General features: G+C 60.9%; 51 protein-coding genes and 5 tRNA genes (1 of these 56 cut by a window edge). 20 read left to right on the top strand and 36 right to left on the bottom strand.

The window, feature by feature from the left end; all coding sequences use genetic code 11:
* On the top strand, positions 1-963 hold the 3' end of the coding sequence (locus tag ACP7CZ_RS18270; protein ID WP_054919370.1) for a PepSY domain-containing protein. It extends 1,563 nt beyond the left edge of the window; 963 of the gene's 2,526 nt are visible here — the last part of the coding sequence; the start codon falls outside the window, past its left edge; the stop codon is at positions 961-963.
* Between the two features lie 116 nt (positions 964-1,079).
* Here ACP7CZ_RS18270 and ACP7CZ_RS18265 read toward each other — a convergent pair whose 3' ends face one another.
* The 4 genes from ACP7CZ_RS18265 to ptsP form a co-directional block, all read right to left on the bottom strand.
* Positions 1,080-2,621, bottom strand: coding sequence for an alkaline phosphatase D family protein (locus ACP7CZ_RS18265; protein WP_294160778.1), 1,542 nt, complete (start codon positions 2,619-2,621; stop codon positions 1,080-1,082).
* Positions 2,622-2,826: 205 nt separating this feature from the next.
* The gene (locus ACP7CZ_RS18260; RefSeq protein WP_197900253.1) at positions 2,827-4,536 is read right to left on the bottom strand and encodes a PTS fructose-like transporter subunit IIB; all 1,710 of its coding nucleotides are present in this window, start codon (positions 4,534-4,536) and stop codon (positions 2,827-2,829) included.
* An 11-nt stretch (positions 4,537-4,547) separates the two neighbouring features.
* Complete coding sequence (gene pfkB, locus ACP7CZ_RS18255; protein WP_054896898.1) at positions 4,548-5,468, bottom strand: 1-phosphofructokinase; 921 nt, start codon at positions 5,466-5,468, stop codon at positions 4,548-4,550.
* Positions 5,469-8,327: a phosphoenolpyruvate--protein phosphotransferase gene (gene ptsP / locus ACP7CZ_RS18250; protein ID WP_294160770.1), complete on the bottom strand. Its 2,859-nt coding sequence runs from the start codon at positions 8,325-8,327 to the stop codon at positions 5,469-5,471.
* A gap of 284 nt (positions 8,328-8,611) precedes the next feature.
* Between ptsP and cra the strand changes: the two genes are divergently transcribed.
* Both cra and ACP7CZ_RS18240 read left to right on the top strand, forming a co-directional pair.
* On the top strand, positions 8,612-9,607 hold the full coding sequence (cra, locus tag ACP7CZ_RS18245; protein WP_057976816.1) for a catabolite repressor/activator: 996 nt from the start codon (positions 8,612-8,614) through the stop codon (positions 9,605-9,607).
* A gap of 2 nt (positions 9,608-9,609) precedes the next feature.
* Positions 9,610-10,386 carry a TatD family hydrolase gene (locus tag ACP7CZ_RS18240; RefSeq protein WP_034126262.1) on the top strand — a complete coding sequence of 259 codons (777 nt, stop codon included), beginning with the start codon at positions 9,610-9,612 and terminating at the stop codon, positions 10,384-10,386.
* On the opposite strand, the gene ACP7CZ_RS18235 is transcribed toward ACP7CZ_RS18240, so the two are convergent.
* The 5 genes from ACP7CZ_RS18235 to ACP7CZ_RS18215 form a co-directional block, all read right to left on the bottom strand.
* Positions 10,333-10,761, bottom strand: coding sequence for a hypothetical protein (locus ACP7CZ_RS18235; RefSeq protein ID WP_072447021.1), 429 nt, complete (start codon positions 10,759-10,761; stop codon positions 10,333-10,335). The genes ACP7CZ_RS18240 and ACP7CZ_RS18235 overlap by 54 nt on opposite strands.
* A gap of 125 nt (positions 10,762-10,886) precedes the next feature.
* On the bottom strand, positions 10,887-11,591 hold the full coding sequence (locus ACP7CZ_RS18230; RefSeq protein ID WP_411828864.1) for a methyl-accepting chemotaxis protein: 705 nt from the start codon (positions 11,589-11,591) through the stop codon (positions 10,887-10,889).
* Positions 11,592-13,181: 1,590 nt separating this feature from the next.
* Positions 13,182-14,018, bottom strand: a complete 837-nt coding sequence (gene ampE, locus ACP7CZ_RS18225; protein ID WP_034126259.1) for a regulatory signaling modulator protein AmpE — start codon at positions 14,016-14,018, stop codon at positions 13,182-13,184.
* Entirely contained in the window at positions 14,015-14,578 is a 564-nt protein-coding gene (gene ampD / locus ACP7CZ_RS18220; protein WP_054896894.1) for a 1,6-anhydro-N-acetylmuramyl-L-alanine amidase AmpD, read from the bottom strand. Before ampD ends, ampE begins: the two co-directional genes overlap by 4 nt.
* Before the next feature lie 61 nt (positions 14,579-14,639).
* A complete protein-coding gene (locus tag ACP7CZ_RS18215) occupies positions 14,640-16,787 on the bottom strand; it encodes a DUF1631 domain-containing protein (RefSeq protein ID WP_294160755.1) in 2,148 nt (715 codons plus the stop codon).
* Between the two features lie 245 nt (positions 16,788-17,032).
* Between ACP7CZ_RS18215 and nadC the strand changes: the two genes are divergently transcribed.
* Positions 17,033-17,881, top strand: a complete 849-nt coding sequence (gene nadC / locus ACP7CZ_RS18210; RefSeq protein ID WP_034126256.1) for a carboxylating nicotinate-nucleotide diphosphorylase — start codon at positions 17,033-17,035, stop codon at positions 17,879-17,881.
* Between the two features lie 170 nt (positions 17,882-18,051).
* On the opposite strand, the gene ACP7CZ_RS18205 is transcribed toward nadC, so the two are convergent.
* The 3 genes from ACP7CZ_RS18205 to ACP7CZ_RS18195 form a co-directional block, all read right to left on the bottom strand.
* Positions 18,052-18,357: a DUF6388 family protein gene (locus ACP7CZ_RS18205; protein ID WP_034126255.1), complete on the bottom strand. Its 306-nt coding sequence runs from the start codon at positions 18,355-18,357 to the stop codon at positions 18,052-18,054.
* A gap of 149 nt (positions 18,358-18,506) precedes the next feature.
* Positions 18,507-18,582 (bottom strand) — tRNA-Thr (locus tag ACP7CZ_RS18200).
* Between the two features lie 64 nt (positions 18,583-18,646).
* Positions 18,647-19,060 carry a pilin gene (locus tag ACP7CZ_RS18195; RefSeq protein WP_294160752.1) on the bottom strand — a complete coding sequence of 138 codons (414 nt, stop codon included), beginning with the start codon at positions 19,058-19,060 and terminating at the stop codon, positions 18,647-18,649.
* A gap of 201 nt (positions 19,061-19,261) precedes the next feature.
* On the opposite strand from ACP7CZ_RS18195, the gene ACP7CZ_RS18190 reads away from it, so the two are divergent.
* Genes ACP7CZ_RS18190 through yacG form a run of 4 tightly spaced genes read left to right on the top strand, consistent with a single transcriptional unit; the run spans position 19,262 to position 22,150 of the window.
* Positions 19,262-20,470 (top strand): type II secretion system F family protein, encoded by a 1,209-nt coding sequence (locus ACP7CZ_RS18190; protein WP_181123710.1) that lies wholly within the window; start codon positions 19,262-19,264, stop codon positions 20,468-20,470.
* Positions 20,467-21,333, top strand: coding sequence for a prepilin peptidase (locus ACP7CZ_RS18185; protein WP_198791017.1), 867 nt, complete (start codon positions 20,467-20,469; stop codon positions 21,331-21,333). Before ACP7CZ_RS18190 ends, ACP7CZ_RS18185 begins: the two co-directional genes overlap by 4 nt.
* The gene (coaE, locus tag ACP7CZ_RS18180; protein WP_057976744.1) at positions 21,330-21,953 is read left to right on the top strand and encodes a dephospho-CoA kinase; all 624 of its coding nucleotides are present in this window, start codon (positions 21,330-21,332) and stop codon (positions 21,951-21,953) included. The genes ACP7CZ_RS18185 and coaE overlap by 4 nt, the downstream gene beginning before the upstream one ends.
* A complete protein-coding gene (gene yacG, locus ACP7CZ_RS18175) occupies positions 21,950-22,150 on the top strand; it encodes a DNA gyrase inhibitor YacG (protein ID WP_003188437.1) in 201 nt (66 codons plus the stop codon). Before coaE ends, yacG begins: the two co-directional genes overlap by 4 nt.
* On the opposite strand, the gene ACP7CZ_RS18170 is transcribed toward yacG, so the two are convergent.
* The gene (locus ACP7CZ_RS18170; protein ID WP_034126250.1) at positions 22,147-22,362 is read right to left on the bottom strand and encodes a hypothetical protein; all 216 of its coding nucleotides are present in this window, start codon (positions 22,360-22,362) and stop codon (positions 22,147-22,149) included. The two genes, yacG and ACP7CZ_RS18170, sit on opposite strands and share 4 nt — an antisense overlap.
* A gap of 64 nt (positions 22,363-22,426) precedes the next feature.
* Entirely contained in the window at positions 22,427-23,116 is a 690-nt protein-coding gene (locus ACP7CZ_RS18165; RefSeq protein ID WP_105225693.1) for an energy-coupling factor ABC transporter permease, read from the bottom strand.
* Between the two features lie 128 nt (positions 23,117-23,244).
* Here ACP7CZ_RS18165 and ACP7CZ_RS18160 point away from each other — a divergent pair, with 128 nt between their 5' ends.
* Genes ACP7CZ_RS18160 through ACP7CZ_RS18150 form a run of 3 tightly spaced genes read left to right on the top strand, consistent with a single transcriptional unit; the run spans position 23,245 to position 25,461 of the window.
* The gene (locus ACP7CZ_RS18160; protein WP_294160684.1) at positions 23,245-23,874 is read left to right on the top strand and encodes a DUF1780 domain-containing protein; all 630 of its coding nucleotides are present in this window, start codon (positions 23,245-23,247) and stop codon (positions 23,872-23,874) included.
* A 54-nt stretch (positions 23,875-23,928) separates the two neighbouring features.
* The gene (locus ACP7CZ_RS18155; protein WP_034126248.1) at positions 23,929-24,102 is read left to right on the top strand and encodes a DUF3094 family protein; all 174 of its coding nucleotides are present in this window, start codon (positions 23,929-23,931) and stop codon (positions 24,100-24,102) included.
* Between the two features lie 60 nt (positions 24,103-24,162).
* Positions 24,163-25,461 (top strand): NAD(P)/FAD-dependent oxidoreductase, encoded by a 1,299-nt coding sequence (locus ACP7CZ_RS18150; protein WP_032903990.1) that lies wholly within the window; start codon positions 24,163-24,165, stop codon positions 25,459-25,461.
* 128 nt (positions 25,462-25,589) lie between these two features.
* On the opposite strand, the gene ACP7CZ_RS18145 is transcribed toward ACP7CZ_RS18150, so the two are convergent.
* The 7 genes from ACP7CZ_RS18145 to rluD all read right to left on the bottom strand — a co-directional run bounded on the left by ACP7CZ_RS18145 (position 25,590) and on the right by rluD (position 30,683).
* Positions 25,590-25,666 (bottom strand) — tRNA-Pro (locus ACP7CZ_RS18145).
* A 94-nt stretch (positions 25,667-25,760) separates the two neighbouring features.
* Positions 25,761-25,836, bottom strand: a tRNA-Lys gene (locus ACP7CZ_RS18140).
* A 5-nt stretch (positions 25,837-25,841) separates the two neighbouring features.
* Positions 25,842-25,918 (bottom strand) — tRNA-Pro (locus tag ACP7CZ_RS18135).
* Positions 25,919-25,927: 9 nt separating this feature from the next.
* Positions 25,928-26,003: transfer RNA gene (locus tag ACP7CZ_RS18130), tRNA-Asn, on the bottom strand.
* A gap of 295 nt (positions 26,004-26,298) precedes the next feature.
* The gene (gene clpB, locus ACP7CZ_RS18125) at positions 26,299-28,863 is read right to left on the bottom strand and encodes an ATP-dependent chaperone ClpB (RefSeq protein ID WP_003188426.1); all 2,565 of its coding nucleotides are present in this window, start codon (positions 28,861-28,863) and stop codon (positions 26,299-26,301) included.
* Between the two features lie 135 nt (positions 28,864-28,998).
* Complete coding sequence (pgeF, locus tag ACP7CZ_RS18120; RefSeq protein ID WP_034128049.1) at positions 28,999-29,724, bottom strand: peptidoglycan editing factor PgeF; 726 nt, start codon at positions 29,722-29,724, stop codon at positions 28,999-29,001.
* Positions 29,721-30,683 (bottom strand): 23S rRNA pseudouridine(1911/1915/1917) synthase RluD, encoded by a 963-nt coding sequence (gene rluD / locus ACP7CZ_RS18115; protein WP_003188422.1) that lies wholly within the window; start codon positions 30,681-30,683, stop codon positions 29,721-29,723. Before rluD ends, pgeF begins: the two co-directional genes overlap by 4 nt.
* Before the next feature lie 149 nt (positions 30,684-30,832).
* Between rluD and ACP7CZ_RS18110 the strand changes: the two genes are divergently transcribed.
* Together ACP7CZ_RS18110 and ACP7CZ_RS18105 are read left to right on the top strand one after the other, a co-directional pair.
* Positions 30,833-31,858: an outer membrane protein assembly factor BamD gene (locus ACP7CZ_RS18110; protein WP_034128050.1), complete on the top strand. Its 1,026-nt coding sequence runs from the start codon at positions 30,833-30,835 to the stop codon at positions 31,856-31,858.
* 127 nt (positions 31,859-31,985) lie between these two features.
* Positions 31,986-32,219: a PP0621 family protein gene (locus ACP7CZ_RS18105; protein ID WP_054896887.1), complete on the top strand. Its 234-nt coding sequence runs from the start codon at positions 31,986-31,988 to the stop codon at positions 32,217-32,219.
* Here ACP7CZ_RS18105 and thiO read toward each other — a convergent pair.
* From thiO to pilV, 5 genes are read right to left on the bottom strand one after another with little or no spacing between them, the layout of a single operon-like run.
* Positions 32,206-33,315 carry a glycine oxidase ThiO gene (gene thiO / locus ACP7CZ_RS18100; RefSeq protein ID WP_054896886.1) on the bottom strand — a complete coding sequence of 370 codons (1,110 nt, stop codon included), beginning with the start codon at positions 33,313-33,315 and terminating at the stop codon, positions 32,206-32,208. The genes ACP7CZ_RS18105 and thiO overlap by 14 nt on opposite strands.
* Before the next feature lie 59 nt (positions 33,316-33,374).
* Positions 33,375-33,779 (bottom strand): type IV pilin protein, encoded by a 405-nt coding sequence (locus ACP7CZ_RS18095; protein ID WP_054896885.1) that lies wholly within the window; start codon positions 33,777-33,779, stop codon positions 33,375-33,377.
* A gap of 11 nt (positions 33,780-33,790) precedes the next feature.
* Positions 33,791-34,321 (bottom strand): pilus assembly PilX family protein, encoded by a 531-nt coding sequence (locus ACP7CZ_RS18090; RefSeq protein WP_034128054.1) that lies wholly within the window; start codon positions 34,319-34,321, stop codon positions 33,791-33,793.
* A gap of 5 nt (positions 34,322-34,326) precedes the next feature.
* On the bottom strand, positions 34,327-35,034 hold the full coding sequence (locus ACP7CZ_RS18085) for a PilW family protein (RefSeq protein WP_072447008.1): 708 nt from the start codon (positions 35,032-35,034) through the stop codon (positions 34,327-34,329).
* On the bottom strand, positions 35,031-35,513 hold the full coding sequence (gene pilV, locus ACP7CZ_RS18080) for a type IV pilus modification protein PilV (RefSeq protein WP_034128056.1): 483 nt from the start codon (positions 35,511-35,513) through the stop codon (positions 35,031-35,033). The genes ACP7CZ_RS18085 and pilV overlap by 4 nt, the downstream gene beginning before the upstream one ends.
* Before the next feature lie 197 nt (positions 35,514-35,710).
* Here pilV and ACP7CZ_RS18075 point away from each other — a divergent pair, with 197 nt between their 5' ends.
* Entirely contained in the window at positions 35,711-36,292 is a 582-nt protein-coding gene (locus tag ACP7CZ_RS18075; RefSeq protein WP_054896883.1) for a GspH/FimT family pseudopilin, read from the top strand.
* On the opposite strand, the gene ispH is transcribed toward ACP7CZ_RS18075, so the two are convergent.
* From ispH to murJ, 6 genes are all read right to left on the bottom strand, one after another.
* Complete coding sequence (gene ispH, locus ACP7CZ_RS18070) at positions 36,246-37,193, bottom strand: 4-hydroxy-3-methylbut-2-enyl diphosphate reductase (RefSeq protein WP_032893637.1); 948 nt, start codon at positions 37,191-37,193, stop codon at positions 36,246-36,248. The two genes, ACP7CZ_RS18075 and ispH, sit on opposite strands and share 47 nt — an antisense overlap.
* Before the next feature lie 181 nt (positions 37,194-37,374).
* Positions 37,375-37,812, bottom strand: a complete 438-nt coding sequence (locus ACP7CZ_RS18065; RefSeq protein ID WP_169855857.1) for an FKBP-type peptidyl-prolyl cis-trans isomerase — start codon at positions 37,810-37,812, stop codon at positions 37,375-37,377.
* Positions 37,813-37,819: 7 nt separating this feature from the next.
* Positions 37,820-38,332 (bottom strand): signal peptidase II, encoded by a 513-nt coding sequence (gene lspA / locus ACP7CZ_RS18060; protein WP_003188406.1) that lies wholly within the window; start codon positions 38,330-38,332, stop codon positions 37,820-37,822.
* Entirely contained in the window at positions 38,325-41,156 is a 2,832-nt protein-coding gene (gene ileS, locus ACP7CZ_RS18055; protein WP_054896881.1) for an isoleucine--tRNA ligase, read from the bottom strand. Before ileS ends, lspA begins: the two co-directional genes overlap by 8 nt.
* Positions 41,157-41,170: 14 nt before the next feature.
* Positions 41,171-42,109, bottom strand: coding sequence for a bifunctional riboflavin kinase/FAD synthetase (gene ribF / locus ACP7CZ_RS18050; RefSeq protein WP_003188404.1), 939 nt, complete (start codon positions 42,107-42,109; stop codon positions 41,171-41,173).
* 119 nt (positions 42,110-42,228) lie between these two features.
* Positions 42,229-43,767, bottom strand: a complete 1,539-nt coding sequence (murJ, locus tag ACP7CZ_RS18045; RefSeq protein ID WP_054919406.1) for a murein biosynthesis integral membrane protein MurJ — start codon at positions 43,765-43,767, stop codon at positions 42,229-42,231.
* Positions 43,768-44,020: 253 nt separating this feature from the next.
* Here murJ and rpsT point away from each other — a divergent pair, with 253 nt between their 5' ends.
* Positions 44,021-44,299: a 30S ribosomal protein S20 gene (gene rpsT / locus ACP7CZ_RS18040; protein ID WP_003188401.1), complete on the top strand. Its 279-nt coding sequence runs from the start codon at positions 44,021-44,023 to the stop codon at positions 44,297-44,299.
* Between the two features lie 263 nt (positions 44,300-44,562).
* Here rpsT and ACP7CZ_RS18035 read toward each other — a convergent pair whose 3' ends face one another.
* Positions 44,563-45,048 carry an FKBP-type peptidyl-prolyl cis-trans isomerase gene (locus ACP7CZ_RS18035; protein ID WP_003188398.1) on the bottom strand — a complete coding sequence of 162 codons (486 nt, stop codon included), beginning with the start codon at positions 45,046-45,048 and terminating at the stop codon, positions 44,563-44,565.
* Between ACP7CZ_RS18035 and ACP7CZ_RS18030 the strand changes: the two genes are divergently transcribed.
* The 3 genes from ACP7CZ_RS18030 to ACP7CZ_RS18020 all read left to right on the top strand — a co-directional run bounded on the left by ACP7CZ_RS18030 (position 45,047) and on the right by ACP7CZ_RS18020 (position 48,413).
* Complete coding sequence (locus tag ACP7CZ_RS18030) at positions 45,047-45,334, top strand: DUF3565 domain-containing protein (RefSeq protein WP_102666761.1); 288 nt, start codon at positions 45,047-45,049, stop codon at positions 45,332-45,334. The two genes, ACP7CZ_RS18035 and ACP7CZ_RS18030, sit on opposite strands and share 2 nt — an antisense overlap.
* A 79-nt stretch (positions 45,335-45,413) precedes the next feature.
* Positions 45,414-47,513, top strand: coding sequence for a phosphate acetyltransferase (gene pta, locus ACP7CZ_RS18025; protein WP_003188396.1), 2,100 nt, complete (start codon positions 45,414-45,416; stop codon positions 47,511-47,513).
* Entirely contained in the window at positions 47,514-48,413 is a 900-nt protein-coding gene (locus ACP7CZ_RS18020; RefSeq protein ID WP_034128062.1) for an acyltransferase, read from the top strand.
* 192 nt (positions 48,414-48,605) lie between these two features.
* Here ACP7CZ_RS18020 and cysN read toward each other — a convergent pair whose 3' ends face one another.
* From cysN to ACP7CZ_RS18005, 3 genes are all read right to left on the bottom strand, one after another.
* Complete coding sequence (cysN, locus tag ACP7CZ_RS18015; protein WP_294151158.1) at positions 48,606-50,504, bottom strand: sulfate adenylyltransferase subunit CysN; 1,899 nt, start codon at positions 50,502-50,504, stop codon at positions 48,606-48,608.
* A 9-nt stretch (positions 50,505-50,513) separates the two neighbouring features.
* A complete protein-coding gene (gene cysD / locus ACP7CZ_RS18010; protein ID WP_054896879.1) occupies positions 50,514-51,431 on the bottom strand; it encodes a sulfate adenylyltransferase subunit CysD in 918 nt (305 codons plus the stop codon).
* 253 nt (positions 51,432-51,684) lie between these two features.
* The gene (locus tag ACP7CZ_RS18005) at positions 51,685-52,443 is read right to left on the bottom strand and encodes a Nif3-like dinuclear metal center hexameric protein (RefSeq protein WP_054896878.1); all 759 of its coding nucleotides are present in this window, start codon (positions 52,441-52,443) and stop codon (positions 51,685-51,687) included.
* Between the two features lie 101 nt (positions 52,444-52,544).
* Here ACP7CZ_RS18005 and algW point away from each other — a divergent pair, with 101 nt between their 5' ends.
* Both algW and ACP7CZ_RS17995 read left to right on the top strand, forming a co-directional pair.
* Complete coding sequence (gene algW, locus ACP7CZ_RS18000) at positions 52,545-53,705, top strand: Do family serine endopeptidase AlgW (RefSeq protein ID WP_294151164.1); 1,161 nt, start codon at positions 52,545-52,547, stop codon at positions 53,703-53,705.
* Between the two features lie 112 nt (positions 53,706-53,817).
* Complete coding sequence (locus ACP7CZ_RS17995; RefSeq protein WP_294151167.1) at positions 53,818-55,911, top strand: TonB-dependent siderophore receptor; 2,094 nt, start codon at positions 53,818-53,820, stop codon at positions 55,909-55,911.
* Positions 55,912-56,074: the final 163 nt, after the last annotated feature.

Raw genomic sequence — 56,074 nt, 5'->3', positions numbered from 1 at the left:
CAGCTCACCGGGCATGCGCCGGCAGCGGCCTGGCCGACGGCCCAGTACGAAAACTGGACCCTGAGCCAACGCACCCTGCTCAACCCCGACAGTGTCGGCTCGCCCGTCTACCTGCTGGGCCTCACATCCACGTCTGCGCACAGCTGGCTGGCCGGCGACCTGGTGGAAGTCCTGCCGCGCAATTGCCCCTGGGCCATCGAACACTTCCTGGCCGGCCTGGGCTTGGTCGGCAGCGACGGTGTGGTGATCGACGGCGTCGCCCACACCCTTGATCAGGCCCTGGCCACGCGCCAACTGCCGGAAAACCGCACGCACCTGGTCGGCCTGCACGCCCAGGCATTGGTGGATGCGCTGGTCCCCCTGGGCATGCGCGAATACTCCATCGCCTCGATTGCCAGCGACGGCGTGCTGGAGCTGATTGTGCGCCAGGAGCGCCACCCCGACGGCAGCCTGGGGCTTGGCTCCGGCTGGCTGACTGAACACGCCGCCCTCGGCTCGGCCATCAGCCTGCGTCTGCGGCGCAACAGCGGCTTCCATTTGCCCGACGCGCCTGTGCCGCTGATTCTGCTTGGCAACGGCACCGGGCTTGCGGGCCTGCGCAGCTTGCTCAAAGCCCGCATTGCCGACGGCCAGCAGCGAAACTGGCTGCTGTTCGGCGAGCGCAATATCGCCCACGACTACCTGTGCCAGGACGAACTGCAAGGCTGGCTCGCCAGTGGAGACCTGGCCCTGCTGGACCTGGCATTTTCCCGCGATCAAGAGGAGAAGATCTACGTACAGGATCGCCTGCGCGAGTCAGCGGATGTGCTGCGCAAATGGCTCGCGGACGGCGCAGCGATTTATGTGTGTGGCAGCTTGCAGGGGATGGCGACGGGGGTGGATCAGGCACTGAAAGACATCTTGGGCAATGAGGCGCTGGAGCGCCTGATCGAACAGGGTCGCTATCGCAGGGATGTCTATTGATATTTGATCGTTCCCACGCTCCGCGTAGGAATGCCGCCCTGGACGCTCCGCGTCCGCTCTTGACGGCGTGACGCGGAGCGTCACAGGATGCGTTCCCACGCAGAGCGTGGGAACGATCAGGCCGGTTGCAGCTTTTGCTCGAACACCGAGACTCCATCGAGATCGCGCAGCATCACCGTCAACTCCGCCGTCTGCCCATCAATCTGTACTTCACCAAAAAACTGAAAGCCCGCAAACGGCGAGGTGTTCTGTGCCGGTGGCGCCTTCTGGAATACCACCTGCGGGCCAAAGGTTTTATCCAGTGGGTTGGGCCCGAAACTCCCAGCATTCAACGGCCCCGCCACAAACTCCCAGAACGGCTCGAAATCCTGGAACGCCGCGCCGTCAGGGTGATAGTGATGCGCCGCACAGTAATGCACATCGGCCGTCAGCCACAGGTGGTTGCGCACCTTGTGCTCATGCAGGAACCCCAGCAGTTCGGCGATCTCCAGCTCACGCCCTTGCGCCGGGCCAGAGTCGCCATTGGCGATCGCTTCCCAACGCGCCACGCCGGGGCTGACCTCACCGTCGGGCACGCCCAGGCCGATAGGCATGTCTGCGGCTACCACCTTCCACTGCGCTTGCGATGCCTTGAGCCCGCGCTTGAGCCAGTCCAACTGTTCACGCCCAAGAAAGGGTTTTTCAGCGCCCAGGTTGTCGTCATTCGGCCCGCGATAGCTGCGCATATCCAACACAAACACATCCAGCAGCGGCCCATAACTGAGCTTGCGATAAATGCGCCCGCCACTGTCGGCGCTCTGTCGGCGCATGGGCGAATATTCCAGCCAGGCCTGGCGGGCGCGGCCCACCAGGGTGTTGATGTCACGGGTCTGGTAACGCTCATCCAACTGCTTGCTCGATGACCAGTTGTTGATCACCTCGTGATCGTCCCACTGCCAGATCTGCGGCACCTCGGCATTGAAGCGGCGTACGTTTTCATCCAGCAGGTTGTAACGGTAATTGCCGCGATATTCATCGAGGGTTTCCGCGACTTTGCTTTTGGCTTCAGTGGTGATGTTGCGCCAGATGCGCCCGCCTTCAGTGGTGAGCTGCGCGGGGACCGGGCCGTCGGCGTAGATGGTGTCGCCGCTGTGGATAAAAAAGTCCGGCAGGCGCAGGCGCATGGCTTCATAGATGCGCATGCCACCGATGTCCGGGTTGATGCCGAAGCCTTGGCCGACGGTGTCGCCGCTCCACACAAAACGGATATCACGCCGCTGTTGCGGCACGCTACGCAGGTGCCCGAACCAGGGTTCACTGGCAATGCCGGTCTGGGCGTCTTCGAAATGCACGCGGTAGAAAATCGCCTGGTCGACCGGCAGCCCGGTGAGCTCGACACGGGCGGTAAAGTCGGTGCGGCTGTCGGCCAGGGGCGAGACGAATCGGCGCGGGTTGCTGAACACGCTGCGGGTATCCCACTCCACCACCATCTTCGCCGGGCGGTCACTGCGGCTCCAGATCATTGCGCGATCGCCCTGCAGGTCGCCCGATTGCACGCCGTCAGTGAGTTGCGGTCGGTCCTTCACCGAAGCGATCACCGCCGGCGCCAGGCCCGGCAACAGCAGGCCAGCGCCCACAGCTTGCATCACACGGCGGCGACCGAGATCGAAGTGGCTCATGCAGGTGCCCTCTTGAGTATCAAAAGGGCCACTAAAGCACGACGGGATGAAGCGCAGATGACAGGCTACAACTGTAGGAGCGAGCTTGCTCGCGAAAAACGTCAACGATCACGCGGGCTTGCTGAATGAACGCGGCGCCTGCGAGTTCTTCGCGAGCAAGCTCGCTCCTACAGGGTATTTGGGCTTGCCCCCACACTTTTACTGGTCAGGCAGTCACGGCCAGCTCGGCCGCTTCCGGTCGCTTGAGCACGGCATACACCAAGCCGGTCAACACACTGCCCGCCACAATCGCCAACAAATACAACAACGCATGGTTCATCGCATTCGGAATCACCAACACAAACAACCCGCCATGGGGCGCGGCGAGTTTGCAGCCGAAGTACATCGACAGCGCACCGGTCAACGCGCCACCGGCGATGCTGGCCGGGATGACGCGCAGCGGGTCTTTGGCGGCGAAGGGAATCGCGCCTTCGGAGATAAAGCACAGCCCCAGGATCATCGCCGCCTTGCCGGCCTCGCGCTCGGTCTGGGCGAACTTGCGCCGGGCCAGCAACGTGGCGATGCCCATGCCAATTGGCGGCACCATGCCGGCGGCCATGGTCGCGGCCATCGGCGCGCCGCTCGACGCGGCCAGCAGGCCAACCGAGAACGCATAGGCCGCCTTGTTGATCGGCCCGCCCAAGTCCACGCACATCATGCCGCCGAGCAGAATGCCCAGCAGCACCGCGTTGGTGGTGCCCATGGTGCTGAGGAAATCCGTCAGGCCCGTGAGCAAGCGGGCGACCGGTGGGCCCACCAGGTAGATCATCACAAGCCCGGTAAACAGGCTCGCCAGTAACGGGATGATCAGGATCGGCTTGAGCGCTTCCAGGCTCTGGGGCAGTTGCACTGCGCGGCTGATCAGTTTGACGCAATACCCGGCGACGAAGCCGGCCAGGATGCCGCCGATAAACCCAGCCCCCAGCGTCCCAGCCAGCAGCCCGCCGATCATGCCGGGCGCAAGGCCAGGACGGTCGGCAATCGAGTAGGCGATGTAGCCCGCCAGCAACGGCACCATCAACAGGAACGCCTGGTCACCCACGGATTTGAGCGCCGCCGCCAAGGTGCCGGGCTGCTCGAAAGCATGGATGCCGAACACAAACGACAAGGCGATCAGCAAGCCCCCCGCCACCACCATCGGCAACATATACGACACGCCGGTGAGCAGGTGTTTGTAGACGCCGGTTTTCTCCGCCTTGGCCGGTGTACCGCCGGCCGCGCTTTCCACCGCGCCTTCGGCCAGGGCTTTGTTGAGGATGGCTTCGGATTGCTTGAGGGCAATGCCGGTGCCACAGCGGTAAATCTTCTTGCCGGCGAAACGCTCGGTGGCCACCTCGATATCGGCCGCCAGCAACACCACATCGGCATCGGCAATCGCTTGCGGGCTCAACGGCGTGCGGGCGCCCACCGAACCTTGGGTCTCGACCTGCAGGTCATAACCCAGGCGCTGAGCAGTCTGCTGCAAGGCTTCGGCGGCCATGAACGTGTGGGCCACACCGGTGGGGCACGCGGTAATCGCGACGATACGCGGCGCAGCCTTGGCCGCCACCGGGGCGGCGTCGGCGACATACACCCGGGCTTCTTCGGCGCCCCGGCGCAGCACGCCTTCGACATCCGCCAATGCCTGGGCCGGTGTGCTCTGGAACACACGCTTGCCGACAAACCGCTGCATATCCACCGGGGTACTGCTGACCAGCAGCACCCACTCGGCATCATCAATCGTCGCCTGGGACAACTGGCGCTCCGGGCGCTGTACATCGACGACTTCAACACTGGTGTGCAAGCCTATGCGCTGGGCGGCGGCGTCCAACAAGCGGGCGCACAGCACACTGGTGACCATGCCGTTCGGGCAGGCGGTAACAATGGCTAACTTCATCACAAACCCTCTTATTGTTCTGTCAGCGTGCGCACATCGACGCCGCTTTCGAGATGCGCCAACTGCGCGTCATCGCTGATGCCAAAACCGATCTGTGTCACCGCCATCGCGGCAATCGCCGTGGCCCGGCGCAAGGTGTGCTCCGGCGTATCGCCACTGAGCAAACCGTGGAGCATCCCGGCCAGCAGCGAGTCGCCGGCGCCCACGGTACTGGCCACTGCCACCTTGGGCGGCGTGGCGTGCAGCGCCGCACCCGGGCGGTACCAGGTCACGCCTGCGGCCCCGTCGGAGACCACCACATGTTCGACGCCTTGCTGATGCAGGCGGCTGATGGCATCGGTGGCGTTACCCAAGGCCTCGGCCAACTCTTCGGTATTGGGTTTGACCAGCCACGGGCCAACCTCCAACCCCAGGCGCAGCGCTTCGCCGCTGGTGTCCAGGGCGACTTTCAAACCGAGGTCCTTCAACGCCTCCAGCAAACCTTTAAACCATTGCGGGCTGACGCCGCGCGGCAAGCTACCGGCCACCACGACCGCATCGAACTCCGGGCCAATGATCGCGACCATCTTGAGCAGCGCTTTTAGCGCCTCTTCAGTCACCAGCGGCCCCGGTGCATTGATGTCGGTGACACGCCCATCCTGTTCGGCAATCTTGATGTTGCTCCGGGTTTCGCCGGGAACCCGGATGAAGGCATCGCCAAACCCACGGCGCTTGATCAGCGCATTGAAAGCCTGGGGGTTGGCACTGCCGAGAAACCCGCCCACGCTGACGTAATGGCCTAGGTCCGCCAGCACTTGCGCCACATTCACGCCCTTGCCCGCGGCGTGGGTGAGCATCGCTTCACTGCGATTGACCTCACCGGGTTGCAGGTGCGCCAGGCGTACCGTGAGGTCCAACGCCGGGTTCAGCGTCAGGGTCAGAATATTCGCCATCTACACGGCCTCCACTAGGGCACGCACTTCGGCGGGCGAACCCACCGCCAGTGCTTGTTGCGCCAGGCCCTGGGCCTCGCTCAGACTGAATTCACGCACCCGCGCCTTCACTTCAGGAATGCTGCGGGCCGACACGCTCAACTCATCCACGCCCAGGCCGACCAGCACCGGCACCGCCAGCGGGTCCGCCGCCAACTCGCCGCACACGCCTACCCATTTGCCGTGGGCATGGGCGGCGCGCACGGTGATGTCGATCAGTTGCAGGACTGCAGGGTGCAAGCCATCGGCCTGGGCCGACAGGGTCGGGTGGCCGCGGTCGATGGCCAGGGTGTATTGGGTCAGGTCGTTGGTGCCGACGCTGAAGAAGTCGACTTCCTTGGCGAGGACCGGCGCCAGCAGCGCGGCTGAGGGCACTTCGATCATGATCCCCAGTTGCAGGTCTGCCACTGGGATCTCCAGGCGCAGGCGCTGGGTCATGTCCCGGGCGGCGCGCCACTCATCCACGCTGCCGACCATGGGGAACATGATGCGCAGCGGGCGGTTGTCTGCTGCACGCAGCAATGCGCGCAGTTGCGCTTCCATGATCTGCGGGCGTTGCAACGTCAGGCGAATGCCGCGCACACCCAGAAAGGGGTTTTCCTCTTCGGCGATCGGCCAATAGGGCAAAGGCTTGTCGCCGCCCACATCCAGGGTGCGCACCACCAACGGGCGACCATTGAGGCCGTCGAGTACGCGACGGTATTCGGCCTCCTGAGTGGCTTCGTCTGGCGCCTGGGGGTGGGCCATGAAAATCAGTTCGGTGCGCAGCAGGCCAATGCCTTCGGCGCCCTGCTCCACTGCGCTGGCCACCCCGGCGCTTTCGCCAATGTTGGCGAACACTTCCACGGCGTGGCCGTCACGGGTCAGCGCCGCTTCATGGCGCTGGGCCGATGCGGCTTGCAAGCGCTGTTCGCGGCTGTCGCGCTCCACGGTGGCCCGTTGCAGGGTGGCGGCGTCGGGGTCCACATGCAGGCGACCACGCTGGCCATCGAGCAACAGTGGCGTGCCCGGGTTGAGCAATAACACCGCAGCGCCAGCGCCGACCAAGGCCGGAATGCCCAGGGCGCGGGCGACAATGGCACTGTGAGCGGTGGCGCCGCCCCGGGCGGTGAGAATGCCGGCAACGCGGGCCGGGTCCAGGCGCGCCACGTCCGAAGGGCCGACCTCTTCCATCACCAGGATGTAGGGCTCGCTCGGTTCCTGCACGCTCTGGACGCCGCACAACTGGGCCAGCACGCGGCGGCCGATGTCACGCAAGTCGGCAGCACGCTCGGCCAGCAAGGCATCCTGCAAGGCTTCCTGTTGCTTGGCGGCGGCTTCGATCACGCTCATCCAGGCGGCTTCGGCGCTTTCGCCCTGCTTGAGGCGGGTGTCGACTTCGTCGGTCAGTTCCGGGTCGTCGAGCATTTCCTGGTGGGTGATGAAAATCTCGCGGATGGCCTTGGCCTGGCTACGCTCGATCAAGCCCTGGATATCCGTGCGCACGTCGCTCAAAGCGGTGTGCAGGCGCTGGCGTTCGGCGGCGGCGGATTCGCCCCGTAGCGGGTAATCGAACACCTGCGGCACCTGGATATGAGCCGGGCCGATCGCGATACCCGGCGCGGCGGCAATGGCCTGGAGTTGGCTACCGCTCAGTGGCGCGCTGAGCACCGGTTCGATATCGACCTGTGCGGGCTGTGCGCTCACCGTGGGCAAGGGCTCGACCTCTTCGCCAAGGCCCTCTTGCACGGCGGCCAAGAGGGCGGGCAGTGCATCGCCGGCCACCGTCGGCTCGGCCACAAACTCCAGCACCTGGCCACGACGTGCGCCGAGGCTGAGCAACTTGCTCAGGCTTTTGACCGACACGGCGCCCACCGCGCCATCGACGATACGTACGCGGATATCGCCGTCAAAACTTTTCGCCAATTGCGCCAGGATCTTGGCCGGGCGCGCGTGCAGGCCGTGGGCGTTGGCCAGGGTAATACGGGCGCTGGGCCAGTTCGGCGGCAGTTCACCGCCCAGCACTTCCAGCACCGCGCGGCTGCTGGTGGCGCGTCCCAACTCGTGGCCGCGCCCTTCAATCAGCAAGGCACACAGGCGTTCAAGCAGGGTCTGGTGCGCTTCACCGAGGCTCGCCAGGCAGAACAGGCCGTGCAAGGGCTGGCCGAGGTAACGCATAGGTTTGTCCGGCGTCACAAAGGCCAGGCCCGGGCGCTTGACCGTCTGCTCGCTGTGCAACCACCACAGGCCATCGCCCAGGGGCAGCGCGTCGACTTGCTGCAATACGGCGGCAAAGCCATTGCTCACGCAGTCGGCCTGGCGCAGCAGGCGCGCACCGCGCCACACCAACTCTTCAAAATCATCGGCCGACACGCCCAGGCTGATCATCTGCGCATCCAGCGCCAGTTCCTGGGGCGCGCCTTGCAACAGTTTCAACAGCGCTTCGGCACTGCCGGCACGGCGCAACGCCTGGCCCAGGTCGGTTTCACCGAGGGCACGGGTGAGCAGTTGCAACAGGCGCAGGTGTTCATCGGATTTAGCCGCGATGCCAATCGCCAGATAGACGATCTGGCCATCGCCCCAGTCCACCCCTTCGGGGAACTGCAGCAGGCGCACACCAGTGGAAAATACCTGGTCGCGGGTTTCTGGCGTGCCGTGGGGAATAGCGATGCCTTGGCCGAGAAAGGTCGAGCCTTGGGCTTCACGGGCTTGCAGGCCACTGAGATAACCTTCGGCAACCAGGCCATCGGCCACTAGTTTGTCAGCGAGCAGGTGCAAGGCAGCAGATTTATCCACAGCCACCTGGCCCATGGATATCTGCTCTACAGTGAGCTCAAGCATGCCGTTCTCCTAGTTAGTGCGACGGGCGCACTAGGTATTGTTGTAGGTAAATAGGTTCGAAATTAACTGACTGAGCGGTCAATTGGCAGTGGTCACTCAGTGGCGAACATCGTAAAAATACGCTTGCTGAAACGTTTAATCTAGAATTTATGGCAGATTACGCGTTAATTGCGCAAGCTTGAAGGGCCACTCGGCGCTTGCTGTGGCACATTGGTCGAATGCTGGAATCGGTTACGATTGGACAAAATGTCGGGGCGAGCGCCAAAAAACAAGGAAATCCCGGTTTGAAACTCAGTGATATCGCACGTCTGGCCGGTGTGTCCGTTACCACCGCCAGCTATGTCATCAATGGCAAGGCCGAACAGCAGCGCATCAGCAACGCCACCGTTGAGCGTGTGCGTGCCGTGGTCCAAGCCCATGGCTTTACCCCCAACCCTCAAGCCGCGGGGCTGCGCAGCCGGCATACGCGGACCTTGGGGTTCATCCTGCCAGACCTGGAAAACCCCAGCTACGCACGCATCGCCAAACTGCTGGAACAAGGTGCACGGGCGCGGGGATATCAGTTACTGATCGCCAGCTCCGATGACGAAGCGGAGAGCGAGCGCCAACTGCTGCAACTGTTCCGGGCGCGGCGTTGCGATGCGTTGTTCGTCGCCAGTTGCCTGCCGGCCAGCGATGACAGCTATCGCGAGTTGCAGGCCAAGGGGCTGCCGGTGATTGCCATCGACCGGGAGATGGAGCCGAACCAGTTCTGCTCCGTGGTCAGCGACGACCACCAGGCCTGCCAGCAACTCACTAGCAGCCTGCTGCAACCGTTGCCCAAGCAGATCGCGCTGATCGGCGCACGGCCCGAGCTGAGCATCAGCCAGGCGCGTACCGCCGGTTTCCGCGATGCGCTGCAAGGCTTTACGGGCGAAGTGATCATCGAACAGGGCGAAGCCTTCAGTCGTGACTGCGGCCGAGAGCTGATGGAGCAATTGCTTCAACGCCTGGGGCATCTGCCGGACGCGCTGGTAACCACCTCCTACGTACTGCTCCAAGGCGTGTTTGATGCGCTGCATGACTTCCCTCTCAAGTCACGCCCCCTGCGCCTGGGCACCTTCGGCGATACCCAGTTGCTGGATTTCCTCCCGCTGCCGGTCAACGCCATGGCCCAACAACATCAGTTGATTGCCGAGACCGCCCTGCGCCTGGCGCTGGCCGCCGTTGAAGAAGAACAGTACCAACCCGGCGTGCATGCGATTGGCCGGACCTTCAAGCAGCGTATCCACGAGGCCTGAGCGTGGAGCTGATCGACACCCACACGCACCTGGACTTCGAGGACTTCGACCAGGATCGCACGCACGTCCTCGCCCACAGCCGTGACCTCGGCGTTCGGCGCCTGGTGGTGCTGGGGGTGTACCAGAAAAATTGGCAGCGGCTGTGGGACTTGGTGCAACAGGACGAAGGCTTGTTCGCCGCTTTTGGCTTGCACCCGGTGTATCTCGATGAGCATCGCCCCGCCGACCTGCTGGAGCTGGGCGACTGGTTGACGCGCCTGCATGGCCACCGGCAACTGTGCGCCGTGGGCGAAATTGGCCTGGATTACTTTCTTGAACAGTTGGACCACGAGCGCCAGCAACCGCTATTTGAAACCCAGCTGAAACTCGCGGTGGATTTCCAGCTGCCGGCCCTGCTCCACGTTCGCCGCAGCCACGCCGCGGTAATTGCCACCTTAAAGCGTATCCGCCTACCCAGAGGCGGCATCATCCATGCGTTCGCCGGCAGCGTTGAAGAGGCACGCGAGTACATCAAGCTCGGGTTCAAACTGGGCCTGGGTGGCGCTGCCACCTGGCCCCAGGCCCTGCGCATGCACCGGGTACTGGCCCAATTGCCCCTCGACGCCGTGGTGCTGGAAACCGACTCGCCGGATATGGCCCCGGCCATGTACCCCAACCAGCGCAATAGCCCGCAACACCTGCCAGACATCTGCACGGCCCTGGCCGAGCGCATGGGTATCAGCCCTCTATTGCTGGCTGAGGCGAGCACACGCAATGCGTGCGAGCTGTTCAACTGGTAGCGCACTGATGGCCTGCAAGTTCAAGGTCATTGTCTGGCGATGACGGGCGTAGCGCACCACCAGCAAATGGATCAACACCGCGACCAGTGAAATGTTGAACTGCGCGTTGACACTGAGCAGCCCCAGCCACTCGGCGACCAAGGCCACCAGCAAGGTCGCGCACGTCAGCATGATCATGCTCGGCCGCACCAGCGCCCATTGGTCCAGGGCTCTGAACTGGCGCAACTGCTTGACGCAGCCCAACTGCAACCCGCAGTGGCAATACGTACAGTCAAACGGCACATCGATGGCAATGGCGTTCAGTTGCCAAGGCTTGAGTTCAAACGTCATGTTGCACTGGGCGCAATGCCCCCTGATACCGATTGCGGCGGCCATCGTTTTGTCCCCTCGTGACCGTGACGGATGACATAAATTTTCACCTATTCACGCCCCGATAAAACACGCATCGGTAAATCAAGACATGGGCCACAGGCCCCGTGGTTCAGCCCTTCAGAACCGCCCTACACCCGAAACGCACCAATCAATTGCTTCAACTCAACCACCTGGGTTGCCAGTTGTCGACTGGCCGCTTCCGTGTGCTGGGCGCCTTGCGCTGCATGCTCGCCAGCACGGTTGATTTCGACAATGTTCTGGTCGATGTCTTGGGCGACCGCCGTTTGTTGCTCCACGGCGGCGGCGATTTGCTGGTTCTGATCGACGATCATCCCAACTGCCCCCAGGATATTTTCCAGGGCTTGCTGGACTTTTTCCGACTGCCCCACCGTGCCATTCGCCATTTCATGGCTGCTGCCCATGGCCTTCACCGCCGCGCCCACGCCGCTGTGCAAGCGGCTGATCATCTGCTCGATTTCCTCGGTGGAGTGCTGGGTGCGCCGAGCCAGGGTGCGCACCTCGTCGGCCACCACCGCAAAACCACGCCCTTGGTCACCAGCGCGCGCGGCTTCGATGGCCGCGTTGAGCGCCAGCAGGTTGGTCTGCTCGGCAATGCTCTTGATTACTTCCAGGACGCTGCTGATGGACTGGCTGTCGGCAGCCAGTTGGTTGATCACCCGCACCGATTCGTCAATCTCCGCCGCCAGGCGTGCGATGCCGCCTTGCTGGGATTGCACCAGCGCACGCCCGTTGACCGTTTCATCATTGACGCTCTGGGCACTGCTGACCGCCGCCGCCGCGCTGCGCGCCACCTCTTGGGCGGTGGCGGACATCTGGTTCATCGCGGTCGCCACTTGTTCGATCTGGCTGCGCTGGCCGGACACCGCCTGGTTACTCTGTGCCGACACCGCCTGCACCTGGCCGGCCTGCAACTCCACCTGGCTGACCGTATTCCCAACACGTTCGATCAGGTCATGAATCTTGGCCACGGTGCCATTGAACACCTGGCCCAAGTCGCCCAGCTCGTCGCGGCTTTGAGCAACGAAGGTGACCGTCATGTCACCTGCCGCCACTTTGTCCATCATCGCCCCCAGGCGGCGCAAGGTGGTGCGAGTGGAGACAAAGAAACCGGCATAGAGATAGAAAATCAACGCAAATACCGCCGCCAGGGCCGTGACCAGCAACACCATGTGCAGGCGGTTTTGCGCCAGGCGTTGCTGCAACTGCTGCCCGAGGAACGCCAGGGTGGCGTCATCCAATTGATAGGTCTTGGCCATCAACTGGCTGACGCCGTCATAAAAACCCTGCCAAGACGTATCGAGGGTCTCGGCCATCACCACCTGCTCTTCAAAAAACTCGCTGCCTTGCTTGAGGCTGGCCCGGCTGGCTTGCGCCGAAACGTCGAGGGCTGCATGCGCGGCCTGGCTGGCGCCCAACGCGTCCTGCAGCTTCAAGCCATATTCCCCGTGGAGTTTTTCCAGCTGCTGCAGCAGTTCGTCAAAACGGGTGCTGGAGGATGAATTGATAAAGCCCTGCCCCAGGGAGTACGCGCCCATCGCACGGCCTTCGCCCAAGGCCTGGGTGACTTGAGGGGTGACGGTGGTGACCAGGTCGCTGAGCTGGCGCAGATCACTTTGCGGATCACGGCTCAAGCCGGCTTGGCTGGCAATGATCTGGCTGAACATCTGGGCCTGGTTGAGTAACTTGCCGATCAACGCCGCTTTGTTGAGCAACGAAGTTTCCTGTTGCTGGGCCTTGAACGCAGCGATCAGCTCATCGCGCTTACTGTCGAAGACGGCAACTTGCTCGGGCTGGGTCGCGATGGCGCGCAAGCCTTGCAAGCGCCCCACTACACTCGCTTCCAAGGCGCTGATCCTGGTCTCCAGGTCTGCCGCTTTACCGGACTGGCCGAGGGTGGCATTGATCTCTACCTGGTTGTTGAGGGTTTCCAGATCGCGGCGCAACGCCAGGCTGCTGCCGAGCAGGTCGAGACTCTGCAGTTCGACCCGGGTGCCCTGGTATTCACGCCACGAGTCGCGCACCAGGTAATAGTTGGTCGCCAGCATCGGCAGCAGGAACAGCACGCTGATCAGGCTGAACTTCATGCCGAAACTCAGGCGGTTCATCAGCGCGACGGCGGGATAGAGCAAGCTCTTCACAGGTGACCTCCCCTTCTTTTATTTTTATTGAGGCGCAGGGCGGCGGCAGATAGCCACTATTTGGCGCTCTATCTGTATAGCTCAATTCGAAAGGGAGTTTTGTAACGTAAGGTTAACGGCGTGTCTGGAGGCCAAATGTGGCAAGGGGAAAGCCCTAACGCCATGTAGGAGCGAGCTTGCTCGCGAAAGACTCACAGACGCCGCGTTTATTCAGGAAGCACGCGTTATCGTTGACGTTTTTCGCGAGCAAGCTCGCTCCTACCATCAGGGCAACACCGTCCAGATCGCAAACCCGGCATACCACAGCACCGCCGCACGCAGCAGCAGTTCCCACAGGCGATCCAGGCTGTTGATGCCATCGGCCCCCACCACGGGCGCAGGAATTTCCGCGGCGGCCAGGCCGACTCTTTCCACCAACTGTGCCGCGCTGATGTCCCAGCTCAACAGTTCGTGGAGCATCACACGGCTGACCCCGACGAAATTACCCACCAAGGCAAAGCTGGCCGCCAGCAGGCGTACCGGCAACCAGTCAAACGCGTGGCGCAGTTGCGTGGCGCGCTCGGCCACCAACGGGTTCTGGCTGTTTTCGCTGGCCAGCGCCAACAGGCGGTAGGCCAGGGCGGCCACCGGGCCCAGCAGGAAATACCAGAAAATCACCGCGAAAAAGCTTTGATACGCCTGCCACAGCAGGTAGCCCTGGACGCGCTCCAGCAATTGCTCGCCACTGTCGGCGCCAAGTTTGAGGTCGCGTTCGGCCACATGCTCGGCCGCTTGCAGGTCACCGCGCCGCCAGGCGTCGCGAAACGGCCCCAGCCCCGCCAATAGATCGCCACGGCCCAGGCTGTAGATCACCACCAGCAAGTGCACCGGCAATGCCAACAGGCCATAGGCCACCGGTTCCAGGACCAGCAACAACAATGCCAGCAATGCCACCGGCAGCAGCACCAATATCAGCAGGATCAACCAGGGGCGCTTGCCCATGCGCGGGCTCGATTCCAGCTTGGCCAGCTCACGCAGCCATCCACCGTCGCGCTGCAACCGCAGGCGCAAAGCCGAGAATTTCTCGATCCACACGGCCAGCACCAACACCAGGAAACTCATCGTTCGTGTCCTCCATCCTGCAGGGCGCTGCGAAAGCGCGCCCAATCAAAAGCGGGGCCCGGGTCGGTCTTGCGCCCCGGAGCGATGTCGCTGTGACCACAAATACGTTGGCGGGTGATATCTGGGTATGCGGCCAGCAGTTGGCGTGTCAGGTCGATCAACGCCGCATACTGGGCATTGGTAAACGGTAGGTCATCCGTGCCTTCCAGCTCGATTCCCAGAGAAAAATCGTTGCAGACCTCGCGCCCTTCAAAGACGGAAATACCGGCATGCCAGGCTCGGTCGCGGCACGAAACAAATTGCGTCACAGTGCCGTCACGTTCAATCAGAAAATGCGCAGACACTCGTAGGCTCGCGATCCCTTCAAAATAGGGATGCTCTGAGATATCCAGGCGGTTCTGGAAAAATTCCTGCACCTTGCCGGTGTTGAACTGCGCCGGGGGCAAACTGATGTTATGCACCACCAACAGCGAGATTTCGCCTTCAGGGCGCTCGTTGAAGTTGGGCGAAGGGCAATGACGAATGCCCTGGCACCAACCGCTGGCGGGGTCCAACTGCATACAGGCTCCTTGAATGATAAGAGGTGTGACCAGTATGCCGCGTTCCACCCTGCGGTTGCGATCACTTGCCGCGATTGAGTTGCCGCAGGTTGTCCACCACCGCTGCCAGCGCACGCTCGAACAGCGGGCCATCATCCAAGGCGTGCAGGACGCCCTGCTTGAACGCCAGCGCTAACTGGCCCGCGCTTTTCTCCAACACCTTGAGGCCGGCGCGGCTGACAAAAACATAGGTATCGGCGGGCGGCATGATGGCGGTCAATTTGCAGCGCAGGGTACCGGCTTCATTTTGCTGCAGCGCTACCCAGGTACCGGCTCGCAACTGCTTGGCTTTGAGCAGGTCGGGGTCATCATGGGGCAGTGGTTCGTCGGCACCCGGCGGGCCAGCCCCCAGGATAAAAGGCTCACGGGCTTCAACCAGCACCTCGCCGTCGAGCGGCTGAACATGCATGGCCTGCAACCGCAGGAAGAACTCGCGGGTACTGAAAGGATCGAAGGCCGCACCGGCCAACCCGTCACGCAAGGCCTTGAGCAGCCCGGGTAATTGCTCGAGCAAACGCCGGCCCGCTTCGGTGTCTTCACGCAGGCCGACGCTCCAGATCAATTCATCCACGGTGCGCAGTGCCGCCTGCCACTGCAGCGATTGTTCACCGTGCTTGAGAACGGCCACTAACAGCACCTGGCTCCAGGCCTGCTGCACAAATTGCAGCACCGATTGCGGCAAGGTTTTGCCCACGAGCCGCCGATTGAGCACGTGCGCCACACGCTGGCGCGCCACCTCGACCTGCAGGCGCTCTTGCTCGGCGTCACGGGTATGTCGCTCAAGTCGCTCGCTGCGCTTGCGCTCCTGGGCTATGAATGCGCTGAACGTGGTGAGCAACTGGGAGAAAATCGCCGGGTCTTCGACGAACTCATTCAGCACACGCTGTACGAGTTGCTCGATACACAGATAGAGATTGTCCCGTGGGTGGTCATAGGGCGGGCTCCAGCCGATGACGGCACTCGCGATGTCATTGAGCAAGCGCCGCGCCGGATGCTCTGCGCAACTGAACAGGCTCTTGTCCAGCACCGCCACTTTCAGCAGCGGGATCTGCAAGCGAGCGATCAGCGCCTTGAAAGCGTCCGGCACACCGCTGTCATCGAACATGAACTCAAACAGCATGGCGACCAGATTGGTCACATCTTCGTCTGCCTCTTCTAACACCCTCGACTTGCCGCTTTTGACGCTGCCCCGGGTCAGCAACTGTTCCAGCTGGTTGCGCAGGTCGAAATCGTCCTCGCCACCGGGCTCCGGGACATATTGCTGCAAATGCGACAACAGCCGTAGCAGATCGCGGGTGGCAATCGGCTGCGGCTCGGCACTGGCTTCAAGGGTCGGGGCCACGCTGCCACGCACGGCCACCAGTAACTTTTGCAAGGCACTGAACGCTTGCTGGCCGCTTTTATCCAGCGGCGGGTCGGCCACCACTTGGCTGGTGTAATGCTGGTGCTCCCGGGCCTCGCGCCCGCCAGCTCGACGGGACGGGACCGTCTTGAGTTGCGGCAATACGCCGGTGGCGATCAACAATTGGTTGGCCTCGCCATACAACAGGTCGGCATCACTGAGCACGTATTTCTCAAACAGCTTGAGCATGACCAGCTTGACGCGAATCTCCACCCCCAGGCTGCGCCCTGCTTGCAGGAAAAACTCACAAAGCCGCGCAGGGCCCAAGGGGTTTTCAGGGTCCTCCAGGCGCCTGCCGAGCAGTTCACTCAAGCGTGCGTCCAACTGCCCCAGGGCCAAGCCATCGCGATGCCGCACCCTACCAAGCATCGCCTCCAGAGCCACGGCTTTTTCCACATCATCCGCGCTGGTGCCGGGTGCCGCCTCATAAGACACCAGCGGCACCAGGTGTGCACCGCTGCACCGGGCCTGGCCCAGGTTGGCGAACGCCACAAACAGCTGCTCCATAAACACGCGCTCGAAGTTCTTGCGCTTGAGGCGCAGGTCGCGCATGGCCTCGAAAAAAATATGATGGTCGACGGTGCTACGGGCCTTTTCGGCCATTTCGAACAGGGTGTCGTCGGCGTTATCGAACAGTTCCTGCAAGCCTTGCTGCAGCTGTTGCGCAGCCTTGTCACGCACCTGCAGCAACACCACCGGCAGGCGCGCGAGCGGCGATGGCGTGGCCTGCGCCCTGTTGATAGGCACCACCTTCCCGTCATTGTGCATCCTGGCCTCCTGAAACGGCGGTTTTGAGCGGTGGAGAGACGGAGCGCAGGCCCGGCAGGCACTGCAAACACCCGATCACCACCAGGACGTCAAAGCTATGACGCCAATTGCAAGGCGCGAGATTATCTTGCAAACGAGGGCAGTTGCGCCAGCACACTCTGACTTTGTGCGGTAAATGAGTGGCGAGCCTGGGTTAGAACGCACGCTGGCCCTATAATCGAGGCACTTTGTTTGTGGAGCCTGTTATGCCGAACCTCCGTCTTGCCGACCTCACCGCCGAAATCGAAGCCAACGTGCGCCGCGCACTGCTGGAAGACATCGGCAGTGGCGACATCACCGCGCAGTTGATCCCGGCCGAACGACTGGCCAAGGCCACGATCATTACCCGTGAGGCGGCTGTTATCGCCGGCACGGCGTGGGTGGATGCGGTGTTTCGTCAACTGGACCCACGGGTCGCTGTGCACTGGCAGGTGGCTGATGGTGAACGAGTGAGCCCCAACCAGGCGTTGTTCCACCTTGAGGGCCCGGCCCGCTCGCTGCTCAGTGGTGAACGTAGCGCGTTGAATTTTCTGCAATTGCTGTCAGGGGTTGCCACCCGTGCGCAATTTTTGGCGGACTTTGTCGCCAGCACCCAGGTCAAGCTGCTGGACACCCGCAAGACATTGCCCGGCCTGCGTTTAGCGCAGAAATATGCGGTGACCTGCGGCGGTTGCCACAACCACCGTATCGGGCTGTATGACGCGTTCCTGATCAAGGAAAACCACATCGCCGCCTGCGGTGGTATTGCCCAAGCGATCACCGCCGCCCACAAGATTGCCCCGGGCAAGCCGGTGGAAATCGAAGTGGAAAGCCTGGAGGAATTACGCGAGGCCCTGGCGGCGGGTGCCGACATCATCATGCTGGATGAACTGAGCCTGGAAGACATGCGCGAAGCCGTGCGCCTGAACGCAGGCAAGGCCAAGCTGGAAGCCAGCGGCGGGATCAATGAAACCACCTTGCTGCCTATCGCTGAAACCGGCGTGGACTACATCTCCATCGGCGCGATGACCAAGGATGTGAAGGCGGTGGATCTGTCGATGCGCCTGAGCATCTGAGAAACCATGCAGGGCCGGGCGATTGTGGCGAGGGAGCTTGCTCCCGCTGGAGTGCGCAGCGCTCCCAAACCGTTCATCGACGTACACCTGATGTATTTCGATTATCCAATTTGGGGCTGCTTCGCAGCCCAGCGGGAGCAAGCTCCCTCGCCACAACAAGCCCGCCGTGCCTAGACCACCAGATTATTCATCTCGCAGTACTCGTCCCAATCGACACCCAGCACCTCGGCCGCCTCTTTGTGCAAGGCCAACCGCGCGGCTTCGAACTCTTCCGGCGTCGAGGTGTACTTGAGGGTCAACTCCCAAGGCTGGTAGCCCTGACTCTCGGCCTCATCTTCGAATGCCCACTGAATCTGGTCGCGCTGATCGTCGGCACTCAGGTCCTTGATCTCTTCTTTAAGCTGCGGCGTCGCTTCAAGGTAATGCTTGAGCGCTTGTTCGTGCCGTGCTTCCTGGGTCATCTCAGTCGTGGTCATGTCGTTCTCTTAGATCGAGGAATGGGAATGCATCTGGGTCTTCAAGGTTGCGCAGATACAAAAGAGCGGGGGCAAATGCCCGGCTCACCTGGCCTTCAGAACCATTCTGGGATCATCTGAAAACATTGCCGTTGAAACAGTGGTGCCTGTGGTGCCCGAGACAGGAATCGAACCTGCGACCTTCGCGTTACGAGTGCGCTGCTCTACCGGCTGAGCTACACGGGCGGTGGGCTAAAGCTAGCACTGCATTGGGCATGCAGCAACCAACTCGCTCACCGCCCGGCGACTGTCACGCGCCGTTGGCGCCGCAGCCCTTGGCAGCGTACTGCGGCTCTACCGTGGTGGCACAGCTCCAGCCGGTGGTGGCGCTGCGGGTCAAGGTGATGGTCTTGCCGAGCACGGGCGCGGGCGCGTCCAAGATTTCACAACGGATGGAGCCTGCGCCCGAGGCCACATCGCCTGTCGCTTCGATCACGCAGTTGGCGGTAGGGCTGGCGCCACCGATGAGGGCCAGGGTTGGCAAGGTGCCCTGGTTGATGGCGTCCTCATAGCCGGCCTTTAGCGCGCTGATTTCAGCCAACCCCGCCGTGAACTTGGCCTTGGCCTGGTGCTTGGTGTACATGGGCAGACCGATGGTGGCCAAAATGCCGATGATTGCCACGACGATCAATAATTCGATCAAGGTAAAACCTTTTTGACGCATCTCTTTCACTCTCCAGAATAGAACCATGACAAGGCGCATCCTGCGCCCCGTAGTGTGCAACGGCGCCAGTGTACTCATCCCCACGCAGCCGTTCGCCTGCAAGACGCACAATCTGACATTTTATCGCCCAGCGCCAGCCTGCCCGAATTCGCCACCTGACTAAGCTATAAAATCTTCACGACCTGGGTGCGCCAACCTCACATGAACGACACGTCGACAATCTATGCCTGGGAAGGCATCAACCGCAAAGGCCGCCGGGTTTCCGGGCAAATCGCCGGGCATAACCTTGCGCTGATCAAGGTACAACTGCGCCAGCAAGGGATCTGCCCTGAGCGTGTGCGCAAGAAATCTTACGGTTTACACATCTTCAAGACGCGAATAACGCCCGCAGATATTGCCCTGTTCACTCGCCAGTTAGCCACCTTGCTCAAAGCCGGCATCCCGCTGCTGCAAGCCTTCGACATCATCAGCGAAGGCGTCGAAAACCTACAGCTGCGCGAACTGGTGAAGGCGTTGAAACAGCACATTGCCAGCGGCCACCCCTTGGCCGCTGCCCTGCGTCAATATCCCCGCTACTTCGATGAGTTGTATTGCAATCTGGTAGCAGCTGGCGAAATAGCCGGCGCCCTGGAAACCTTGCTCGAGCGCGTGGCGATTCATCTGGAAAAAAGCCAACGGCTCAAAACCAGGATCAAGAAAGCCATGACCTACCCTGTCGCGGTACTGGTAATTGCCACAGGGGTGAGCACAGTCCTGTTGATTCACGTTGTGCCGCAGTTCCAGAACTTGTTCGCCGGGGTCAACGGCCAATTGCCCGGGTTTACCCTGGCGGTCATTGCACTGTCGGAGCTGTTGCAACACGCGTGGTGGATGCTGGCGCTGGCCGTGGGCGCCATAATGGTCGCTGGGCATCACGCTTATCGAACTTACTCGGGCTTTCGCCATTGGTTGGCGGCAGGTTTGTTGAAAGTACCCGTGGCAGGCAAACTGCTGCACAAATCTGCGGTTGCTCGCTACGCTCGCACACTTTCCACCACCTTTGCGGCGGGCGTCCCTCTGGTACAGGCATTGGGTTCGGTGGCCGGCGCCGTCGGCAATGGCCCCTTCAAACAGGCAATCGAACGTATGCGCCACGATGTATCCACAGGCATGCAGTTGAATCAATCGATGCATAACAGCGGCCTGTTCCCAGGCATGGCGATCCAGATGACCGCAATCGGGGAGGAGTCCGGCACCCTGGACCGCATGCTGGAAAAAGTCGCGAACCACTACGAGTCAGACGTGGATACCTTGGTCGACAACCTCACTAGCCTGATGGAGCCGCTGATCATGGTCGTATTGGGAGGGGTTGTCGGCGCGCTGGTAGTCGCCATGTACCTGCCGGTGTTTCAATTGGGGACGGCGTTTTGAGCCTGCTGCTGAGCGAACATCCCTGGGCGTTTGTTGGCCTGGCGCTGGTGTTGGGCATGATCGTCGGCAGCTTCCTCAATGTGCTGGCGTGGCGCCTGCCCAAAATGCTCGAGCGGGAATGGCGTGCCCAGGCCCATGAGATTCTCGACTTGCCAGCCGAGCCCGGTGGGCCGGCCTATAACCTGATGCACCCGAACTCCTGCTGCCCGCACTGCAATCAACCGATTCGGCCTTGGGAAAATATCCCGGTGCTCAGCTACCTGCTGCTCCGGGGGCGTTGTGCCCACTGCCGCGAGCCCATCGGCCTGCGTTACCCCCTCACCGAACTCGCGTGCGCGCTGATCTCAACCGCTGTCGCCTGGCACTTCGGCTTCGGCTGGCAAGCCGGCGCGGTGATGCTGTTGAGTTGGGGCTTGCTGGGCATGAGCCTGATTGATCTGGATCACCAACTGCTGCCGGATGTGCTGGTGCTGCCGCTGCTATGGCTGGGGCTGATCCTCAACAGTGCTGACCTGCTGACGCCACTGCCCGATGCACTGTGGGGCGCGGTCATCGGCTACATGAGCTTGTGGTGCCTGTTCTGGCTGTTCAAGCTGGCCACCGGCAAAGACGGCATGGGCCATGGCGACTTCAAGTTATTGGCCTTGCTGGGAGCCTGGGGCGGCTGGCAGATTCTGCCGATGACCCTGCTGATGGCCTCGCTGCTGGGCGTATTTGCCGGGCTGATCCTGCTGCATTTGCGTAAGGCCCAGGTGTCAGCGCCAATGCCGTTTGGCCCCTGCCTGGCAATTGCCGGCTGGATTGCATTGCTCTGGGGTGGTCAAATAACCGACTTCTATTTGCAGTCTGTCGGTTTCAGATGACCACTTCTGTTGCAACACCCTGGATTCTTGGGCTCACGGGCGGCATTGGCAGCGGCAAAAGCGCTGCGGCCGAGCACTTTATCAAGCTGGGCATCGACCTGGTGGATGCCGATCATGCCGCGCGCTGGGTGGTCGAGCCTGGCCGCCCTGCCCTGGCACGCATCGCCGAACATTTCGGCGCCAGCGTGCTGCAACCCGACGGCCAGCTGGACCGTGCCGCGCTGCGCAAACTGATCTTTGAGATCCCACAAGAGCGCCTGTGGCTGGAAGCCTTGCTGCACCCGCTGATCGCCGAGGAAATTCGCAGCCACCTGGCACGCGCCCAATCGCCCTACGCGATCCTGGTGTCGCCGCTGCTGATCGAGTCCGGACAGTACAGCATGACCCAGCGCATCCTGGTGATCGACGTGCCGCAATCGCTGCAGATTCAGCGTACCCTGCAGCGCGACGGCATCAGCGAACAACAGGTGCAGGCGATTCTCAAGGCCCAGTCCAGCCGCGAAGACCGCCTGAACCATGCCGATGACGTGCTGGTCAACGATAAGGACCTCGCCTGGCTGCACGGCGAGGTCGAGCGACTGCACCACTTTTACCTTACTTTGCGTGGAGGCCGATCATGAGCCAACCCTTGACCGTCGACTGCCCAACCTGCGGTGCACCCGTGGAATGGAAAGCGACCAACCTCAACCGACCGTTCTGCTCGGACCGTTGCAAGCTTATCGACCTGGGCGCCTGGGCCGCTGAAGAACACAAGATTCCCGTGGCCCCTGACGCCGAAGATGAACTGTTTTCCGAAGACCTGCCGCCGCGCCACTAAGGCCGCATAAAGGCATAATCCTGCTGGTCGTCGAGGTTTTCTGCAAGGTATTGCAACTCGTCGGCCAGGTCTTCAAAACTGCGTACCCCCTTGCTTTGCTGCACCACCGCACTGAGCATGGCGCGCAAGGTCAACCCGGGGTCAAAACCGATTTCCTGCGCTGCATCCTGGCTTCTGCGCAACTCCTGCCGTGCCCACTCGTACACACTCATGATCCGTGCTCCTGAAAATTTTGCAGAGCATGGACCCGCGCCGCTGCCTGGCATTTGACCTGGATCAACGCCGCGAATCGTCGTCCTTCCACGGCGCCGAGAGGTAGCGGGTACGGTTGAACGTCTCCAGCCATTCCGGGCAAAACACCACCAGCGCGCTGATGACCATGCCGTTGATGAAAGCTTCGGGAAAGATGATCAGCCATAGGTAACCGACAAAATCTTCCAACCACTCAGGCATCGCAAAAAGACCGTCTAACCACAACAGGCCCAGGCCGGCCAACAGGCACAGCAATGCCGACAGTGCGGCAGCAAAAAAGCCCGAACAGAAGATATACACAAAGGGGTTTCTCGGCTGCGCCCGCTCTACCAGCAGCGCGCACCCTTCGGTGACCAGCACTGGCAGCACGATCAGCAGCAGGCCATTGATGCCAAGCGCGGCCAGGTCCTGGCGCCCCAGCAACATCAAGCCAAGCTGGGCGGCAAAGCCTCCGACGATTGCCAGCGGCCAATCCAGCAGCAAGGTCACGGCGGTCATGCCGATAAAGTGGTAGGACACGCCGGTATCGAAATCCCGTCGCACCAGCCACAGCATGAACAGCGCAAACACCGTACCGAACAGCAAATGCTGGCGCCGACGGTCGGCAAACAACTCCACCCATGGCGAGCGCAGGATCGCCCACATCATCACGGGCGCATATACCAGCCAGCCGAAGCCGAGAGTCTGGGGTGCCAGAACCGCTGCACTGATCACGGATGCTCTGCCTTCACCAAAAACCTCATCACACACCTCGTCCCTGGGCCTGTTTCACGCAAGCATTCTACACCCGGGTTTTAAGGCAAGACTTCCTGTGGTCATCATTTGAACGCTAAGCTGCGACTATGGATGACTCAGATTTTTTGCGCCTGCTCACCGTAGCAGCCGAACAAGCCAATGCGTTTCTGTCCAATGCCCGCAAGTGGGAGCGTGAGCGTTGGGTCTGCCAGCGCCTGTTGCAAGGCTTGAATGTGCCCTACCGTGTCGAAGAATTCCACGCAGCGGGCCAGGAGCCGCCCGACGTGTTGTTTCGCGACGCCAGCTTCGAGGTCTTTTTTGTGTTGGATGAGGGCCGCCGCCTGAACGACGAGTGGCGCGATGAGTTGCTGCGCAGGCGCAGTGCTTTCTCCTTGAGCCAACTGGTACGGCGCGAAGCCAAGCCACGGCGAATCCCCGCCCATGAATTCCTCCTGCGCCTGGCCCCCACACTGCGTAAAAAAGCCCACAACTATAAAGAGCGCGGGATGGACTTGGGGGAGCTGGACCTTATTGCGTTTACCAGCCTCAAGCGCGAAGTACTGGACCTCAACAGCCATTTTCCGCCGCCGACCGAATACCTGCGCCAGGGCTGGCGCTCGCTGTCACTGGTGGGTCCAACCTTCGCCCGGGTGTTGTTCGCGCACCCGGACGCGCCGGATTTCTTGCGCAACAACCTTGGCCGCAGCATAGTGTTTGATGTCGGCATCAGCCTTTGATGCCCCTGGCTGTAACGTGGCGCCCCTTTGCAACGTCTACCTGACGAGGCCTTTATGACCAGCCGCCTGAAACCCGATGACCAAGAGCGTGTCGAAGAGTACCTGCGACTTTCCCAGCACAGAGTCGAGCGCAAGCCTTTCCGGCCGTGGCTGCTCCTCTGCGTGGTGCTGGTCGTGGTGATCGGGCTCGGTGCGCTGAGCCGCCTATTGAGTTACCTGACGCTATGAGCCGCATGGCGCTCGCGAGGGTAACTGCTCCGATTTCTTTTAGCCTTGCGAGATATCCCCATGACCCATCGTATTATTATCGTCGGCGGCGGTGCCGGCGGCCTGGAGTTGGCTACCCGCCTGGGTAAGACTCTGGGCAAGCGTGGCAAGGCCAGCATCACGCTGGTCGACACCAACCTGACCCACATCTGGAAGCCGTTACTGCACGAAGTCGCGGCCGGCTCACTGAACTCATCTGAAGACGAACTCAACTATGTTGCCCAGGCGAAATGGAACCACTTCGAGTTCCAGCTAGGGCGCATGAGCGGGCTTGACCGTGAGCAGAAGAAAATCCAGCTGGCCGCCACCCTCGACGAAGAAGGCCGCGAACTGGTGCCTGCCCGCGTGCTGGGCTATGACAGCCTGGTGATTGCGGTAGGCAGCACTACCAACGACTTCGGCACTGAGGGCGCAGCGCAACATTGCCTGTTCCTCGATACCCGCAAGCAGGCCGAGCGCTTCCATCAGCAACTGCTCAACCACTACCTGCGCGCCCATGCCGGGCAGACCGACGCCGTTGAACAGATTAGCGTCGCCATCGTGGGTGCCGGTGCCACCGGGGTCGAGCTGGCCGCCGAGCTGCATAACGCCGCCCATGAACTGGCCGCCTATGGCCTGGATCGTATCAAGCCGGAAAACATGCACATCACCCTGATCGAAGCCGGCCCGCGGGTATTGCCTGCACTGCCGGAGCGGATCGGTGGGCCAGTGCACAAGACCCTGGAAAAACTAGGGGTGACGGTACTGACCAACTCGGCGGTCAGTGAAGTAACTGCCGATGCCTTGATCACCAGCAGCGGCCAGGTGATTCCGGCCAGCCTCAAGGTCTGGGCGGCCGGTATCCGCGCACCCGGTTTCCTCAAGGACATCGACGGTCTGGAAACCAACCGCATCAACCAACTGCAAGTCCTGCAAACTCTGCAAACCACCCGCGACGAAAATATCTTCGCCTTTGGTGATTGCGCCGCGTGCCCGCAACCGGGCACCGACCGCAATGTGCCGCCACGTGCCCAAGCGGCTCATCAACAGGCCTCATTGCTCGCCAAGTCGCTGAAGCTACGAATCGAAGGCAAGGAGCTGCCGACCTACACGTACACCGACTACGGCTCGCTGATCTCGCTGTCGCGCTTTTCCGCGGTGGGTAACCTGATGGGCAATTTGACGGGCAGTGTGATGCTGGAAGGCTGGCTGGCGCGGATGTTCTACGTGTCGCTGTACCGCATGCACCAGATGGCGCTGTATGGGTTCTTCCGCACGGCGATGCTGATGCTGGGCAGCAAGATCGGCCGCGGCACCGAGCCACGCCTTAAATTGCACTAACAACCTGGTCTCGAAGGAGGCCTGGCAAATGTGGGAGCGGGCTTGCTCCCACATTTGTTTTGCGGAGAATTCAGGATTCGCGAGCACAAAAAAAATCCCCGTATCTTTCGATACGAGGATTTTTAATATGGTCGGGGTAGGGGGATTCGAACTCCCGACATCCTGCTCCCAAAGCAGGCGCGCTACCGGACTGCGCTATACCCCGGTAATAAAAAGGCGACCTTTCAGTCGCCTTCTTCGATCAGCGCTTTTGGCCTCTGATCTTAAGATTCGATTCCAGCGTTAACTGGTCTCAAAAATGGTGGGTCGTGTGGGATTCGAACCTACGACCAATTGGTTAAAAGCCAACTGCTCTACCAACTGAGCTAACGACCCAAATATGGTCGGGGTAGGGGGATTCGAACTCCCGACATCCTGCTCCCAAAGCAGGCGCGCTACCGGACTGCGCTATACCCCGGTTTGAAATTGGCTCCGTGACCAGGACTCGAACCTGGGACCCAATGATTAACAGTCATTTGCTCTACCGACTGAGCTATCACGGAACTACATATTTCAAAGTTACTGCTGTGTTGCTTCCTCTTCGACCCTGTCCGTATCGCTACGTTAGCGTCTCTGAGGCGCGCTATTCTACAATCTTAAAAACCCCTGTCAACCCTTTAAATTGCTTTTAAGACAATGATTTGCGCTTCTTTCTGATTTCTTCTTGGGGAGAAGAAACCCGTGGGCTGACGTTGCTGCGGGGCGCACTTTACAAGCCTTTGCCTTACAGTTCAACGCCCTATCGAAAAAAAAGGCCCCGCAATGCGGGGCCTTCTATGGTTGCGCCAAGCGCAGGGCTTAATGGAAGACGATTTCGTCGTCTTTCACCGTCGCCGTGACGCGGGTGCCAGGCATAAAGCTGCCCGACAGAATCAGCTGCGCCAGTGGGTTCTCGATCCAGCGCTGGATCGCACGTTTGAGTGGCCGTGCGCCATACACCGGGTCGTAACCGACCGCGATCAGCTTGTCCAACGCTTCGCCGCTCAGCTCAAGGTCCAGTTCGCGCTCAGCCAGACGGCTACGCAGGCGGCCCAACTGGATCTCGGTGATGCCCGCGATCTGATCCCGCGCCAGAGGCTCGAAGATCACCACTTCATCGACCCGGTTGATGAATTCCGGACGGAAGTGCGTGGTCAACGCGTCCATCACCGCCGCACGCTGAGCTTCACGATCACCCACCAATTCCTGGATCTGTGCCGACCCCAGGTTGGAAGTCATCACGATCACCGTATTGCGGAAGTCCACCGTACGCCCGTGGCTGTCCGTCAAGCGACCATCCTCCAGCACCTGCAGCAAGATGTTGAACACATCCGGGTGCGCCTTCTCGACCTCATCCAGCAGGATCACCGAGTAAGGCTTGCGCCGCACGGCTTCGGTCAGATAACCGCCCTCTTCATAGCCTACATAGCCTGGCGGTGCGCCGATAAGGCGAGCCACCGAGTGTTTCTCCATGAATTCGGACATATCGATCCGCACCATGGCCTCTTCAGTATCAAAGAGGAACTCGGCCAGGGCCTTGCACAACTCGGTCTTACCCACACCGGTCGGGCCGAGGAACATGAACGAGCCGCTTGGACGGTTCGGGTCGGACAAACCTGCCCGGGAACGCCGTACCGCGTTGGACACCGCCACCACGGCCTCTTCCTGGCCGATGACGCGCTGATGCAACAGGCTTTCCATCTTCAGCAACTTGTCGCGCTCGCCTTCGAGCATCTTAGACACAGGAATACCGGTCCACTTGGAGACTACTTCGGCAATTTCTTCCTCCGTCACCTTGCTGCGCAGCAACTGGTTTTCAGGCTTGCCGTGCTGGTCGACCATCTGCAGGCTGCGTTCCAGGTCCGGGATCACCCCATACTGCAACTCGGCCATGCGGTTCAGGTCGCCTTTGCGGCGCGCCGCTTCAAGTTCCTGGCGAGACTGCTCGATCTTTTGCTGGATCTGCGCCGAACCCTGTACTTCGGCTTTTTCCGAGGTCCAGATTTCTTCGAGGTCCGAATACTCACGTTCCAGGCGGACAATTTCTTCCTGGAGTTTTTCCAGGCGCTTCTTGGCCGCTTCGTCTTCTTCTTTCTTCAACGCCTGGGATTCGACTTTCAGTTGAATCAGGCGCCGATCCAGGCGATCCAGCACTTCCGGCTTGGAATCGATCTCCATACGGATGCGGCTGGCCGCTTCGTCGATCAGGTCGATAGCCTTGTCCGGCAACTGGCGATCGGTGATATAGCGATGGCTCAATTTGGCCGCCGCAATGATCGCACCGTCGGTGATCGCCACCTTATGGTGGACCTCATAGCGCTCTTTCAGGCCACGCAGGATCGCGATGGTGTCTTCTTCGCTCGGTTCTTCCACCAGCACTTTCTGGAAGCGACGCTCAAGGGCTGCGTCCTTTTCGATGTACTGACGGTATTCGTTGAGCGTAGTAGCGCCGACGCAGTGCAACTCACCCCGCGCCAAGGCGGGCTTGAGCATGTTGCCGGCGTCCATGGAGCCTTCGCCCTTACCGGCGCCGACCATGGTGTGCAATTCGTCGATAAACAGAATGATCTGCCCTTCCTGCTTCGACAATTCGTTAAGCAAGGATTTGAGGCGCTCTTCGAACTCACCCCGGAACTTGGCACCGGCAATCAGCGAGCCCATATCCAGAGACAGCAGGCGCTTGCCTTTGAGGCCGTCTGGCACTTCACCATTAATGATGCGCTGGGCCAAGCCCTCGGCAATCGCGGTTTTACCCACGCCAGGTTCACCGATCAACACCGGGTTGTTCTTGGTGCGACGTTGCAACACCTGGATGGTGCGACGAATCTCGTCGTCACGGCCGATCACCGGGTCCAGCTTGCCTTCTTCGGCACGCTTGGTCAGGTCTACGGTGTATTTGTCCAAGGCCTGGCGCGACTCCTCATGGTTAGGGTCGTTCACCGCCTCGCCGCCACGCAGGTTGTTGATGGCGTTTTCCAGGGCTTTCTTGCTCACGCCCTGGCCCAGCAACAATTTGCCGAGCTTGCTGTTGTCGTCCATGGCGGCGAGCAGCACCAGTTCGCTGGAGATGAACTGGTCACCTTTCTGCTGGGCCAGGCGGTCGGCCTGGTTGAGCAGGCGCGCCAGATCCTGGGACATATTCACGTCACCGGTGGGATTCTGGATTTTCGGCAGTTGGTCGAGCTCTTTGCTCAACTCCTTGCGCAGGCTGTTAACGTCAAAGCCCACCTGCATCAGCAAGGGTTTGATAGAACCACCTTGCTGTTCCAGGAGTGCCTGCATCAAGTGCGCAGGTTCAATGGCCGGGTGGTCGAGGCCCACCGCCAAGGATTGAGAGTCGGACAAGGCCAACTGTAATTTGCTGGTTAAACGATCAATACGCATTAGTCACCTTCCTTTTGAGCAGGCCGGAGCTATGAACAAACACATCCTGAATGAAGAAACCTGCCAGATACCCTTATAGATGGGGTGGATTCTGGGCGTTTCAAGCGGCGGACGGTTGATACAGGTCAGGACAGTCTAGCGTTCAAGCCAGATAAGGGAGGCGAATCGGCCCGTACGCGGGCTGCGGCGATAAGAAAAGAAACGCGGGTCGGTCACAGTGCACAAACCGCCACCATACACAGCGGAAACACCGCGCACTCCCAGACGCAGACGCGCCAGCTGGTAGATGTCGGCCATGAACTTGCCAGCGTTGTGGCTGGGAACAAAGGCTTCAGCGGTGGCCGGCAGTTGCTGCATGAACACTTCACGCACCTCCGGGCCAACTTCGAAGGCTTGCGGGCCAATGGCAGGGCCGAGCCAGACCAGAACGTCTGCGGGAGCGCTATCCAGGCTTTCGAACGCGGCCTCCAGCACCCCAGCGGCCAAGCCACGCCAACCGGCATGGGCTGCAGCAACGCGGGTGCCCGCTCGATTACAGAACAGCGCAGGCAGGCAATCGGCGGTCATGGATGTGCAGGCGATGCCAGCGGTGCTGGTCCAACTGCCGTCTGCCTCGACAGTACGGCCCGGATCGGCCTCAACCACCTGAGTGCCATGGACTTGACGCAACCAGGCAGGCTGGATATCGAAGGCGTCACTCAGGCGACGACGATTTTCAAGGACGGCCTCAAGGCTGTCCTCGACATGATCGCCCAGGTTGAGGCTGTCGAACGGCGCCAGGCTGACGCCGCCCGCACGGGTGGTGACGCAGGCTTTTACCCGGGCCGGCGCGGGCCAGTCAGGTATCAGCCAGTCATTCATCCGACAAACGCCTCGCGATCCTGCTTGAGAAGCGAAAGCAGCCAGACCAGATCGTCTGGAAGTGGCGATTCCCAGCTCATGCGCTTACCGCTCGTCGGATGATCCAGTTCCAGGAAGCGTGCATGCAGTGCCTGGCGCGGGAACGTCTTGAGCGACTCAACCATGGTCTGGCTGGCCGCCGGCGGAATACGGAAGCGGCCACCGTAGGCTGGGTCGCCGACCAACGGAAAGTTGATGTGCGCCATGTGCACGCGAATCTGGTGGGTACGCCCGGTTTCCAGCTTGACCCGCACATGGGTGTGGGAGCGGAAACGCTCCAGCACACGGTAGTGGCTGACGGCCTGCTTGCCGCCCTCCATCACCGCCATACGCTGGCGCTGCTGGCCGTGACGACCAATGGGCGCGTTGATTTTGCCACCGGCCACAACGACGCCGATCACAATGCACTCATAGATGCGGCTGACGCTACGGCTCTGCAATTGCGTAACCAGTTGCGTCTGCGCCTGAATGGTCTTGGCTACCACCATAAGGCCGGTGGTGTCCTTGTCCAGACGGTGCACGATGCCGCAGCGCGGCACATTGATGATGTCCGGCACGTGGTGCAACAGGGCATTGAGCAAGGTGCCATCAGCGTGCCCGGCGGCCGGGTGAACCACCAGGCCCGCGGGTTTGTTGATGACCAGGATGTCGTCGTCTTCATAGACGATATCCAGCTCGATGTCCTGGGCAACCCATTCTCCCTGGGCTTCCTGCTCGGCAGTCAGCTCAAGAATCGCACCGCCATGGACTATGTCTCGCGGGCGGATAACCGCTCCATCCACAGTCAGGCGGCCGTCTTTGATCCAGGCGGAAAGGCGCGAGCGCGAGTGCTCAGCGAATAATTGTGCGGCGACTTGATCGAGGCGTTGGCCGCCCAATTCGGACGGCACCTCTGCGCGAAGTTCAATTTTATCGGACATGCTCAGACTAGGCGTGGCGTAGCCTTTGGTTTCGGCTGCGCGCTTGTGGTTAAATACGGCGTCTTTTGCCCCGAGGCTTTCAACGGGGCGCTCATCATAACAGGACGGCCCCGCCCAAGACAGCGGCCGTCATAGGGACGCAAGCCGCCATGCAAGTGAAACACCTGCTGCTGATCGCCATCCTCGCCATGACTGCTGCTTGCTCGTCAACAAAGGACGTCGTCGACGAAAACCTGAGCGAAGTCGAGCTGTACCAGCAAGCTCAGACAGACTTGGACAATAATAGCTTCACCAGCGCCACAGCGAAGCTGAAGGCATTGGAGTCGCGTTACCCGTTCGGCCGCTATGCCGACCAGGCCCAGCTTGAGCTGATCTACGCCAACTACAAGAACGCCGAGCCGGAAGCTGCCAAGTCCGCTGCCGAGCGTTTCATCCGCCTGCACCCGCAGCACCCGAACGTGGATTACGCCTACTACATGAAGGGCCTGACCTCGTTCGACCAGGATGTTGGCCTGCTGGCGCGCTTCCTGCCGCTGGACATGACCAAGCGCGACCCGGGTGCTGCCCGCGACTCCTATAACGAGTTCGCCCAGCTGACCAGCCGCTACCCCAACAGCCGCTATGCGCCGGACGCCAAGCAGCGCATGATCTACCTGCGCAACCTGCTGGCTTCGTACGAGATCCACGTGGCCCACTACTACCTGACCCGTCAGGCTTATGTGGCCGCAGCCAACCGTGGCCGCTACGTGGTGGAAAACTTCCAGGAAACCCCGTCCGTGGGTGACGGCCTGGCCGTGATGACCGAGGCTTACCAGCGTCTGCACCTGGACACCCTCGCGACTACCAGCCTGGAAACCCTGAAGCTCAACTACCCTGACCACCCTAGCCTGAAAGACGGCCAGTTCGTGCCTCAGGTTGACGAAGCGGACAACCGTTCGTGGCTGAGCAAGTACACCCTGGGCCTGATCGAGTCCCGTCCACCGCTGCCGCCGGGTGAAACCCGCGCCAACCAGGACGTGATCAAGCAGTACCAGGACGCCAAGGACGCCATTCCTTCGGAGCTCAAGCCGCACGACGAGAACGGCGATGTGATCGAAGAAGAAGAGCCGCAAGCCCTGGGCGACAACCAGGACCGTTCGTGGTTCAGCTACATGACCTTCGGTGTGTTCGACTGATTGTTCGACGCAACGCAAAAGGGAGCTCTGAAGGAGCTCCCTTTTTTATGAGCGAGTATTTATTGCCCTGTGCGCCCGTGACCACCTTGGCTAAACTGGCGCATTCCTTTGCGAGAAACTGCCCATCATGCTTCGTCTACTGTTCTGGATTGCCGTCATTGCTGCCGCGGTATGGTTCTGGCGCAAATTCAAAAACCCTGCCTCCCGTCAGCAACGGCCTGCCGAGCCGGATGCAGCCCTGATGGTGCGTTGCGCTCACTGTGGCGTGCACCTGCCGCAGGATCGCGCACTGAGCTCACCTCAGGAATGGTACTGCACCCAGGCGCACCTGGAACAAGGGCCAAAGTCTATCCAGCGTTGAGGCGACCTGCGGGGGCGTAAGGCGCTGGATCGATGATCGGAGCCCGCGCCAGCAGCAAGTCGGTGAACAACTGGCAAGATGCCGGTGCGAGTACCAGACCATTGCGGTAATGCCCACAATTGAGCCACAGCCCCCTGAAGCCAGGGACCTCACCGATAAACGGTATACCTTCGGGTGAGCCAGGCCGCAAACCGGCCCAATGCCCGACCACTTCGGCGTCCGTCAAGGCGGGAATCAGTTCCTGCGCAGATGCCTTGAGGCTTTCAAGCGCGGTGTCGGTCGGCGTCTTGTCGAATCCCTCATACTCCAACGTGCTGCCGATCAGGATGTGCCCATCCCGCCGCGGGATCGCATAACGCCCCTTGGCCAGGACCATGCTGGATAAAAAATCGGACGCGCATTTGTACAGGATCATCTGGCCTTTAACCGGCTCCACGGGTAGCCCCAAGCCCAGCGTATCCAGCAGTTGCCCGCTCCAGGCGCCGGCCGCGAGCACCACGTGATCCCCCAAAACGTGGCCCGTAGCGGTATTCACACCCACCACCCTGCCGCCGCCGAGTACAAAGCCCGACACATCGCATTGCTCGCGAATCGTCACGTTCGGCAACGCCAGCAGCGCCGCCTTCAATGATTTGACCAGGCGCGGGTTGCGAATATTGGCCACGTTGGCCATGTAGATCGCCTGGGAGTAGCCGCCCCCCAGCACCGGCACCGCGTCATGGGCCGCCGATACATCCACCTTGCTCAACGGTCGCCCTTCACGGGCAGCCCAGGCCAGTGCTTGCGCTTCGTCATCCAGGTCGAGCCAATACAAACCCGTGGTATGTACCTCCGGATCGACGCCGGTAGCAGCAAATAGCCGTTGCGCCAGTTGAGGGTAAAAATCCTGGGACCAATGGGCCAAGGCAGTGACCGCCTGGCTATAGCGCCACGGGTACAACGGCGAGACAATCCCACCGCCCGCCCAGGAAGCCTCTTGCCCAAGCCCACCGCGCTCCAGCAGCGTGACCGCCTGGCCCTCACTGGCGAGGTTGTACGCCGTCAACAGCCCGATTACTCCGCCGCCGACAATCACCACTTGCTGTTGCTTAGCCATCATTTGATCCAGCCGATAAACAGGGAAAGGCGCGCCCGGCGCCCACGCTTCAAGTACGCTCATCCTTGCCCCCAGCAGACCTTGGGCGACATTTCAGGCCCTGCTCCCGGGTTGCCGCGCATACCGGTGCTGGTCAAGCTGAATGCTGCGCACGCGTCGTTCGCCATGACCGAGTCCGCAGCGGGTGTGGCGAGCAGGTCAAAATCCTGAGGGTTGAGGACGGCACTGATTCTATAATGATCATTGCCCGCGCTGACGTCGCCTGCATCAATAAAAGTGCCATTCCTCGTATAAGAACGCTCCAGTTGCTGGGCCTGTTCGCTCAACAACGCGACGATCTGCGCCCGATACGCCTTCTTCACCTGGCTGAGGTACCCGGGATACGCAATCCCGGCCAGCAACGCGATGATCGCCACGACGATCAGTAACTCAATCAGGGTAAAACCCTGGCTCTCCTTGCCCATCCGATTGCTCCTTATTGAAGTTGCCGCCATAAGACCCGTCGAAACCTGACGCGGCCGCCCTCCTCTACACGGGCATAGACCGTCTCCAGCACCGTGCGCGATTGCCCCGCGAGACCGACCGAAGTGACTCGAAAAAGCGTGGCCAGGGAATGGGACGGCAAATGAGCCAGCCCTTCACCCTCGCCGAGGGATTGAATGCCATAAAACCCATTCTTCAAGGCAAGCCAGGTGATCGCCGAGACAGGGTTCGTCCCGGCCGCCGTCAAGGAAAACGCTTCAGCAGGCGGCGCACAACGGGTGATCGAGTGGCAGACAGGCATCGCCTGGCCAACCTTTTGCACGGCCGATTCCCCCAACCTCAGGCCGCTTTCGGCAGATTGAAACGATTGATTGCGATGCCAGAGGCTGCTCGCGACTTTTTGCTGGGAGACCGCAGCCTGTATCGAGGACAGCCCCACCTGCGACAGCACCAACAGGAACACCAGACTGATCAGCAGCACCGTCCCGGCCTGCCGCATTTGGATACCGCCCTGCATGGTCATTGCCCCTACCCCAGCCGATTTCGCAGTGCCGCCACGACACTGTAGGTCTGGTCCTTCACCCGCCCAGAGGGATCTTGAAGGGTCATGAGAATGCGCACGCTGCGTATCAGCGACTCATCGGCCGGATGGCTGTCATAGCGCACCACAACTGTCGATACCGAGGTGGCCGCCATGCCGAAGCTGACGTCGAATGCCCGCACGTTATCCATCAATACTGCCTTGGCCGGTGCTGCCGGGGTACTGATCTTCAACTGACCCGATTCGTAGGTGTAGGTAAGTTGGCGTATGCCAAAGCGAAGTTGGCCGGGTTCGGCTCCGGGTGGTGTGCCTGCATAAGCCCTGGCCGCCTCCTTGCAGTCGGACAACACTGTCCAGTCAGTCTTGCCGACGCCATCGCCGACATTCGCGGTCACCAGCGTCAGTGACTTCGCACTCCCCGCAGCTTCCCAGCTTATCGGCCGATCAAAGGCAGCCGGAGCATTGTCGATAGCGGCCACGGCCAAACACCCCAGCATGCCTGCCTGGCGAATATCCTGGGTGATCTTGCTCAGCACAAACCGCGCATCATCCTGCAGCAGCATGGCGGCCTGCTGGCTGGCATGGGTCAACCGCGAACTGATCAGTATCTGGCTCGCCCCCAGTATCAAGATCAACCCGATGGCAAGCGCCAGCAACACTTCCACCAGACTGAAACCTCGCCCAAGACGCTTCATTGCGACACTCCCTGTTCATTACTGATTCGACTGGTCAGGGTGAAGGTTTCCCGCGCCCCTGGGCGGTTTGCTGCTCGGGCATCCGCCCAACTGATGCTGATGGTGACCTCTTGCCCGTTCACCACCACTGAACCTTTGGCATCCTCGCCGGCAAAACCCGTGATATTGGCCTCGAAATCGTGCAGGTCGAGGTCACGCACGCTGGCGGTGGCAGTGTTGGGCGGCGCCAGCTCCGCCCTGCCCCATGTGTAATCGGCGCCAGCATTGGTGCGAATGCGGTCGAGCATGTCATAGGCAATAAAACTGGCTTGGCTGGTCATCCTGGCGCTGTTGGTGTACTTGAGCGCGTTGAGTTGCAGCACCGCAGCGCCCATCAGGCCGATCGCCAAAATCAACAGCGCTACCAGCACCTCGACCAGCGTCATGCCGGATTGGCGCGAGTGCGCAACGCGCAGGAATCGGTTCTGGCAGGCTGGCATTTCCGTCGTCATCCATGTCGAAGGCCGGTGAAAAAAAGCAGGCAAGACCTGCTGTGCGACCCAAGACTAGCGTCGGTTTTCGAGCGGCGCTGCTCCCGGAACAAAGGGAAATACTTTGGACATAAAGGCCATCATCCAGCGCCAACGACCAAGCGCTATACCTAGAAAACCTACTCGTGCCCAAGGAGGGAACGCACATGAAACAACAAGGTTTCACCCTGATTGAGATGTTGCTGGGGCTGATCGTCACCAGTTTTCTCGCGCAACTGGCCGTACCCGGTTTCAAGGGTTTGCTTGAATCGCAGCAACGACAAAGCGCGGCCCAAGCACTTGCCTCCGGGCTGCGCTACGCACGCACCGAGGCCATCGCGCGTAACCGGGCGGTGGTCATTCATGCAAAGGACGAGGACTGGAGCCTGGGATGGCGCGTGATACTGGATGTGAGTGGGCGCGGCCACCTGGATGACGACAATCCGGTATTGCTGGAGCGCGAGAGCAATGGGCGCGTGCCGGTCGCCGGTAATGGCCCGGTTACGAGCCAGGTGCGCTTCAGCGGCCTGGGGGAGCCAGTGTTCGCCGGCGGGGGATTTCGTGCCGGCACCGTGCATGTGTGTGGCAAGGACCAGGCACAGAGCCTGTATCAGATCGTGCTGGCCCCCAGCGGGCGCGTCAGCCTGCGCAATGACAAGACCGAACAGGCATTATGCCGAGGCTATTCCAGCACCCTGGCCGTCAGAGCAACGAGCGGACCCGCAGTTCCTTGGGCATCGAGAACGTGATGTTTTCTTCACGACCCGCCAGCTCATCGGCGCCGGTAGCACCCCAGGCTTGCAACTGTTGGATCACACCGCGCACCAGCACTTCCGGAGCGGAGGCACCCGCCGTGATGCCGATACGCTCAACGCCATCGAACCAGCTGCGCTGCATGTCTTCGGCACCGTCGATCAAGTACGCCGGCGTGGCCATGCGTTCGGCCAGCTCACGCAAGCGGTTGGAGTTGGAACTGTTAGGGCTGCCGACCACCAGCACAACATCACACTCATTCGCCAGTTGCTTGACCGCATCCTGACGGTTTTGCGTGGCGTAGCAGATGTCATCCTTGCGTGGGCCGCCAATGGCTGGGAAACGCGTGCGCAGGGCATCGATGACGCGGCTGGTATCGTCCATGGACAAGGTGGTCTGGGTAACGAAAGCCAGGCGGTCGGGATTGTGCACCTGCAAGTTGGCGACGTCTTTTTCGTCTTCAACCAGGTAGATGGCGCCGCCGTTGCTGGCGTCGTACTGGCCCATGGTGCCTTCGACTTCCGGGTGACCGGCATGGCCGATCAGGATGCATTCGCGACCGTCGCGGCTATAACGCGCCACTTCGATGTGCACCTTGGTTACCAGCGGGCAGGTGGCATCGAACACTTTTAGGCCACGGCCGGCCGCTTCGGTACGTACGGCCTGGGACACGCCATGGGCACTGAAGATGACGATAACGTCGTCGGGTACCTGGTCGAGTTCTTCGACAAAGATCGCACCGCGTGCGCGTAGGTCTTCGACCACGAACTTGTTATGCACGACTTCGTGGCGCACATAAATCGGCGGCCCGAAGACTTCCAAGGCGCGGTTGACGATTTCGATCGCCCGGTCCACGCCAGCGCAGAAGCCACGGGGGTTGGCGAGTTTGATTTGCATGCTGTGCCTCGTGCCTTGCAGGCCAAGAAATTGGATCAACTCAGCTCTATAGAATAAGCGTCTGTGTGAGCGGGCTTGCCCGCGATGCAAACGTCTCGATGTATCAGGTACACCGAGGTGATGCTATCGCAGGCAAGCCAGCTCCCACACAAGCCAGCCCCACAGGAACCGGTTTCGTCAGTTAGAGCGCTTTAACGTCGATGATTTCAACATCAAACGTCAAGGTTTTACCGGCCAACGGATGGTTGAAGTCGATGGTCACTTGCGCATCATCGAAGGCTTTAACCACACCGGGCAATTCGGTGTTTGCCGCATCATTGAAGATCACCAGCAAACCTTCCGACAGATCCATACCTTCGAACTGCGAACGCGGGATGATCTGCACGTTTTGCGGGTTGGGTTGGCCGAAGGCGTTTTCCGGCAGGATCTGCAGGTTGCGCTTGTCGCCCGCCTTGAACCCGAACAATGCCGCTTCAAAACCAGGCAGCAGGTTACCGTCACCAACCTTGAAGGTCGCCGGGGCTTTGTCGAAGGTGCTGTCTACCGTGTCGCCATTCTCCAGGCGCAATGCGAAATGCAAAGTGACTTCCGTGTTCTGGCCGATGCGTTGCTCAGCCAATACCTGATCAGTCATTGACGGTTTCTCCGGTTTTCTTGCTCTTGAACATATCCAGCGCCAGCATGATTGCACCAACGGTGATGGCGCTGTCGGCAAAGTTGAACGCCGGGAAGTAGTGGCGGTTCTGCCAGTGCACCAGGATGAAGTCGATCACATGGCCCAGGGCGATGCGGTCATACAGGTTACCCAGCGCGCCGCCCAACACCAGGGCCAGCGCGATAGCCAGCCAGGTGTCGTCGCGACCCAGGCGCTTTAGCCACACCACGAGCACGGCACTGACCACAACGGCGATCACCGCGAACAGCCAGCGCTGCCAGCCGCCGCCGTCAGCGAGGAAGCTGAAGGCGGCGCCAGTGTTGTAGGCCAGGGTCCAGCTGAAGTAATCCGGAATCACCACGATTTGCTGGAACATTTCCAGGGAGCCCTCGAAGTGAGCCTTGCTGACCTGGTCAATAACCAGCACCAGCAGGCTCAGTACGAGCCAGCCCAGACGTCCGAAACGACTGGCTGCATTAGGCATAGTGGCGAACCTCGCCTTCACCGCTGATGTTATCGACACAACGACCGCAGATTTCCGGGTGCTCAGGGTTCACACCGACATCTTCACGGCAGTGCCAGCAACGGGCGCATTTAGGGAAGGCCGATTTCACCACCTTGAGCTTCAGGCCCGGTACCTCGGTGACCACGGCATCTGCCGGGGCCTGGGCGAAAGGTGCCAGGCTCGCGGTGGAGGTGATCAGTACGAAGCGCAGTTCGTTGCTCAGCTTGGCCAGGTCGGCAGTCAGGCCATCCTCGGCAAACAGGGTGACTTCGGCTTGCAGGTTGCCACCCACGGCCTTGGCCGCACGCTGGACTTCCAGTTCCTTGTTCACCGCAACCTTGACGGCCATGACGCCCGCCCAGTACTCGCGGCCCAGTTCGAAGTCGGCCGGCAGTTCGGTCAAGCCTTCGTACCAGGTGTTGAGCATGACGGACTCGTTACGCTCGCCCGGCAGGTATTCCCACAGCTCGTCGGCGGTGAACGCCAGGATCGGTGCGATCCAGCGCACCAGCGCTTCGCTGATGTGGTACAGCGCGGTCTGCGCCGAACGGCGAGCCTTGCTGTTGGCGCCGGTGGTGTACTGGCGGTCCTTGATGATGTCGAGGTAGAAACCGCCCAGCTCCTGCACGCAGAAGTTGTGGATCTTGGAGTAGACATTCCAGAAGCGGTATTCGCCGTAGTGCTCTTGCAGCTCACGCTGCAGCAACAGGGTACGGTCCACGGCCCAACGGTCCAGCGCGAGCATGTCTTCGGCCGGCAGCAGGTCGGTGGCCGGGTTGAAACCGGTCAGGTTCGACAGCATGAAGCGCGCGGTATTGCGGATACGACGATAGGCGTCGGCGCTGCGTTGCAGGATCTGCTCCGAAACAGCCATCTCACCCGAATAGTCAGTCGAGGCCACCCACAGACGCATGATGTCGGCGCCCAGGGTGTCATTGACCTTTTGCGGCGCAATCACGTTGCCCAGGGATTTGGACATCTTGCGGCCGTTCTCGTCGACGGTGAAACCGTGGGTCAGCAGTTCGCGGTACGGTGCGTGGTCGTCGATGGCGCAACCGGTCAGCAGCGACGAGTGGAACCAGCCACGGTGTTGGTCCGAACCTTCCAGGTACAGGTCGGCGCGCGGGCCGGTCTCGTGACCCATCGGATGCGAGCCACGCAGCACGTGCCAGTGAGTGGTGCCCGAATCGAACCACACGTCGAGGGTGTCGCTGATCTTGTCGTACAGCGGCGCTTCATCGCCCAACAGCTCGGCGGCGTCCAGCTTGAACCAGGCTTCGATACCTTCCTGCTCAACGCGCTGGGCCACAAGCTCCATCAGTTCGACGGTGCGAGGATGCAGCTCGCCGCTTTCCTTGTTCAGGAAGAACGGAATCGGCACGCCCCAGTTACGTTGGCGGGAGATGCACCAGTCCGGACGATTGGCGATCATCGAATGCAGGCGCGCCTGGCCCCAGGCCGGAACGAACGTGGTGTCTTCGATGGCCTTGATCGCGCGGTTACGCAGGGTATCGCCGCTGGTCGGCTCTTTGTCCATACCGATAAACCACTGCGCAGTGGCGCGGTAGATCAGCGGGGTCTTGTGGCGCCAGCAGTGCATGTAGCTGTGCTTGATGGTTTCGGTGTGCAACAGCGCGCCGACTTCCGAGAGCTTGTCGATGATCGGCTGGTTGGCCTTGAAGATGAACTGGCCGCCGAAGAACTCCAGGGACGGCGCGTACACGCCATTGCTTTGCACTGGATTCAGAATGTCGTCGTTGACCATGCCATAGGCTTTGCAGGTCACGAAGTCGTCTACGCCATAGGCGGGCGCAGAGTGAACGATGCCAGTGCCGGCGCCTAGCTCCACGTAGTCCGCCAGGTACACCGGCGACAGACGGTCATAGAACGGGTGACGGAAGTTGATCAGCTCCAGCGCAGAACCCGTGGTGGTAGCGATCACCGAACCTTGCAGCTCGTAACGCGCCAGGCACGACTCGACCATTTCCTCGGCCAGCACCAGCAGGCGATCACCAACGTCCACCAGGGCGTAGGTGAATTCCGGGTGCACGTTCAGCGCCTGGTTGGCCGGGATGGTCCACGGGGTGGTGGTCCAGATCACGATGGCCGCTGGCTTGCTCAGGCTTGCCAGGCCGAAAGCCTCGGCCAGCTTGGCGTCGTCGGCGATCGGGAAGGCTACGTCGATGGTCGAGGACTTCTTGTCTTCGTACTCCACTTCCGCTTCGGCCAGGGCCGAACCGCAGTCGAAGCACCAGTTCACGGGCTTGAGGCCCTTGAACACGAAACCGCCCTTGACGATTTCAGCCAAGGCGCGGATTTCACCGGCCTCGTTCTTGAAGTTCATGGTCTTGTAGGGATTGTCCCACTCGCCCAGTACACCCAGGCGGATGAATTCGGATTTCTGCCCTTCGATCTGCTCGGCGGCGTAGGCACGGCACAGTTCGCGGGTCTTGTCCGCGCCCAGGTTCTTGCCATAAGTCACTTCGACTTTGTGCTCGATCGGCAGGCCGTGGCAGTCCCAACCCGGGACATACGGCGCGTCGAAGCCCGACAGGGTCTTGGAGCGCAGGATCATGTCCTTGAGAATCTTGTTCAGCGCGTGACCGATGTGAATCGTGCCGTTGGCATAAGGAGGGCCGTCGTGCAGGACGAACTTCGGACGATCCTTGCCAATTTCGCGCAACTTTCCGTACAGGCCAATACTGTCCCAGCGCTGCAGGATCTGCGGTTCGCGCTGTGGCAGGCCGGCCTTCATTGGGAAGGCGGTGTCCGGAAGGTTTAGCGTGGCTTTATAGTCGGTCATTTAAGGCTCTTCGGTTAGCGATGGGCGCTAGGTGCGGCTAGTGCACGGGCGGCGGCGACATCCGCATTGATCGCCGTTTTCAACGCCTCCAGGGAGGCGAAACGCTGCTCTTCACGCAGCTTCTGGTGGAAAACCACCGTCAAACGCCGGTCGTATAAATCACCGGCAAAATCCAAAAGGTGAACTTCCAGGTGGGCCTTGCCATCACCTGCAACCGTGGGTCTGACGCCTATATTGGCGACTCCCGGCCACGATTGGCCATCGATGTCGACACTTACCAGGTAAACCCCGGTCAGCGGCACACGACGGCGCTTGAGTTGCACGTTTGCGGTTGGCGTGCCCAATTGGCGCGCCAGCTTCTGGCCGTGCAATACCCGTCCGGCAATGCGGAACGGGCGGCCGAGCAAACGCTCGGCCAGGTCGAAGTCGGCGGCGGCTAGGGCGTTACGCACCTGGGTGCTGCTCACGCGCAGGCCGTCCAGTTCGACGGTTTGCGCGGCCTCGACAGTGAAACCCTGATTCACACCGGCATGTTGCAGGAAATCGAAATCCCCGACCCGGTCACAACCGAAATGGAAGTCGTCGCCGACCTCCAGGTGCTGCACACCCAAGCCGTCCACCAGGATGCGGTCGACGAACTCGGCGGCGCTGAGGCTGCGCAAACGCTGGTTGAATGCCAGGCAGAGGACACGGTCCACGCCCTCCTCCGCCAACAGCTGCAACTTGTCCCGCAAGCGCGCCAAGCGTGCCGGCGCCGTTTCCGGAGTAAAGAACTCCCGCGGTTGTGGCTCAAAAATCACCACGCAGCTGGGCACGCCCAACTCGACCGCACGCTCGCGCAGCCGAGCCAGGATAGCCTGGTGGCCACGGTGAACACCGTCAAAGTTGCCAATAGTGGCGACGCAGCCCCGATGCTCGGGGCGCAGGTTGTGGAGACCTCGAACCAGCTGCATAACGCGCTTCTTGCTCATAAAGTGGTCGATTATAACCACACCCAGCCCCGGACGACAGGCAACAGCGCAGGCCAAATGGATCGAATCGATAAAACAACCGTTTTATCGCGGCAAACTCTCTATCCCAACGACTTGCGATTGAAATCACGCAGGCGGAAACCCTGCAACAGCAACATCCCGAAGTACACCACCACGCCCGCCACTACCAATGCGCCCAGGCGCATGAAGCGCTCCAGCATATTGCCTTGGCCCCAGGCCGGCATGATGTGCATCAGGCCAAACAGCACAACCGACATCGCTGCTACCGCCACCAGCAACTTGAGCGCAAACACCCCCCAGCCTGGCTGCGGCTGGTACATCTGTTTTTTGCGCAATTGGTAAAACAGCAGACCTGCGTTTATGCATGCCCCCGCGCTGATCGCCAAGGCCAGGCCGGCGTGGGCCAACGGGCCGATAAACACCAGGTTGAGCAGTTGCGTGACAACCAGGGTAAAAATCGCGATTTTCACCGGCGTGCGGATGTTTTGCTGGGCATAGAAGCCGGGCGCCAGCACCTTGATCACGATAATGCCGAGCAGGCCGACAGAGTAGGCGACCAACGCATGCTGGGTCATCAAGGCGTCATGGGCGTCGAACTGCCCGTATTGAAACAGCGAGACCGTCAGCGGCTCGGCGAGGATGCCCAGGGCCAGGGCGCACGGCAACACCAGCAGAAAGCACAGGCGCAGGCCCCAATCGAGTATGCGTGAGTATTCCTGGCGATCCTTGCTGGCGTATGTACGCGCCAGGGTCGGCAGCAGGATCGTGCCCAACGCCACGCCCAGCACACCGGATGGCAATTCCATCAGGCGGTCGGCGTAGTACATCCACGACACCGAGCCGGACACCAGCAACGAGGCGAACGCGGTGTTGATGATCAGGGAAATCTGACTGACCGACACCCCGAGGATCGCCGGCAGCATGTTGCGCATCACGCGCCAGACGCCGGAATCCTTGAGGTTCAAGCGCGGCAGTACAAGCATGCCGATTTTCTTCAGGTGTGGCAGTTGGTACAGCAACTGTGCCAGCCCGCCGGCCAGGACTGCCCAGCCCAGGGCCATGACGGGTGGATCGAAATACGGGGTAAGGAACAGCGCAAAAATAATCATGCTGACGTTCAGCAAGGTCGGCACAAAGGCCGGTACCGAGAAACGATTCCAGGTATTGAGGATCGCCCCGGCGAGCGAAGACAGGGAAATCAGCAATATATAAGGAAAGGTCACCCGCAGCAGATCAGTGGTCAGCGCGAACTTTTCCGGCGTGTTGGCAAAACCGGGCGCCGTGGCCCAGATCACCCAGGGCGCGGCGAGCATCCCGACGATGGTTACCAGCATCAGCACCAGCGTCAGCAAACCCGAGACGTAGGCGATGAACGTACGAGTCGCCTCCTCGCCATGCTGGGTCTTGTATTCGGCCAGAATCGGCACGAACGCCTGGGAAAACGCGCCTTCGGCAAAGATCCGCCGCAACAGGTTGGGCAGTTTAAAGGCAATAAAGAACGCATCCGTGGCCATGCTGGCGCCAAAGATGCGGGCCAGCAGGGTGTCGCGCACGAACCCCAATACCCGGGAAATCATCGTGATAGAGCTGACCGCAGCCAACGATTTGAGCAGATTCATTGAAAGAGTTTGCGCCTATAGATAAAGAGCAGGCGAACTACGCGCCCACTTATGCGATACTGCGCGCCTGCAACAGCACAGAGCCAAAGCTCGCGAGTTTACAGGTCAAGCGCCGGAAATAAATCACCCGCCTCTTCAGATCGACCACTCAGCAGTTCGCATCAGCCGCCCTTGACAACCCGTCAAGTCATCGGCATGATTCGCGGCCTATTTTGTTTGCTATTTCCTAAAAAGTCTTTCGAGGAGCTCGACGGTGGCCAACACACCTTCCGCCAAAAAACGTGCAAAACAGGCTGAGAAGCGTCGCAGCCACAACGCCAGCCTGCGTTCCATGGTTCGCACCTACATCAAGAATGTAGTCAAAGCCATCGACACCAAAGACGCTGAAAAAGCTCAAGCAGCTTACGTTCTGGCTGTGCCTGTTATCGACCGTATGGCCGATAAAGGCATCATCCACAAGAACAAGGCCGCTCGCCATAAGAGCCGCCTGAATGGCCACATCAAGGCTCTGAGCGTTCCTGCTGCAGCCTAAGTGGTAACAACTGCAACGCAGCCCAGGCTGTGTAACAGTTAAGAAATGCCCCGTACCGAAAGGTCCGGGGCATTTTTGTTTGCCCCTGAAAACTGTAGGAGCGAGCTTGCTCGCGAAGATCGTTAACGATGACGCGGGAAGCCTGGCGCCCAGCGGGGCTCTCAGGTTTTTCGCGAGCAAGCTCGCTCCTACAATGGGCTCAGGCAAAAAAAAACGCCCCGAACCAGTCGGGGCGTTTTTGCTACCGATTGATCAAACCACAATCAATGGTGGTGACCGCCTTCACCGTGGACGTGGCCGTGAGCCACTTCTTCCTGGGAAGCGTCGCGGATGGCCACGATCTTCACTTGGAAGTTCAGGCGCTGGCCAGCCAGAGGGTGGTTGCCGTCAACGGTAACGTCGTCGCCGTCCAGGTCGCGGATGGTGACGATCTGCATTTGGCCGTCCGGCGCGGAAGCGTGGAACTGCATGCCCACTTCCAGCTCATCGACACCTTCGAACATGCTGCGGCTCAAGGTGCTGACCAGTTCGGCGGAGTATTCGCCGTAGGCATCTTCAGGTTCTACGGCGACAGTCAGTTCGTCACCGACGTTCTTGCCTTCCAGAGCCTTTTCCAGGCCCGGGATGATGTTACCTGCGCCTTGCAGGTAAACCAGCGGCGCGCCGCCGGCGGAGCTGTCGATGACCTCACCAGCGTCGTTGGTCAGGGTATAGTCGATGGAGACAGCCTTGTTAGCGGCGATCGTCATGGGGCGAGACCTTTTGCATAAGAATGAAGAACGGACAAGTCTAAACAAGGATTTGCCCGAAAGCGAACGGAACCCGGACGGACGGGGCCGATCAACGGTCACGATCACAGGTTTTCATCAGGACGACGATGGGCACTGGGTGGCCGAGCTGTCTTGCGGCCACACCCAGCACCTGCGCCACCAGCCGCCCTGGCAGTCACGCGCCTGGGTGCTCGACCCCGCGCAACGCCTTGAAAAAATAGGCCAGGCCTTTGCGTGCGGCTGGTGTGCGCAAGGGCACGAATAACGATAACCTTGGCGCCTGATTCGCGGTAGGCACTCACCCATAGAGCGCCACCCAAGCCATGCACCTCCAGAGAATTCGCATGCAGACTTTTTTTATCGCGCCCACCGATTTTGGTGTGGGTCTGACCTCCATCAGCCTTGGGCTGGTGCGCACACTGGAACGGGCCGGCCTGAAAGTCGGCTTTTTCAAACCCATTGCCCAGCCACACCCTGGCGATACCGGGCCGGAACGCTCTACCGAGCTGGTGGCGCGCACCCACGGCCTGAAACCGCCGCAGCCCCTGGGCCTGGCTCACGTAGAGCGCATGCTCGGCGACGGCCAGCTCGATGAGTTGCTCGAAGAGATCATCACCCTTTACCAACAGGCAGCCGTAGGCAAAGACGTGCTGATCGTCGAAGGGATGGTGCCGACCCGCAGCGCCAGCTACGCGGCACGGGTCAACCTGCACCTGGCCAAGAGCCTGGACGCGGAAGTGATCCTGGTCTCGGCGCCGGAAAATGAAGTGCTCACCGAGCTTTCCGGCCGTGTGGAATTGCAGGCCCAACTGTTTGGCGGCCCCAAAGACCCGAAAGTGCTGGGCGTAATTCTCAACAAGGTACGCACCGACGAAAGCATGGAAGCCTTCTCGGCGCGCCTCAAAGAGCATTCGCCGCTGTTGCGCAGCGGTGATTTCCGGCTGCTCGGCTGCATCCCCTACCAACCCGAGCTGAATGCCCCGCGCACCCGCGACGTGGCCGACCTGATGGGCGCGCAGATCCTCAACGCCGGCGACTACGAAAGCCGGCGCATGACCAAGATCATCATTTGCGCGCGCACCATGCGTAACACTGTCGAGCTGCTCAAACCCGGTGTGTTGGTGGTAACCCCGGGAGATCGCGATGACATCATCCTCGCCGTCAGCCTGGCCGCCATCAATGGCGTGCCGCTGGCCGGGCTGCTGCTGACCAGCGACACCCTGCCCGACCCACGCATCATGGATCTGTGCCGAGGCGCCTTCCAGGCCGGGTTGCCGGTGTTGTCGGTGAGCACCGGCTCCTATGACACCGCCAACCAGCTCAATAGCCTCAACAAGGAAATCCCTATCGATGACCGCGAGCGTGCGGAAATCATCACCGACTTCGTCGCCAGCCACCTCGATGCGCGCTGGCTGCACCAGCGCTGCGGCACGCCAAGGGAGATGCGCCTGTCGCCGGCAGTGTTCCGTTACCAGTTGATCCAACGCGCCCAGGCCGCCAACAAACGCATCGTGTTGCCCGAAGGTAGCGAGCCGCTGACCGTACAGGCCGCCGCGATCTGCCAGGCCCGCGGCATTGCCCGTTGCGTGCTGTTGGCCAAGCCTGCGGATGTGGAGGCAGTCGCCCGCGCCCAAGGTATCGACCTGCCCGAAGGCCTGGAGATTCTCGACCCCGACCTGATTCGCCAACGCTACGTGGAGCCAATGGTCGCCTTGCGCAAGAGCAAAAGCCTCAACGCGCCCATGGCCGAGCAGCAACTGGAAGACACCGTGGTGATCGCCACCATGATGCTCGCCCTCGACGAAGTGGATGGCCTGGTCTCCGGCGTGATTCACTCCACCGCCAACACCATTCGCCCGGCGCTGCAGCTGATCAAGACCGCGCCGGGCTGCACCCTGGTGTCGTCGGTGTTCTTCATGCTGTTCCCCGAGCAGGTGCTGGTGTACGGCGACTGCGTGATGAACCCGCACCCAAGCGCTGCGGAACTGGCGGAAATCGCCCTGCAAAGCGCCGACTCGGCGGCGGCGTTCGGCATCACGCCACGGGTGGCGATGATCAGCTACTCCAGCGGTGACTCGGCCAGCGGCGAGGAGGTGGAAAAAGTCCGCGAAGCCACCCTGCTCGCCCACGAACAACAAAGTTCGTTGCTGATCGACGGCCCGTTGCAATACGACGCCGCCGCCAACGAAAACGTCGCCCGACAACTGGCGCCCAACAGCCAGGTGGCGGGCAAGGCCACCGTCTTTGTATTCCCGGACCTGAACACCGGCAACACCACCCACAAAGCCGTACAACGCAGCGCCGATTGCGTGAGCCTGGGGCCGATGCTTCAGGGCCTGCGCAAACCGGTCAATGACCTGCCACGTGGCGCCCAGGTGGACGACATCGTGTACACCATCGCCCTGACGGCGATCCAAGCCGCCAACCGACCCATGGATATCTAAATGCTGGATTTTCTACCTGCCGCCGTGCGCGGGGTGATCGCTTCGCTGTTGCTGGCGCTGAACACGATCCTGCTGTGTTCGTTTCTGTTTATCGTGGCGCTGTTCAAGGCGCTGCCGTTCGCCAAGCGCCTGAGCGAATGGCTGATGAACCACACCCACGAAGCCTGGGTTACCAACAACAAGGGCTGGATGAACCTGGTGCGCCGTACGCGCTGGCACCTGACTGGCCTTGAGGGCCTGGACTACCAGCACTCGTACCTGGTGACCAGCAACCATCAGAGCTGGGTCGACATCATGGTGTTGCAGTACGTGCTCAATCGGCGCATTCGCCCCCTGAAGTTCTTCCTCAAGCAAGAGCTGATCTGGGTCCCGGTGATTGGCCTGGCGTGGTGGGCACTGGGCTTTCCCTTCATGAAGCGCTACAGCAAGGCATATTTGGAGAAGCACCCGGAGAAGAAAGGCAAAGACCTGGAAACCACGCGCAAGACCTGTGCGAAGTTTCGCGACAACCCCGTGGGAATTTTCAACTTTGCTGAAGGCACACGCTTTACGCCGAGCAAGCATGCGCAGCAGCAATCACCGTTTCGCTACCTGCTTAAACCCAAGGCGGGCGGCATTGCGTTTGTACTGGATGCCATGGGCGAGCAGCTCAAATCACTGATCAATGTGACCATCCACTACCCCGGCGGGCGCCCAGGTTATTGGGACTTGCTGTGCGGCAACGTGAAGGACGTGGTGGTGCACTTTGAAGAGGTGCAGATCCCGGCCGAGTTCATCGGCAAGAATTATGAGCAGGATGGGGAATATCGGTTAGCGTTCCAGGGCTGGATCAACCAGTTGTGGCAAGACAAGGATGCATTGCTGGAGCAGCTTCACAAAGACTTTCCGGCCAGCCGCTGATCACATGTGGAAGCAAGTTAATGTGGGAGTTGGCTTGCCTACGATAGCGGTGGATCAGCTAAGGATAAATAAACTGACAGTCCGCCATCGCAGGCAAGCCAGCTCCCACATTGACCGAGTTCACATTTGAGAATATGTAAAAAGCCCGCCACCGATCACTCGGTGGCGGGCTTTTTTGTGCGGTTATAAAGCTTAGATCGCGCCGCGCTGACGCAACAGCTCCAGCACTTGCTTGACGCTGTCTTCCAGCGACAACGCCTGGGTGTCGATCACAAGGTCGGCATTCAACGGCACGTCATAGGGGAAGGATTCGCCAGGGATGTTATCCCCACCGGCCGCGTACAACCCTTGCGGGTCACGCTCGGCGCACACCAACGGCGATGCCTGCACGTAGACGGTCAGCAGTCGGTCCGCACCAATCAGCGCCTTGGCCTGTTCACGGCCTTCGGCATCCGGCGCAACGAAAGCCGCCAGGGTCAGCAGGCCGGCTTCGTTGAACTGACGCGCCACATGAGCCGCACGACGCCAGTTCTCGGTACGCCCGGCACGGTCCTGCGGCAACCCTTTGTTCAGGTCGTGACGCAGGTTCTGGCCGTCCAGCACGAACACCGCCCGTCCCATGTCGAACAGCTTGCGCTCGACCGCATAGGCCAGAGTGCTCTTGCCAGCGCCCGACAAGCCGCTGAACAACACCGTGGCAGGCTGCTGGCCGAAACGCAGGGCGCGCTCTTCGGTGGCCACATGCGCCAGGTTGCCGTGCTGCGCAGCGCCGCCATGACCCACCGGTGGCGCGATGATCATGCCCGCGGCCACCGTGCCGTTGGTCAAGCGGTCGATCACGATGAACGCGCCGGTGGTGCGGTTGCTGTCGTAACCGTCCAGGGCGATGGCGGCGTCCAGGCTGACCTTGACCCGGCCAATCTCGTTGAGCTGCAGCGAACTCGCCGGGCCTTCGGCCAGGGTGTTTACGTCCACGCGGTGCACGATGCTGGTGATGGAACCCGGCACGTAGCTGGTGGCGCGCTTGATGTCGTATTTCTTGCCCGGCAGCATCGGTTCTTCGGCCATCCACACCAGCATGGCGTCGAAGGCGTCGGTCACTTGCGGCACGTTGTCGGCATGCACCAACAGGTCGCCACGGGAGATGTCGATCTCGTCTTCCATGGTCAAGGTCACGGCCTGGCCTGGGCCTGCGTGTTCCAGCTCACCTTCAAAGGTGACGATGGATTTGACGCGGCTGCTCTTGCCCGACGGCAATACCACCACCTCGTCGCCCTTGTGCACGATGCCACTCGCCAGGGTGCCGGCAAACCCACGGAAGTTCAGGTTCGGGCGATTGACGTACTGCACCGGGAAACGCAGGTCGGTGTAGTTGCGATCATTGGCGATCTCGACAGTCTCCAAGATCTCCATCAGCGACTGCCCGGTGTACCAGGGCGAACGCTCGCTCTTGTTCACCACGTTGTCGCCCTTGAGCGCCGACAACGGCACGAAGGCCAGGGTGCTTGGCTTGAATGCGATACCTTCGGCGAACTTCAGGTAATCGGCCTTGATCGACTCGAATACGCTTTGGTCAAAGCCGTTGATGTCCATCTTGTTGATGGCCACAACGATGTGTTTGATACCCAGCAACGAGGCGATATAGCTGTGGCGACGGGTCTGGGTCTGCACGCCGTAGCGGGCGTCGATCAGGATGATCGCCAGGTCACAGGTGGACGCACCAGTGGCCATGTTGCGGGTGTACTGCTCATGGCCGGGTGTGTCGGCGATGATGAATTTGCGCTTGGCGGTGGAGAAATAGCGATAGGCAACATCAATAGTGATGCCCTGCTCACGCTCGGCCTGCAGGCCATCGACCAGCAACGCCAGGTCGATATCGTCACCGGTGGTGCCGGACTTTTTCGAGTCGCGGGTAATGGCTTCCAGGTGATCCTCGTAGATCATCTTGGAGTCGTGCAGCAGGCGCCCGATCAGGGTGCTCTTGCCGTCGTCGACGTTGCCGCAGGTCAGGAAGCGCAACATCTCTTTGCGCTCGTGCTGGCCCAGGTAGGCGAGGATGTCCTCGCTGATCAAATCAGATACGTGCGACATGACAGCCCCTTAGAAATAGCCTTGACGTTTTTTGTCTTCCATCGAGCCTGCACCATCGTGGTCGATGACACGGCCCTGGCGCTCGGAAGTTCGCGTCAGGAGCATTTCCTGAATGATGTCCGTCAGCGTCTCGGCTTCGGACTCCACCGCGCCCGTCAACGGGTAGCAGCCAAGGGTGCGGAAACGTACTTTCTTTTTGACGATGCGGGCTTTGTCTTCCTCGGACAGGTGCTCGAGGATGCGATCGTCGTCGATCATGATCAACGTGCCGTTCTTCTCGATCACGTCGCGCTCGGCGGCGAAGTACAGCGGCACGATCGGGATGCCTTCCAGGTAGATGTACTGCCAGATGTCCAGCTCGGTCCAGTTGGACAGCGGGAACACGCGGATCGACTCGCCCTTGTTGACGTTGCCGTTGTAGACGTTCCACAGCTCCGGGCGTTGGTTCTTCGGGTCCCAACGGTGCTTGCTGTCGCGGAACGAATACACGCGCTCTTTGGCACGGGATTTCTCTTCATCGCGACGGGCACCGCCGAATGCTGCGTCGAAACCATGCTTGTCCAGCGCCTGCTTGAGGCCCTCGGTCTTCATGATATCGGTGTGCTTGGCACTGCCGTGGGTGAACGGGTTGATGTTCTGCGCCACGCCATCGGGGTTGATGTGGGTAATCAGGTCCAGGCCCAGCTCCTCGACCATCTTGTCGCGGAACTTGTACATCTCCTGGAATTTCCAGCGAGTGTCGACGTGCATCACCGGAAATGGCAGTTTGCCCGGGAAGAAGGCCTTGCGTGCCAGGTGCAGCATCACGGCGGAGTCTTTACCGATCGAGTAGAGCATCACCGGGTTATCGAACTCGGCGGCGACCTCGCGGATGATGTGGATGCTTTCCGCCTCCAGCTGTTTCAGATGCGTCAGTTTGTCGACCATGGTTACTCACGGAAAAACGATCTTATGGACGGCCAGCGGGCCGTGTTCGAGCGAGGCATGCTAGCACAGCAACTTCTTCTATTTAGGGCGCCAGCTAGACCGAAACGATATATGAATATGCCGGCCAGTTTGGGCTTTAACACTGTAAGTGTGGGAGCTGGCTTGCCTGCGATGGCCTCACCTCGGTGAGCCTGAATGGCTGCGGTGCCTGTATCGCAGGCAAGCCAGCTCCCACAGTGTTCAATGCTGTGCTTTAGATCGGATTGGGGCAGTCGATGAACAGATGCTCCAGGGCAAAGCGCCGCGCCAGGTAGTCGCCCAAGGCCTGCACGCCGTAGCGTTCGGTGGCGTGATGGCCGGCGGCGATGAAGCTGATGTCGTTTTCCCGGGCGCTGTGGAAGGTCTGTTCAGACGCTTCACCGCTCAGGTACAAATCGACACCCGCGGCAATCGCCTGGTCGATGTAGCCCTGGCCGCCACCGGTACACCAGCCGACGCGGCGAATCATCTCGCTGCCTTCGATCAGCAGCGGTTCGCGACCCATCACGTCCTGCACGCGACGGGCGAAGTCACGAGGTGACAAGGGCTCGGCCAGGGAGCCGACCAGGCCGACGATTTTTGGGTTGCCGGGGTCCAGCGGGCCTTCGACGGTGATATCCAGGTGGCGAGCCAGTTGCACGTTGTTGCCGACATCGGCGTGCAGGTCCAGGGGCAAGTGGTAGGCCAGAAGGCTGATGTCATGCTTGAGCAGGGTTTTGAGACGGCGCTGCTTCATGCCGGTGATGCACGGGTTTTCGCCCTTCCAGAAGTAACCGTGGTGCACCAGCACCAGGTCGGCCTTGGCTTCGATGGCGGCGTCCAGCAGGGCTTGGCTGGCGGTCACGCCGCTGACGATGCGCATCACTTGGGGCCGGCCCTCGACCTGCAGGCCATTGGGGCAGTAATCGGCAATTTTGGCGCTGCCGAGGTAGCGGTCGGCTTCCTCGACGAGGGTAGTAAGGGGCACGGCCATAAAAGACTCCTAAATATCCCGTTCGCAGGCGTCACAGCCTCGTATAATGCGCGACATTATGGGCGCTCTCCCGCCCCCTGCAACCTGTCAGGACTTACTTGATGCTCAAGGCACTGCGTTTTTTTGGATGGCCATTGTTGGCTGGCGTGCTGATCGCGATGCTGATTATCCTGCGTTATCCCCAGTGGGTGGGCCTGCCCACACTGGATGTGAACCTGCAACAGGCGCCGCAGACCAACACAGTGGTCCAGGGCCCGGTCACCTATGCCGACGCGGTCACCATCGCGGCCCCTGCGGTGGTCAACCTGTACACCACCAAGGTCATCAACAAGCCCGCGCATCCGTTGTTTGAAGACCCGCAATTTCGCCGCTACTTCGGTGACAACGGCCCCAAGCAGCGCCGCATGGAATCCAGCCTCGGCTCCGGCGTGATCATGAGCCCCGAGGGCTACATCCTCACCAACAACCATGTGACCACGGGCGCCGACCAGATCGTGGTGGCCCTGCGTGACGGCCGCGAAACCCTGGCCCGCGTGGTGGGCAGCGACCCGGAAACTGATCTTGCGGTACTCAAAATTGATCTGAAGAACCTGCCGGCCATCACCCTCGGCCGCTCCGACGGTTTGCGCGTGGGCGATGTGGCCCTGGCCATCGGCAACCCGTTCGGGGTGGGGCAAACGGTGACCATGGGCATCATCAGCGCCACCGGGCGTAACCAGTTGGGCCTTAACAGCTACGAAGATTTCATCCAGACCGACGCCGCGATCAACCCCGGCAACTCGGGCGGTGCGCTGGTGGACGCCAATGGCAACCTGACTGGCATCAACACCGCGATTTTTTCCAAGTCTGGCGGCTCACAGGGCATTGGGTTTGCGATCCCGGTGAAGCTGGCGATGGAAGTGATGAAGTCGATCATCGAGCACGGCCAGGTGATTCGCGGCTGGCTGGGCATTGAGGTACAGCCCTTGACCAAGGAACTGGCCGAGTCATTTGGCCTGACCGGGCGTCCAGGCATCGTGGTAGCGGGGATCTTCCGCGACGGCCCGGCGCAGAAAGCCGGCCTGCAACTGGGCGATGTGATCCTCAGCATCGACGGCGCCCCGGCGGGTGATGGCCGCAAGTCGATGAACCAGGTGGCGCGGATCAAGCCGACCGACAAGGTGGCGATCCTGGTGATGCGCAACGGCAAGGAGATCAAACTGTCGGCGGAAATCGGCCTGCGCCCACCACCGGCGACCGCGCCAGTGAAAGAAGAGCAATAACTGTCGCGATCCTAGCGCCCGCTCGCGGGCGCTGGTAAGGCTACATTTCTTAGCGATTCATTCTCATTAGGCATGTTATATTGTTTCAATATCGCTATTGGAACGCTCTATCATGCCGTCTCGAAAGTTTGTGCCCTTCGCCGGCCTGGCCCTGGGTTTGCTGCTCGACCCTGCCTACGCCGAAGAAAACACCCTGGAACTGGACACCATCAGCGTCACTTCCGACGCCTATGAATCCGCCACCGGCCCGGTCGACGGCTACCGTGCCACCCGCTCTGCCAGTGCGACCAAGACCGACACGGCCTTGCGCGACATCCCGCAATCGATCAGCGTGATTCCCGCCACGGTACTCAAAGACCTGGGCAGTACCAGCGTGGAGCGCGCCCTGGAATTCGCTGGCGGCGTATCCAAGCAAAACAACTTCGGCGGCCTGACCCTCTACGAATACAGCGTGCGCGGCTTCACCACGTCCGAGTTCTACCAGGATGGTTTCAGCGCCAACCGTGGTTACCCCAGTACCCCGGACGCGGCGAATATCGAGCGCATTGAAGTGCTCAAGGGCCCCGCCGCCAGCCTGTATGGGCGTGGCGATCCCGGCGGCACGGTAAATATCGTCACCAAGAAACCACAGCCCGAGGCCTTCACCACGCTGCAGACCAGCGCAGGCAGTTGGGACCGCTACCGCACGGCGCTGGATGTGAATACGCCGCTGGACAGCGAGGGGCGCGTGCTGACGCGAGTGAACCTGGCCGTTGAAGACAACCAAAGCTTTCGCGATCACGTGGACGCCAAGCGTGTGTTTGTCGCGCCCTCCTTCAGTTGGCAACTGGACCCGGACACCACCCTGCTGGTGGAAAGTGAGTTCGTGCGCCACAGCTCCACCTTCGACCGAGGCATCGTCGCCAATACCGGCATGTCCCATTCCACCTTCCTCGGCGAGCCCAACGACGGCAATATCCGCAACCACAACAACCGCATTCAGGCGGCGTTGGAACACCACCTCAACGACGCCTGGAAACTGCGCCTGGCCAGCCATTACAAGCAAGGCAGCCTGTGGGGCGATGCTTCGGAAAGCCGAGCGTTGAACGCAGACGGCCACAGCGTCAATCGCCGCTACCGTGAACGCTCCACCGGTTGGCATGACAGCATCACCCAGCTGGAACTGCGCGGGGTGTTCGATATCGGCAGTTGGCAACATGAACTGTTGATCGGTACCGAGTACGAGGATTACCGCAAGAAAGAGCGCGTGACGGCGATCGCAGGGGACTATCCCATCGACATCTACAAGCCGGTGTACGGCCAGCCCAAACCCAACGGCAAACGCTCCGGTACCGACTTCTTCGAACAGACCAAAAGCCACGCACTCAACCTGCAAGACCAGATCATCTTCACCGACCGCCTGCGCGGCATGATCGGTGCGCGCTTCGAACACTTCGAACAAAGCACCGACGACTTCACCCGCAACCACGCCAAGGGCCGCCAAACCCACGACGCCTTCACTCAGCGCGCCGGCCTGCTCTACCAGCTCACGCCAGAAATCGGCGTGTTTGCCAACGCCTCCACGTCGTTCAAGCCCAATAGCGGCCTGGATGCCGCTGGCAAGTCCTTCAAGCCCGAAGAAGGCGTGGGTTATGAGGTGGGGGTCAAGAGCGAGCTGTTTGATGACCGCCTCAGCGCTACCCTGGCGGCCTTTCATATCGAAAAGGAAAACGTGCTGACCCTGGACCCAGCGACCAACCTCAACCGCGCCATGGGCAAGGCCCGCAGCCAGGGGTTCGATCTGCAAGTAACCGGGCAAGTGACCGACGCAGTCCGCGTGATCGGCGCCTTGGCCTACATCGACGCTGAAGTGACCAAGGGCGACAAAACCATTCCTACGGGCAGCCGCATTCTGGGCGTGGCCAAGCGCAGTGGCAGTGTGTTGGGCGTGTATGAGTTCCAGGAAGGCGCGTTGCGTGGCTCAGACCTGGGCGCAGCGTTCACCTATGTAGGTGACCGCTCAGGCGAAGCCGGCACGGGTTTCGAACTGCCCGCCTACCACACCGTGGATTTGCTGGCACATTACAAGGCTACGCAGAATGTGACGGTGGGGCTGAACCTCAACAACCTGTTCAATGAAAAGTACTACGAGCGGTCCTACAGCAGCTATTGGGTCAACCCGGGTGAGCCGCGCAACTTCACAGTTAGCCTGACCCTTAATCTGTAGATACAGTCAAAATGTGTGGCTTGCCTGCGATGACCATAGGTAATCACGATGCGAAGCGAGCCGCTCTTGATCTTGATCTGCTTGTGATCTTGATCTCAGGCGCCCCGTTAAACCACGCTGGCCGAACGCAGGCTTGAATTCGTGGGTAACCCGGCAGGACGCC

Origin of the sequence: Pseudomonas sp. DWP2-2 (assembly GCF_049897065.1) — a bacterium.
Lineage (GTDB): Bacteria > Pseudomonadota > Gammaproteobacteria > Pseudomonadales > Pseudomonadaceae > Aquipseudomonas > Aquipseudomonas paracarnis.
Note: the sequence above shows the minus strand (reverse complement) of the source record. Positions and strands in the feature narration are given on the sequence as shown.

What these genes read in the sequence shown, in the direction of transcription:
- ACP7CZ_RS18265 (WP_294160778.1), bottom strand. Translation starts at nt 2,621, where the DNA reads ATGAGCCACTTCGATCTCGGTCGCCGCCGTGTGATGCAAGCTGTGGGC.
- ACP7CZ_RS18260 (WP_197900253.1), bottom strand. Translation starts at nt 4,536, where the DNA reads ATGAAGTTAGCCATTGTTACCGCCTGCCCGAACGGCATGGTCACCAGT.
- pfkB (WP_054896898.1), bottom strand. Translation starts at nt 5,468, where the DNA reads ATGGCGAATATTCTGACCCTGACGCTGAACCCGGCGTTGGACCTCACG.
- ptsP (WP_294160770.1), bottom strand. Translation starts at nt 8,327, where the DNA reads ATGCTTGAGCTCACTGTAGAGCAGATATCCATGGGCCAGGTGGCTGTG.
- ACP7CZ_RS18235 (WP_072447021.1), bottom strand. Translation starts at nt 10,761, where the DNA reads ATGGCCGCCGCAATCGGTATCAGGGGGCATTGCGCCCAGTGCAACATG.
- ACP7CZ_RS18230 (WP_411828864.1), bottom strand. Translation starts at nt 11,591, where the DNA reads ATGTCCGCCACCGCCCAAGAGGTGGCGCGCAGCGCGGCGGCGGCGGTC.
- ampE (WP_034126259.1), bottom strand. Translation starts at nt 14,018, where the DNA reads ATGAGTTTCCTGGTGTTGGTGCTGGCCGTGTGGATCGAGAAATTCTCG.
- ampD (WP_054896894.1), bottom strand. Translation starts at nt 14,578, where the DNA reads ATGCAGTTGGACCCCGCCAGCGGTTGGTGCCAGGGCATTCGTCATTGC.
- ACP7CZ_RS18215 (WP_294160755.1), bottom strand. Translation starts at nt 16,787, where the DNA reads ATGCACAATGACGGGAAGGTGGTGCCTATCAACAGGGCGCAGGCCACG.
- nadC (WP_034126256.1), top strand. Translation starts at nt 17,033, where the DNA reads ATGCCGAACCTCCGTCTTGCCGACCTCACCGCCGAAATCGAAGCCAAC.
- ACP7CZ_RS18205 (WP_034126255.1), bottom strand. Translation starts at nt 18,357, where the DNA reads ATGACCACGACTGAGATGACCCAGGAAGCACGGCACGAACAAGCGCTC.
- ACP7CZ_RS18195 (WP_294160752.1), bottom strand. Translation starts at nt 19,060, where the DNA reads ATGCGTCAAAAAGGTTTTACCTTGATCGAATTATTGATCGTCGTGGCA.
- ACP7CZ_RS18190 (WP_181123710.1), top strand. Translation starts at nt 19,262, where the DNA reads ATGAACGACACGTCGACAATCTATGCCTGGGAAGGCATCAACCGCAAA.
- coaE (WP_057976744.1), top strand. Translation starts at nt 21,330, where the DNA reads ATGACCACTTCTGTTGCAACACCCTGGATTCTTGGGCTCACGGGCGGC.
- yacG (WP_003188437.1), top strand. Translation starts at nt 21,950, where the DNA reads ATGAGCCAACCCTTGACCGTCGACTGCCCAACCTGCGGTGCACCCGTG.
- ACP7CZ_RS18170 (WP_034126250.1), bottom strand. Translation starts at nt 22,362, where the DNA reads ATGAGTGTGTACGAGTGGGCACGGCAGGAGTTGCGCAGAAGCCAGGAT.
- ACP7CZ_RS18160 (WP_294160684.1), top strand. Translation starts at nt 23,245, where the DNA reads ATGGATGACTCAGATTTTTTGCGCCTGCTCACCGTAGCAGCCGAACAA.
- ACP7CZ_RS18155 (WP_034126248.1), top strand. Translation starts at nt 23,929, where the DNA reads ATGACCAGCCGCCTGAAACCCGATGACCAAGAGCGTGTCGAAGAGTAC.
- ACP7CZ_RS18150 (WP_032903990.1), top strand. Translation starts at nt 24,163, where the DNA reads ATGACCCATCGTATTATTATCGTCGGCGGCGGTGCCGGCGGCCTGGAG.
- clpB (WP_003188426.1), bottom strand. Translation starts at nt 28,863, where the DNA reads ATGCGTATTGATCGTTTAACCAGCAAATTACAGTTGGCCTTGTCCGAC.
- pgeF (WP_034128049.1), bottom strand. Translation starts at nt 29,724, where the DNA reads ATGAATGACTGGCTGATACCTGACTGGCCCGCGCCGGCCCGGGTAAAA.
- rluD (WP_003188422.1), bottom strand. Translation starts at nt 30,683, where the DNA reads ATGTCCGATAAAATTGAACTTCGCGCAGAGGTGCCGTCCGAATTGGGC.
- ACP7CZ_RS18110 (WP_034128050.1), top strand. Translation starts at nt 30,833, where the DNA reads ATGCAAGTGAAACACCTGCTGCTGATCGCCATCCTCGCCATGACTGCT.
- ACP7CZ_RS18105 (WP_054896887.1), top strand. Translation starts at nt 31,986, where the DNA reads ATGCTTCGTCTACTGTTCTGGATTGCCGTCATTGCTGCCGCGGTATGG.
- thiO (WP_054896886.1), bottom strand. Translation starts at nt 33,315, where the DNA reads ATGGCTAAGCAACAGCAAGTGGTGATTGTCGGCGGCGGAGTAATCGGG.
- ACP7CZ_RS18095 (WP_054896885.1), bottom strand. Translation starts at nt 33,779, where the DNA reads ATGGGCAAGGAGAGCCAGGGTTTTACCCTGATTGAGTTACTGATCGTC.
- ACP7CZ_RS18090 (WP_034128054.1), bottom strand. Translation starts at nt 34,321, where the DNA reads ATGACCATGCAGGGCGGTATCCAAATGCGGCAGGCCGGGACGGTGCTG.
- ACP7CZ_RS18085 (WP_072447008.1), bottom strand. Translation starts at nt 35,034, where the DNA reads ATGAAGCGTCTTGGGCGAGGTTTCAGTCTGGTGGAAGTGTTGCTGGCG.
- pilV (WP_034128056.1), bottom strand. Translation starts at nt 35,513, where the DNA reads ATGCCAGCCTGCCAGAACCGATTCCTGCGCGTTGCGCACTCGCGCCAA.
- ACP7CZ_RS18075 (WP_054896883.1), top strand. Translation starts at nt 35,711, where the DNA reads ATGAAACAACAAGGTTTCACCCTGATTGAGATGTTGCTGGGGCTGATC.
- ispH (WP_032893637.1), bottom strand. Translation starts at nt 37,193, where the DNA reads ATGCAAATCAAACTCGCCAACCCCCGTGGCTTCTGCGCTGGCGTGGAC.
- lspA (WP_003188406.1), bottom strand. Translation starts at nt 38,332, where the DNA reads ATGCCTAATGCAGCCAGTCGTTTCGGACGTCTGGGCTGGCTCGTACTG.
- ileS (WP_054896881.1), bottom strand. Translation starts at nt 41,156, where the DNA reads ATGACCGACTATAAAGCCACGCTAAACCTTCCGGACACCGCCTTCCCA.
- ribF (WP_003188404.1), bottom strand. Translation starts at nt 42,109, where the DNA reads ATGCAGCTGGTTCGAGGTCTCCACAACCTGCGCCCCGAGCATCGGGGC.
- murJ (WP_054919406.1), bottom strand. Translation starts at nt 43,767, where the DNA reads ATGAATCTGCTCAAATCGTTGGCTGCGGTCAGCTCTATCACGATGATT.
- ACP7CZ_RS18030 (WP_102666761.1), top strand. Translation starts at nt 45,047, where the DNA reads ATGGGGCGAGACCTTTTGCATAAGAATGAAGAACGGACAAGTCTAAAC.
- ACP7CZ_RS18035 (WP_003188398.1), bottom strand. Translation starts at nt 45,048, where the DNA reads ATGACGATCGCCGCTAACAAGGCTGTCTCCATCGACTATACCCTGACC.
- pta (WP_003188396.1), top strand. Translation starts at nt 45,414, where the DNA reads ATGCAGACTTTTTTTATCGCGCCCACCGATTTTGGTGTGGGTCTGACC.
- ACP7CZ_RS18020 (WP_034128062.1), top strand. Translation starts at nt 47,514, where the DNA reads ATGCTGGATTTTCTACCTGCCGCCGTGCGCGGGGTGATCGCTTCGCTG.
- cysN (WP_294151158.1), bottom strand. Translation starts at nt 50,504, where the DNA reads ATGTCGCACGTATCTGATTTGATCAGCGAGGACATCCTCGCCTACCTG.
- cysD (WP_054896879.1), bottom strand. Translation starts at nt 51,431, where the DNA reads ATGGTCGACAAACTGACGCATCTGAAACAGCTGGAGGCGGAAAGCATC.
- ACP7CZ_RS18005 (WP_054896878.1), bottom strand. Translation starts at nt 52,443, where the DNA reads ATGGCCGTGCCCCTTACTACCCTCGTCGAGGAAGCCGACCGCTACCTC.
- algW (WP_294151164.1), top strand. Translation starts at nt 52,545, where the DNA reads ATGCTCAAGGCACTGCGTTTTTTTGGATGGCCATTGTTGGCTGGCGTG.
- ACP7CZ_RS17995 (WP_294151167.1), top strand. Translation starts at nt 53,818, where the DNA reads ATGCCGTCTCGAAAGTTTGTGCCCTTCGCCGGCCTGGCCCTGGGTTTG.